51 protein-coding genes (2 of these 51 running past the window's edge) are annotated in these 57,671 nt (G+C 33.6%); 16 read left to right on the top strand and 35 right to left on the bottom strand.

Features of this window, described 5'->3' with window-relative positions:
- On the bottom strand, positions 1-208 hold the 5' portion of the coding sequence (gene gcvT / locus ACWA1B_RS07585; protein WP_456905603.1) for a glycine cleavage system aminomethyltransferase GcvT. It extends 875 nt beyond the left edge of the window; the window shows 208 of its 1,083 coding nt (coding positions 1-208); its start codon is at positions 206-208; its stop codon lies beyond the left edge, outside the window.
- Between the two features lie 327 nt (positions 209-535).
- On the opposite strand from gcvT, the gene ACWA1B_RS07580 reads away from it, so the two are divergent.
- The 4 genes from ACWA1B_RS07580 (at position 536) to ACWA1B_RS07565 (ending at position 3,851) form a co-directional block, all read left to right on the top strand.
- Positions 536-1,381, top strand: a complete 846-nt coding sequence (locus ACWA1B_RS07580) for an NAD(P)H-hydrate dehydratase (RefSeq protein ID WP_456905601.1) — start codon at positions 536-538, stop codon at positions 1,379-1,381.
- A gap of 261 nt (positions 1,382-1,642) precedes the next feature.
- Positions 1,643-2,425: a HipA family kinase gene (locus ACWA1B_RS07575; protein WP_456905599.1), complete on the top strand. Its 783-nt coding sequence runs from the start codon at positions 1,643-1,645 to the stop codon at positions 2,423-2,425.
- Complete coding sequence (locus ACWA1B_RS07570; protein WP_456905597.1) at positions 2,415-2,798, top strand: DUF3037 domain-containing protein; 384 nt, start codon at positions 2,415-2,417, stop codon at positions 2,796-2,798. The genes ACWA1B_RS07575 and ACWA1B_RS07570 overlap by 11 nt, the downstream gene beginning before the upstream one ends.
- A 156-nt stretch (positions 2,799-2,954) precedes the next feature.
- On the top strand, positions 2,955-3,851 hold the full coding sequence (locus tag ACWA1B_RS07565) for a hypothetical protein (protein WP_456905595.1): 897 nt from the start codon (positions 2,955-2,957) through the stop codon (positions 3,849-3,851).
- Positions 3,852-3,989: 138 nt separating this feature from the next.
- Here ACWA1B_RS07565 and ACWA1B_RS07560 read toward each other — a convergent pair whose 3' ends face one another.
- Both ACWA1B_RS07560 and ACWA1B_RS07555 read right to left on the bottom strand, forming a co-directional pair.
- A complete protein-coding gene (locus tag ACWA1B_RS07560) occupies positions 3,990-4,496 on the bottom strand; it encodes a GNAT family N-acetyltransferase (protein ID WP_456905593.1) in 507 nt (168 codons plus the stop codon).
- Between the two features lie 47 nt (positions 4,497-4,543).
- Entirely contained in the window at positions 4,544-6,073 is a 1,530-nt protein-coding gene (locus ACWA1B_RS07555; protein ID WP_456905591.1) for a S10 family peptidase, read from the bottom strand.
- A gap of 222 nt (positions 6,074-6,295) precedes the next feature.
- Here ACWA1B_RS07555 and ACWA1B_RS07550 point away from each other — a divergent pair, with 222 nt between their 5' ends.
- On the top strand, positions 6,296-7,066 hold the full coding sequence (locus ACWA1B_RS07550) for a response regulator (protein WP_456905589.1): 771 nt from the start codon (positions 6,296-6,298) through the stop codon (positions 7,064-7,066).
- 206 nt (positions 7,067-7,272) lie between these two features.
- On the opposite strand, the gene ACWA1B_RS07545 is transcribed toward ACWA1B_RS07550, so the two are convergent.
- The 6 genes from ACWA1B_RS07545 to thrA form a co-directional block, all read right to left on the bottom strand.
- Positions 7,273-8,094 carry a hypothetical protein gene (locus ACWA1B_RS07545; RefSeq protein ID WP_456905588.1) on the bottom strand — a complete coding sequence of 274 codons (822 nt, stop codon included), beginning with the start codon at positions 8,092-8,094 and terminating at the stop codon, positions 7,273-7,275.
- A 327-nt stretch (positions 8,095-8,421) separates the two neighbouring features.
- Entirely contained in the window at positions 8,422-9,249 is an 828-nt protein-coding gene (locus tag ACWA1B_RS07540; RefSeq protein WP_456905586.1) for a hypothetical protein, read from the bottom strand.
- Positions 9,250-9,395: 146 nt separating this feature from the next.
- Entirely contained in the window at positions 9,396-10,478 is a 1,083-nt protein-coding gene (locus ACWA1B_RS07535) for a DUF4238 domain-containing protein (RefSeq protein WP_456905584.1), read from the bottom strand.
- Positions 10,479-10,672: 194 nt separating this feature from the next.
- Entirely contained in the window at positions 10,673-11,962 is a 1,290-nt protein-coding gene (thrC, locus tag ACWA1B_RS07530) for a threonine synthase (RefSeq protein ID WP_456905582.1), read from the bottom strand.
- 317 nt (positions 11,963-12,279) lie between these two features.
- On the bottom strand, positions 12,280-13,200 hold the full coding sequence (locus ACWA1B_RS07525; protein ID WP_456905580.1) for a homoserine kinase: 921 nt from the start codon (positions 13,198-13,200) through the stop codon (positions 12,280-12,282).
- 148 nt (positions 13,201-13,348) lie between these two features.
- Positions 13,349-15,796, bottom strand: a complete 2,448-nt coding sequence (thrA, locus tag ACWA1B_RS07520; RefSeq protein ID WP_456905578.1) for a bifunctional aspartate kinase/homoserine dehydrogenase I — start codon at positions 15,794-15,796, stop codon at positions 13,349-13,351.
- Between the two features lie 563 nt (positions 15,797-16,359).
- Here thrA and hutH point away from each other — a divergent pair.
- The 4 genes from hutH to ACWA1B_RS07500 all read left to right on the top strand — a co-directional run bounded on the left by hutH (position 16,360) and on the right by ACWA1B_RS07500 (position 20,761).
- Complete coding sequence (hutH, locus tag ACWA1B_RS07515) at positions 16,360-17,874, top strand: histidine ammonia-lyase (protein ID WP_456905576.1); 1,515 nt, start codon at positions 16,360-16,362, stop codon at positions 17,872-17,874.
- 48 nt (positions 17,875-17,922) lie between these two features.
- On the top strand, positions 17,923-18,567 hold the full coding sequence (locus ACWA1B_RS07510) for a DUF47 domain-containing protein (protein WP_456905574.1): 645 nt from the start codon (positions 17,923-17,925) through the stop codon (positions 18,565-18,567).
- 30 nt (positions 18,568-18,597) lie between these two features.
- Positions 18,598-19,944 (top strand): inorganic phosphate transporter, encoded by a 1,347-nt coding sequence (locus ACWA1B_RS07505; protein WP_456905572.1) that lies wholly within the window; start codon positions 18,598-18,600, stop codon positions 19,942-19,944.
- 184 nt (positions 19,945-20,128) lie between these two features.
- On the top strand, positions 20,129-20,761 hold the full coding sequence (locus ACWA1B_RS07500; RefSeq protein ID WP_456905571.1) for a hypothetical protein: 633 nt from the start codon (positions 20,129-20,131) through the stop codon (positions 20,759-20,761).
- A 59-nt stretch (positions 20,762-20,820) separates the two neighbouring features.
- Here the strand turns inward: ACWA1B_RS07500 and ACWA1B_RS07495 are convergent, their stop codons facing one another.
- The 3 genes from ACWA1B_RS07495 to ACWA1B_RS07485 all read right to left on the bottom strand — a co-directional run bounded on the left by ACWA1B_RS07495 (position 20,821) and on the right by ACWA1B_RS07485 (position 25,494).
- On the bottom strand, positions 20,821-21,339 hold the full coding sequence (locus tag ACWA1B_RS07495; protein ID WP_456905569.1) for a DUF421 domain-containing protein: 519 nt from the start codon (positions 21,337-21,339) through the stop codon (positions 20,821-20,823).
- A 97-nt stretch (positions 21,340-21,436) separates the two neighbouring features.
- Complete coding sequence (gene rimK, locus ACWA1B_RS07490; RefSeq protein WP_456905567.1) at positions 21,437-22,807, bottom strand: 30S ribosomal protein S6--L-glutamate ligase; 1,371 nt, start codon at positions 22,805-22,807, stop codon at positions 21,437-21,439.
- A 140-nt stretch (positions 22,808-22,947) separates the two neighbouring features.
- Positions 22,948-25,494 carry an ATP-dependent Clp protease ATP-binding subunit gene (locus tag ACWA1B_RS07485; RefSeq protein ID WP_456905565.1) on the bottom strand — a complete coding sequence of 849 codons (2,547 nt, stop codon included), beginning with the start codon at positions 25,492-25,494 and terminating at the stop codon, positions 22,948-22,950.
- Between the two features lie 258 nt (positions 25,495-25,752).
- Here ACWA1B_RS07485 and gyrA point away from each other — a divergent pair, with 258 nt between their 5' ends.
- Positions 25,753-28,392, top strand: a complete 2,640-nt coding sequence (gene gyrA, locus ACWA1B_RS07480; protein WP_456905563.1) for a DNA gyrase subunit A — start codon at positions 25,753-25,755, stop codon at positions 28,390-28,392.
- Positions 28,393-28,433: 41 nt separating this feature from the next.
- The gene (locus ACWA1B_RS07475; protein ID WP_456905561.1) at positions 28,434-29,702 is read left to right on the top strand and encodes a tetratricopeptide repeat protein; all 1,269 of its coding nucleotides are present in this window, start codon (positions 28,434-28,436) and stop codon (positions 29,700-29,702) included.
- A gap of 70 nt (positions 29,703-29,772) precedes the next feature.
- On the opposite strand, the gene ACWA1B_RS07470 is transcribed toward ACWA1B_RS07475, so the two are convergent.
- From ACWA1B_RS07470 to ACWA1B_RS07440, 7 genes are all read right to left on the bottom strand, one after another.
- Positions 29,773-30,192 carry an OsmC family protein gene (locus ACWA1B_RS07470; protein WP_456905559.1) on the bottom strand — a complete coding sequence of 140 codons (420 nt, stop codon included), beginning with the start codon at positions 30,190-30,192 and terminating at the stop codon, positions 29,773-29,775.
- A gap of 183 nt (positions 30,193-30,375) precedes the next feature.
- Complete coding sequence (locus ACWA1B_RS07465) at positions 30,376-32,364, bottom strand: DUF349 domain-containing protein (protein ID WP_456905557.1); 1,989 nt, start codon at positions 32,362-32,364, stop codon at positions 30,376-30,378.
- 247 nt (positions 32,365-32,611) lie between these two features.
- The gene (locus ACWA1B_RS07460) at positions 32,612-33,364 is read right to left on the bottom strand and encodes a lipid A phosphoethanolamine transferase (protein ID WP_456905555.1); all 753 of its coding nucleotides are present in this window, start codon (positions 33,362-33,364) and stop codon (positions 32,612-32,614) included.
- A 66-nt stretch (positions 33,365-33,430) separates the two neighbouring features.
- The gene (locus tag ACWA1B_RS07455) at positions 33,431-34,180 is read right to left on the bottom strand and encodes a shikimate dehydrogenase family protein (RefSeq protein ID WP_456905553.1); all 750 of its coding nucleotides are present in this window, start codon (positions 34,178-34,180) and stop codon (positions 33,431-33,433) included.
- Between the two features lie 2 nt (positions 34,181-34,182).
- Entirely contained in the window at positions 34,183-35,577 is a 1,395-nt protein-coding gene (locus ACWA1B_RS07450; protein WP_456905551.1) for a tetratricopeptide repeat protein, read from the bottom strand.
- Between the two features lie 261 nt (positions 35,578-35,838).
- Positions 35,839-37,032, bottom strand: coding sequence for an aspartate aminotransferase family protein (locus tag ACWA1B_RS07445; protein ID WP_456905549.1), 1,194 nt, complete (start codon positions 37,030-37,032; stop codon positions 35,839-35,841).
- A gap of 94 nt (positions 37,033-37,126) precedes the next feature.
- Positions 37,127-38,770 carry an OstA-like protein gene (locus tag ACWA1B_RS07440; protein ID WP_456906498.1) on the bottom strand — a complete coding sequence of 548 codons (1,644 nt, stop codon included), beginning with the start codon at positions 38,768-38,770 and terminating at the stop codon, positions 37,127-37,129.
- Positions 38,771-39,162: 392 nt separating this feature from the next.
- Between ACWA1B_RS07440 and ACWA1B_RS07435 the strand changes: the two genes are divergently transcribed.
- Entirely contained in the window at positions 39,163-41,028 is a 1,866-nt protein-coding gene (locus ACWA1B_RS07435; protein WP_456906496.1) for an alpha-amylase family glycosyl hydrolase, read from the top strand.
- 57 nt (positions 41,029-41,085) lie between these two features.
- Here the strand turns inward: ACWA1B_RS07435 and ACWA1B_RS07430 are convergent, their stop codons facing one another.
- From ACWA1B_RS07430 to rsfS, 8 genes are all read right to left on the bottom strand, one after another.
- Positions 41,086-42,144 carry a glycoside hydrolase family 130 protein gene (locus ACWA1B_RS07430; RefSeq protein WP_456905547.1) on the bottom strand — a complete coding sequence of 353 codons (1,059 nt, stop codon included), beginning with the start codon at positions 42,142-42,144 and terminating at the stop codon, positions 41,086-41,088.
- A 65-nt stretch (positions 42,145-42,209) separates the two neighbouring features.
- Entirely contained in the window at positions 42,210-42,992 is a 783-nt protein-coding gene (locus tag ACWA1B_RS07425; protein WP_456905545.1) for a superoxide dismutase, read from the bottom strand.
- A 7-nt stretch (positions 42,993-42,999) separates the two neighbouring features.
- The gene (locus ACWA1B_RS07420) at positions 43,000-43,269 is read right to left on the bottom strand and encodes an acyl-CoA-binding protein (protein WP_456905543.1); all 270 of its coding nucleotides are present in this window, start codon (positions 43,267-43,269) and stop codon (positions 43,000-43,002) included.
- Positions 43,269-43,922 (bottom strand): phosphatidylserine decarboxylase family protein, encoded by a 654-nt coding sequence (locus ACWA1B_RS07415; protein ID WP_142449413.1) that lies wholly within the window; start codon positions 43,920-43,922, stop codon positions 43,269-43,271. Before ACWA1B_RS07415 ends, ACWA1B_RS07420 begins: the two co-directional genes overlap by 1 nt.
- Complete coding sequence (locus ACWA1B_RS07410; RefSeq protein WP_456905540.1) at positions 43,912-44,802, bottom strand: phosphatidate cytidylyltransferase; 891 nt, start codon at positions 44,800-44,802, stop codon at positions 43,912-43,914. Before ACWA1B_RS07410 ends, ACWA1B_RS07415 begins: the two co-directional genes overlap by 11 nt.
- Before the next feature lies 1 nt (position 44,803).
- Complete coding sequence (locus tag ACWA1B_RS07405; RefSeq protein ID WP_035648408.1) at positions 44,804-45,409, bottom strand: lactate utilization protein B/C; 606 nt, start codon at positions 45,407-45,409, stop codon at positions 44,804-44,806.
- A 115-nt stretch (positions 45,410-45,524) separates the two neighbouring features.
- On the bottom strand, positions 45,525-47,450 hold the full coding sequence (gene ftsH / locus ACWA1B_RS07400; protein WP_456905538.1) for an ATP-dependent zinc metalloprotease FtsH: 1,926 nt from the start codon (positions 47,448-47,450) through the stop codon (positions 45,525-45,527).
- 15 nt (positions 47,451-47,465) lie between these two features.
- Positions 47,466-47,837, bottom strand: a complete 372-nt coding sequence (rsfS, locus tag ACWA1B_RS07395; RefSeq protein WP_007809313.1) for a ribosome silencing factor — start codon at positions 47,835-47,837, stop codon at positions 47,466-47,468.
- Positions 47,838-47,930: 93 nt separating this feature from the next.
- On the opposite strand from rsfS, the gene ACWA1B_RS07390 reads away from it, so the two are divergent.
- On the top strand, positions 47,931-48,671 hold the full coding sequence (locus ACWA1B_RS07390) for a biotin--[acetyl-CoA-carboxylase] ligase (RefSeq protein ID WP_456905535.1): 741 nt from the start codon (positions 47,931-47,933) through the stop codon (positions 48,669-48,671).
- A 56-nt stretch (positions 48,672-48,727) separates the two neighbouring features.
- Here ACWA1B_RS07390 and ACWA1B_RS07385 read toward each other — a convergent pair whose 3' ends face one another.
- The 3 genes from ACWA1B_RS07385 to pyrE form a co-directional block, all read right to left on the bottom strand.
- On the bottom strand, positions 48,728-49,387 hold the full coding sequence (locus tag ACWA1B_RS07385; RefSeq protein ID WP_456905533.1) for a hypothetical protein: 660 nt from the start codon (positions 49,385-49,387) through the stop codon (positions 48,728-48,730).
- Between the two features lie 265 nt (positions 49,388-49,652).
- Positions 49,653-50,045, bottom strand: coding sequence for a hypothetical protein (locus ACWA1B_RS07380; protein ID WP_035648399.1), 393 nt, complete (start codon positions 50,043-50,045; stop codon positions 49,653-49,655).
- A gap of 158 nt (positions 50,046-50,203) precedes the next feature.
- Positions 50,204-50,848 carry an orotate phosphoribosyltransferase gene (gene pyrE / locus ACWA1B_RS07375; protein WP_035648398.1) on the bottom strand — a complete coding sequence of 215 codons (645 nt, stop codon included), beginning with the start codon at positions 50,846-50,848 and terminating at the stop codon, positions 50,204-50,206.
- Positions 50,849-50,855: 7 nt separating this feature from the next.
- On the opposite strand from pyrE, the gene ACWA1B_RS07370 reads away from it, so the two are divergent.
- Complete coding sequence (locus tag ACWA1B_RS07370) at positions 50,856-51,458, top strand: NUDIX hydrolase (RefSeq protein ID WP_035648397.1); 603 nt, start codon at positions 50,856-50,858, stop codon at positions 51,456-51,458.
- Between the two features lie 640 nt (positions 51,459-52,098).
- Here ACWA1B_RS07370 and ACWA1B_RS07365 read toward each other — a convergent pair.
- The 4 genes from ACWA1B_RS07365 to ACWA1B_RS07350 form a co-directional block, all read right to left on the bottom strand.
- On the bottom strand, positions 52,099-52,569 hold the full coding sequence (locus ACWA1B_RS07365) for a hypothetical protein (protein WP_456905530.1): 471 nt from the start codon (positions 52,567-52,569) through the stop codon (positions 52,099-52,101).
- Positions 52,570-52,572: 3 nt separating this feature from the next.
- Positions 52,573-52,812, bottom strand: a complete 240-nt coding sequence (locus tag ACWA1B_RS07360) for a hypothetical protein (protein ID WP_456905528.1) — start codon at positions 52,810-52,812, stop codon at positions 52,573-52,575.
- A gap of 255 nt (positions 52,813-53,067) precedes the next feature.
- A complete protein-coding gene (locus ACWA1B_RS07355; RefSeq protein ID WP_456905526.1) occupies positions 53,068-53,406 on the bottom strand; it encodes a cyclic-phosphate processing receiver domain-containing protein in 339 nt (112 codons plus the stop codon).
- Positions 53,407-53,534: 128 nt separating this feature from the next.
- On the bottom strand, positions 53,535-55,262 hold the full coding sequence (locus tag ACWA1B_RS07350) for a M14 family metallopeptidase (protein WP_456905524.1): 1,728 nt from the start codon (positions 55,260-55,262) through the stop codon (positions 53,535-53,537).
- A gap of 253 nt (positions 55,263-55,515) precedes the next feature.
- Between ACWA1B_RS07350 and ACWA1B_RS07345 the strand changes: the two genes are divergently transcribed.
- Complete coding sequence (locus ACWA1B_RS07345) at positions 55,516-56,877, top strand: DEAD/DEAH box helicase (protein ID WP_456905522.1); 1,362 nt, start codon at positions 55,516-55,518, stop codon at positions 56,875-56,877.
- Between the two features lie 177 nt (positions 56,878-57,054).
- Positions 57,055-57,501: a hypothetical protein gene (locus tag ACWA1B_RS07340; protein ID WP_456905520.1), complete on the top strand. Its 447-nt coding sequence runs from the start codon at positions 57,055-57,057 to the stop codon at positions 57,499-57,501.
- Between the two features lie 131 nt (positions 57,502-57,632).
- On the opposite strand, the gene ACWA1B_RS07335 is transcribed toward ACWA1B_RS07340, so the two are convergent.
- Positions 57,633-57,671: the final stretch of a PhnA domain-containing protein gene (locus tag ACWA1B_RS07335; protein ID WP_035648371.1), read on the bottom strand. It continues 540 nt past the right edge of the window; only the last 39 of its 579 coding nucleotides appear in the window; its start codon lies beyond the right edge, outside the window; its stop codon occupies positions 57,633-57,635.

Raw genomic sequence — 57,671 nt, 5'->3', positions numbered from 1 at the left:
AAGTTACTTTCTGAATCAAAGCCAATGCATTAGGACCCGTTAACAAAAATTCACCCATATGCGAAACGTCAAAAACGCCCACACCGTTACGAACTGTTTCATGTTCAGCATTAACTCCTTCATATGTAATAGGCATGTTATAACCAGCAAAAGGAAGCATTTTTGCTCCTAAGCCTTCATGTATGTGCGTAAGCGCAGTATTTTTCATTGTGTTGTTTTATAAAATTGTTTTGCAAATCTATTCAAAAAATATCGAATTTAAATGTCTTAAATTATAAATTTCGCAATAATTAGGAGCTATTTCCTGCTATCCGTTATATCTTTTTGTTTTTAAAGAAAAAACAAAAAGGATGCCGCTTCTATCAAGGCTAGCGCTTACTGTTTCAAAAGAAGAATTCGTGATTTCGATTTTTTACGTAATTTTAATGTTGAATTATGCTTTTCAGGTTTAGCTATGTTTATTTAAACAAGTGAAACGCCTTTATTCGCAAAGTAAAGCTATGATTCTATGTGTTTAAAATAAAAAGCTATTGAAATGAAATCACCGTATTTAATCACAAAAGAAGAAATTCTAAAAATATACAAACCTGTAGATTCCAAAGCACATAAAGGAACACAAGGTCATGCTGTGATTATTGCAGGAAGTTATGGAAAAATTGGAGCAGCTGTTTTAGCATCAAAATCCTGTTTAAAATCGGGTTGCGGACTCGTAACGACTTTTATACCAAAATGCGGTTATCAAATTCTTCAAATCGCGATTCCCGAAGTGATGACTGTAACCGATGAAAACACAAATTTCATTACCAATATCCATTTGCCCTTAATTCCGCAAGCCATCGGAATTGGTCCCGGAATAGGAAAAGAGCTTGGAACACAAAAAGCCTTATTTGAGTTTTTAAGAATCAATAAAATGCCTTTGGTTTTAGATGCGGATGCGCTAAACATTATTTCAGAAAACTTATCGTGGTTGGAATTAGTTCCCGAAGACACCATTCTGACGCCTCATCCTAAAGAATTAGAGAGATTAATAGGCAAATGGAATTCAGAATCAGAGAAATTTCAAAAAACAATTACATTTTCAGAAAAATACAAAGTCATTGTCGTCATGAAAGGCGCACCAACATTTATCATAAACAGAAATTCAATCTACGAAAACACTACTGGAAATGCAGCGTTGGCAACAGCAGGAAGTGGCGACACTTTAACGGGAATCCTGACAAGTTTGCTAGCACAAGGTTGCGAACCGAAATATGCGTCAAAATTTGGGGTTTATCTTCATGGATTAACGGCTGATTTAGCTTTGCCAAAAACAGGTTACGAAGCATTTACAGCTTCAACAATTATTAAATATTTGGGAAAAGCTTTTTTGAGTTTAGCTTAACCGCAAAGAGCGCAAAGGTTCAAGCAATCCCGATAGCTATCGGGAGCAAAGTTTTTTAATCTCGCAAAGACGCAGAGTCGCAAAGTTTTAAATTTCTTTGCGACTCTGTGTCTTTGCGAGCAAATTTTGCATTAAGATAAAAATCCTTGTGTCCTTTGCGTAAACCTTTGCGGGCTTTGCGGTTAAAATCATTAAGTTTGTAATATCAAAGATTGAAAACTTACCATCTTAGTTTCTTAGCATCTTTGAATCTTTAAAAAAATGAAAAACAACTTCGATCTCAGAACGGTAAACGTCATGCGATATATAACGCCACTGCGCGAAGGCGGATCATTACCCGCTTTGGCAGAAGCCGATGACGATTTTAAATACGTATTAAAATTTAGAGGTGCAGGACACGGTGTAAAAGCATTAATAGCCGAATTAGTTGGCGGACAAATCGCAAAAGCTTTAAAACTGCAACTTCCAGAATTAGTTTTCGCCAATCTCGACGAAGCTTTCGGAAGAACCGAAGCCGACGAGGAAATTCAGGATTTACTGCAAGGAAGCCAGGGATTAAATTTGGCGCTTCATTTTTTATCAGGTGCAATTACTTTTGATCCTGCTGTAACGACTGTTGATGCAAAATTAGCTTCACAGATTGTTTGGCTGGACGCTTATATCACAAACGTTGACAGAACTTTCAAAAACACCAATATGCTAATTTGGCATAAAGAATTATGGCTGATTGATCACGGAGCATGTTTGTATTTTCATCATTCCTGGAACAATTGGGAACAACATGCCAAAAGCCCGTTTGCGTTGATAAAAGATCATGTTTTATTGCCACAGGCGTCACTTATAAAAGAAGTCGATGCTGAATTTAAAGCGATGTTAACGCCACAAGTTTTAGAAGAAATTGTAAATACGATTCCGTTAGACTGGTTGCAATGGGAAGATGCAGAGGAAACGCCGGAAGGCTTGCGAAACGTTTACTTGCAGTTTTTAAAAACAAGATTAGAGAATTCAGAAATATTTGTAAATCAGGCTCAAAATGCAAGATAACCACTTATACGAATATGCTGTGATTCGTGTTGTGCCAAGGGTAGAACGCGAAGAATTCCTGAATATCGGAATCATTTTGTTTTGCAAAAAAGCCAAGTTTATAAAAGTTCTTTTTCATTTGAATAAAGAAAAAATTCAAGCCCTTTCAAACGATTTTGATATTGAACAATTAGAGTGCAATTTAACTTCATTGGAAAAAATAGCAAGCGGAGCCAAAGACGGCGGACCAATAGCTGCATTTGAAATTCCGGAGCGTTTTAGATGGTTAACGGCTATTAGAAGTTCTGCGATACAAACGTCGAGACCTCATCCGGGTTTGTGTCAGGATTTGGAGAAAACGATTCAACGTTTGTTTGAAGAGTTGGTACTTTAGTTTTTCTGAGTTAATAGTCAAAGATCGTTTTTCTGAAAATAAAAAGCCGTAAAGTTTGTCTCTTTACGGCTTTCCGTACTTTATAAATAGTTATTTTTTTTACGTTTGTGTCACAAAATCCCATAATCTATTGTACACTTTTAAACTATTATAAAAATGAAATTTCAAAAAAGTACTATTTTCACTTTTGCTTTAATTATTTTGTTAGCAACGGCCTGTTCTTCAGAAGATTCTCCTAAAGATGAGCAAGAACAAGAAATTAATCCTGCAAATCAAAAACTAGTTTCAATTACTTATCCTACGAGTAGTAATTTAGCTTATATGAATGATAAGCAAGAATATCAATACGACGATTTAAGTAGGATAAAATTAAATGGAGCAGTAGAAATAAAGTATGTAAATGATGATCTGATTGAAACAAATCTATTAGAAGACAATATTTCAAGTATAGATTTAGAAGCAAAAGGATACATCAAATTGAAAGACAAAAACATTGTTTCAATTATTGGTAATCGAGTTTTTAAAAAGCTTACTGGAGAAATAACAAGTATCGATAGAGATTCAACTGTTATTAGTTATGAAAATGGATATTTATTTAAATTAGTAACTTATTTTAAGAGTATTGCAACAGGCTCTACTGGAAAATATTATTTACAAAAGCAAATAGATTTTACGATTACTAACGGAAATATTACTCAGACTAAAACTACTGAATATGGAGATGTGGTTGTAACTAATTATACGTATGATTCTTCACCTTATATTCCAATGGGTGATTTTGGTTATGAAACACCATTGCATAAGGTTGGATTGATCAAGCCTTTAGCTTACAATAAATTAGGAAAAAGTAGTGCAAATAATATTATAAAAATTGAAAATGTTTTTACTAAAACGCCATTTCAAAAATCTTATAAAACAATCAGCTTCAAAAGAAATTTTGATAAATATGGAAGAATAAGTGAAATTTTGCTTTCTGGCAGCTGCGTTACAAGTAATCCTGCTAACGTAGCAACTGATTTTACAGATGAAAAGGTACTATTTGAATATAAATAAATCGGTTTAAGTAAATTTAAAAAATAATCTCGCAAAGTCGCACAGTAGCAAAGAAAAATAAAACTTTGCACGTTGCGACTTTGCGAGATTAAAAAAGAAAATCTTTGTTCCTTTGAACCTCTGAATCTTTGAACCTTTTTAAAGCTTCTTCTTTAAATATATAAACTCCAATGGTTCTTCAGAAACAGTAACATGAATTCCGCTTTCAGGAAAAGCTTCTCTTTCGCCTGTATCCACATAACCATGACGTTTATACCATGCAATAAGTTCTTCACGAACCGAAATAACGGTCATAATAATACTCGACAAATTCAAAAATTTAGCATGATTTTCGGCTTCGGCCAAAAGCTTTTTCCCGATACCACTATTTTGAAGTTCTGGTGAAACTGTTAGCATTCCTAAATACAATTGATGTCCTTTTTCAACTAATAAAACTGAACCAATAATTTTGTCATTTTCAGTGAATTTCAGAATCGTGTTTTTTGGATTCTGGAAAATGGAAGTGATTTCCTGCTCATCGGTTCTTTTTCCTTCCAGTAAATGCGCTTCGGTTGTCCAGCCTTTTTTAGAAGTTTCTCCTCTGTATGCAGAATTGATTAATATAGTCAAAGCAGGAATATCTGCTAATGTTGCTTTTGAGATCATGAATTACGGTAATTGTAATTTAGCTTCTTTAGGATTAAAAATCAGATTTAATATTTTGCAGGTTCGCTAGCTTTAGGTAATGATTGTTTTATAAATGTTCTGATGTCTTCATTTGCAGTTTCCAGGTCAGCTTTTCTCAAATACATCATATGGCCGCTTCTGTAGCCTTTCCATGACATTCTATCTGTTAGTTTTCCGCTTGGATCCATTTGCCATAAATCGTATTTAGCATTAAAGTAGTTACAGGCACCATCATAATATCCTGATTGAACCATTACATGCAAATATGGATTTTGCGCCATGGCTTGTCTTAGGTTTTCGCCTGTTTTATCATTAGATCTGTCCCAAGGATGCACCGGACCAAACATATTGTATTTAAAATCCGTTTTGTAATTCAAATTATTGCGTACATACATATTGATGGCAGGTGTAAAAGAATGCAGCCAAGATGTAAGTTCCGCATTAAAATCAACGCTTTCTCCAGCGTCTTTACGGTCAATTCCTTTGTATCTTGAATCAAGTCTTCCTACTGTGTAGCCTTTGTCCCTTAGCAGCTCTTTCCAAAAATAATCATACGGAACGTCTAAATTGTTTTGCAGGATAACTTGTTCAGATATACCAGAATAACGTGCCATTTTAGCGGCAATTTCTTTTCTTTTTTGTTCTTCCAAAAATCCTCCTTTGCTCAGCGCAGGAAGAAGCTCGTTTATAGTGAAATCTTCAACCTCGGGTAACATATCCGTTAAATCTTTGTTTTGAAGGTCAGAGCTAAGCTTTTTGTGATACCATGCAGTAGCAGCAAAATAAGGTAATTTAAGAGCGGCATCAGAAACAACGCCACGTGTTATTCCTAAGTCAGTAGGAGATACCAAAATCACTCCGTTAAGATACATCCACTGATTGTTTTGCAATTGAAGTGCTAATCCGGAAACACGGGTTGTACCATAACTTTCGCCTATTAGGTATTTAGGTGAAGCCCAACGATTCGTGCGGGTTACAAAACCATTGATCCAATCGGCTAAGTATTTGATATCGGCATTTACGCCGAAGAATTTTGTAGCAGGGATTTCTTTGCTTGTAGGTCTTGAATACGCTGTATTAACAGGGTTTACAAAAACGATATCAGCGACATCTAGAATAGAATATGGATTTTCTTTTATTCCATAAGGCTGCAAAGGATATCCTTCATCATCAATATTTAATAAACTTGGTCCCGTATAAGCAATCTGCATCCAAACTGAAGCAGATCCAGGCCCACCATTAAATGAAATAACCAAAGGACGTGAATCTCTATCTTTTACATCAGAACGCTCATAATACGTATAAAACAATCCGGCAATTGCTTTTCCGTCTTCGTCCCAAACTGGCATAGTGCCGGTTGTTGCCTTATAAGGAACTTTTTGTCCTTTTATTGTGGTTGTATGATTGGTGACAACTTGAGAGTCCGGATTGAAAGTAAGGTTGGCAGGTGAATTTTCTTCTTTTGCAGCCGGAGGCGCAGCGGCTTTCGGTTTTGAATCCTGAGCGTATGAAGTAAAAAATCCAGCTAAAAGGAATAAAGTAAATATTTTTTTCATAGAATTTGGGTGTGTTATTGAATTTTGCTGTTCTAAATAGGTATATAATTAGAGTTTTTAAAGATATAAAAAAATTGTAAGTGATGTTTTTTAGTCTTAAAGAAGGACTAGTCTATTTTTATGAAAGTGTTTAATAAAGAGGCTTCTGATTTTTTAATTTATCAAAAGTAGCTCTTTCAAGAAAATTATTGAAATTTGTATGGAACACAAAATCAATAAAGTATGAGCAGAATACATTTGTTTGAATTTGAAGATCAGCAATGGCTTCCAGAATTTATTAGAAATTATATGACCGATTTTTTGCAGTTTCTTTCGAATAAAACCGCCATGTATAAGGGAATTGTACCACTAATAGAAAAAGGTTTAAAAGGAAGCCAAACCAATCAAATTATCGATTTAGCGTCGGGTGGAGGAGGCGGACTGATTTGGCTCAACACCGAATTAAGAAAAACCAACCCCGATCTCAAGATTCTATTGACGGATTATTTTCCAAATATTCCTGCATTTGAACACACTCAAAAACAAGCCAGTAATTTCGATTTTATAAAAACATCTGTCGATGCCAGAAATGTTCATGAAAACTTAAAAGGACTTCGAACACAATTTTTATCTCTGCACCATTTCAAACCCAAAGATGCTCAGCAGATTTTGCAAAATGCAGTCGACACCAATAGCTCAATTGCCATTTTTGAAGGGCAAGAGAGAAGTGTTCCAAGTATTATTGCCATGATTTTTTCACCGATTAGTGTTTTGCTAACAACGCCTTTTATCAGACCATTTAAAATTAGCAGAATTATTTTTACGTATCTGATTCCCATTGTACCTATTTTGGTTTTGTGGGACGGTGTAGTTTCTTCGTTAAGAACCTATTCTGTTGAAGAAATGAATGAATTGATTTCTAAATTAGATAACGCGGCAAGTTTTAATTGGGAAGTTGGAAAAGTAAAATCTGGACCTGCGAAGATTTTGTATTTGTTGGGAACTAAAAAATAAACTTTTTTTTTATGACTATATTATTTGCGCGCTGTGCGAAGTCTCCCGACTTCGTATACGCTTCTATATTGCGTTTCAATTGTTTTATACTTTGCGTTGTGGCTAATTGGAACGGGTGCGAAGTCGGGAGACTTCGCACAGCGATTGTTGCAAATAATTAAGACACTTAGTAGAGCGGGGAGAACTGCTGAAAGCGTTATTTAGTCCTATCGTTTAGCCAGCGGAGGACTTTTTTTTGCTCTCTTTTTTAATTGCTCATTAATGTTAATCACAGCATATTCGCTAATATTTATTGTAGCATATCTTAAAAAGCTTTTAGCCATTACAATTGCTGTTTTATCCGTTTTTTGAATATAGTTTTTGGGATTGTAATTGTTATTACTAGTTTGCACCGAAATTTCTTCAGGTATTTCCTCATTGAGATCATAGTCCCAATTCTTTTCAATAAAGATATTACTTGCGCCAATTTTTTTGAATCCATAAAAAGAAGCCGTTAAATCTTCATCATAATAAGACGAATAGTCGCGATCATGATAAGACGTTTTGTAATTTCCGTTTTTGCTCACGGCGATAGAATCTAGAACTAAATTCAGTTTATTGGTATCTTGTAATTCCTTTTCAAATATTTTTTTGCAAATCAAGAAAGAATCAATTTTAACATAGGAATCAGCATGTATTTCCAGTGCCTCCATAGGATTTGCTTCTGTTCCATCCGATTGAAATTCCACGTTGAATAAGATAAATTCATTTTTAGAGGTATTTAAAATTCCGTCTTTATTAGAAACTCTAAATTTTAAAGGTTTTGAGCCGTTGATTGTAACTTCGTGATTACTATAAGAAGAAAGCCTGATTGTATCTAAAACGCCATGCGTAATCAAAGTGTCTTCGGAATTAAAAATTAACGTGTCCGATTTGCCATTCCCCACAATTGTAATTTTGGGGTTATCTCTTCTGCAGGAAACTAAAGAAATAAAAAAGATAATAATTAAGGAATTAAGAATGGTTTTTTTGAGTAATTTTTGTTGCATCTCTTTAAAGGGATTTATTAAATTTTAGTTTATTGGTAGTGTCAAACATAGCAATTTTACTTACAAAAAACTAATCTGTTTAAAAATAAAAAGCCACAACAAAGAGCGTAAAAATCTCTTTATTTGTGGCTTAAAACTATTTTAAAAGGATGAAATATTATTCAATTGCTAGCGCAAGCGTCACGGCTGTGCGAAGTCTCCTGACTTCGCACCCATTGCTATATTTCGTTTGCATTGCTCATTGGAATGGGTACGAAGTCGGGAGACTTAGCACAGCAATCGTAGTTATTAATTAAGTAAACTTCGTAGAGCGGGTGAGCAATTACTTTATTTTCTTTTTTTCAAAGTGTCTTGTTTTTTTAATGCATCAGGATTTTTTTGGATAAATTGTTTTTCCCACTTTATGTTTAATTCTTTTATTTCTATAAAGTTTTTTGAACTATTGTTTTTTATACTATCCAGTTTGTCCAAAATTTGAATAGTATTTTTTGAATCATCAATTGAATTATTTCCCCAAGGATTCCAGATACCAAAAATTCCTAAGATTATGGCTATTGCAATGCCAAACCACGCAACAAATAAATTTTGTCTATGTTTTCTGTCTTCTTTTGGAATAAATTTATTTTTAACTAAGTCAATAATTTCTTCGTTTGGAAATATAGGTCCTAAAATGTTGTTGACTAAATCATAGTAACCATTGAATAAAACTCCTTTTAATATTAATTGGTTGTCAATATTTCTTATATCATCAGGTTGATTTGAAAGTAAATAATCACCCTGATCATTTAGATTTACTATATTTCCAACTTGAGCGTTAGGAGCTAAATTAAATTCTGAATATATAGTTTCAAAGGGTGAAAAAGGAGCTGAAGGAATTTCAATTGATATATATCTGTTTTCTTTTAAATATGACAAAAGATTTAATAACTCAAAAAGCTCAAAAAAACTTCGCCTAGATTCATTTTGGTCATTATGGATGTTTGGATTAACATAATATAAAACATCTCTTGTTGTATGATTTATAATTAAAGCTTTTTGGTTATTTGCTGTGAAGAAAAAATATTCTAGAAATTCTTTGGTGAGTGGTAATTTATTAACATCTATTTCGCTGATCTTTTTTATTATATTTTTTTCTCTGACGTTAAATTCTCTCATAAAGTTTTTTTATATTGGCTACAACGTTCTGGCGTTTGGCGAGGTTAACTACTAAATTAACTTTATCTTTCGGTTAAGCACTATTTTTTTCAAATACAAAACCATCTTTAAATTTTGGCTAAAACCTCAATCTCGCCAAACGGTTGTTAGCGGTGTCTTTTTCGTTCATATAGTTTTTGTGAATGTTTTCTAAGTTGTGCCATAGAATTATTCAATTTTTTAGCTTGTCCTTTTGAATGTATTCTCATAAATGATAAATTCAATTTAGTTTCGACATCAGTTGAACCGATTACAATCAAATTTGGCTTTCCTGCTTTAATTAATGATTCTGTGTCAATACCGTCTTTATATAAATAAGTTAAATTTGATTTTGCAGAATTTGCACGGGTAAATTTATTGGCTCTTGAACTGAGATATTTTATATAGTTTTCATTAGCATTCTCGTTGAAGTATATTGTACTAAAACAGTTCACAAATTGCAGAATATTTAAGTTATCAACGTCTTGCTCATTTGTAATATTAATAATCTTTTGTTTTCTATCTCCCACTTTGTAAATAGCTGAATCATAAAAAACTAATGTTAATGCAGAAGTGATTGGAATAAATATTTGGAGACCATCCAAACCATATCCAGATTTAGAGCCAATCCATTTTTTTAATTCTAAATACTGATTATATTTTACAATTGGGAAATCTGAAGTTATAAATGGTTTAGTAGTTGTATTTGAAAGAATTTTATATTCTAAATCTCCAATTTCAGGCACAACCTCTAATATATTGCCAAGAGACATTTGTACCGCTTGTTCATGGGTAATACTAGGGATAAAATTATCAGGATTTGCAGTTGAGTCAAGTTCTTTAATACGATTTCTCACTTGTTCAAATCCATCTTTCATTAAACGTATCCTAACTGGATTTCTTAAATCAGTTAAAACAATAAAAAATAGTAGATTAATATGATCATTTGAAAGCTTATTAGGAACTATTTTGTTAGTAATTAAATTTTTTAGAGTTGTTCCTAGATGTCCTTCAATTTCTGATAAGTCGTCTTCAATTTGACCATCTTGTCCATAAAAGAAATTCTTAGAACCTTGACTTTTAAGTTTTCCTCTATGAATGAATACTTTATTATCAATATTAAATACCCCAATTTGCTTTCCATTATTTTCAACGGAAAATTTTCTCAAATAAAATTTCGGTATATAATGTTGGTTTTTCTTTTCAGTCATTTGTTTTTACTTGGTAAAATCACCGCTAACTCATTTATAGGCGAAGGTCTGTTTTCGTTTTCTTATTTATCAAATATAAGTACTTTTCATTACTAATTTTTACGGATTTCCGTAGTTGAAATATTTATTATGCGCTATTCAATAAAAAAGCGAGTAATTTTTTTTACTCGCTTTAATCGTTTATTATATGTTTTTTACCCCAAAAAATCCTTCAACTCCTCATAACTAGAAATCTTCACACTAACTTTCTCCTCATTAATAACACTCTCAATTTGAGCAGGAATAGGAAGCGTAATTCCTAAAGCAGGTTCAACAACATCCAAAAACTTAATAGGATGTGCCGTTTCTAAGAAAATACCAATGGCGTTAGGGTGTTTCTCCAATTCTTTTTTCAAACCTAAATAACCAACAGCGCCGTGTGGTTCTGCGATATAACCGTCTGTGTTATAAATTTTCTTTAGGGCAACTAAAGTTTCTTCATCAGTATAACTATAAGAAGAAAAGTCTTTTTCAAACGCTTTTAAGTCATTATTGTATAATTCCTGAATTCTAATAAAGTTACTTGGGTTTCCAACGTCCATTGCGTTAGAGATTGTGGCTTTAGAAGGTTTTGGATCGTATTTTCCGTTTTCTAAGAATCTTGGCACTGTGTCGTTTACGTTTGTAGACGCAACGAAATGCTCAATTGGCAAACCTAATTTCTTTGCCATAATTCCAGCGCAGATATTTCCAAAGTTGCCGCTTGGGCAAGAGAAAACTAAAGGTTTGTTTTGGCTTTTCAACGCTTTGTAAGCAAAGAAGAAATAAAACATTTGCGGTAACCAGCGCGCAATATTAATAGAATTCGCCGAAGTCAGGTTTTTGTGCGCTAAAGTTTCATCTAAAAATGCTTTTTTCACCATATCCTGGCAATCGTCAAAAACGCCGTCAACTTCAAGTGCTTTAATGTTTTGCCCTAAAGTAGTCAATTGTTTTTCCTGAATATCGCTCACTTTTCCTGACGGATATAAAATCACAACATCAACGCCATCAACGCCTAAAAATCCGCTGGCAACAGCTCCGCCTGTATCTCCGGAAGTAGCTACTAAAACCGTGTTTTTAGCATCTTTTTTATCTTTATTGAAATAGCCCAAACAACGTGACATAAAACGCGCTCCAACGTCTTTAAACGCCATTGTTGGCCCGTGAAATAATTCTAACGAATAGATTCCGTCTTCGACTTTCACCACCGGAAAATCAAAAACTAAAGTTTCAGCAATTATTTCTTTTAATTTATCTGCAGGTATTTCATCGCCAACGAATTGTTTGATGGCTTCATAAGCGATTTCTTCGTGGCGTAAACTTTCGATTTTATCAAAAAATGCAGTATCTAAAGCGGTGATATTTTCCGGGAAATATAATCCTTTGTCACTCGCTAATCCTTGTATTACGGCTTCTTTAAAAGAAACTTTTGGGGCATTATGGTTTAAACTGTAGTATTTCATTGGTTGTTTTTTTTTAACCGCAAAGAACGCAAGGAATTGGTTTCTTTTGAAAACGCAGAGATCGCAAAGCTTTGTGGTTATATTTTTTATTCAATAATTATTTTTAAGCATTTTTGTCATTTCAACGAAGGAGAAATCTTCGCAAGTAACTTCGTTCCAATAAGTCAATCTTTGTAGAGCTTCTCGTGGAGATTTCTCCTTCGTCGAAATGACAAACTGCACGGTTATGTATTGTGTCTATACTTTACGGTGGCTTCGACTCCGCTCAGCCTGACAAACTTTGTCTTAATACTTAATTCTTCGCACTTAATACTTCTCTACAAAATCCTTACACCATCAGGATTAATCTTCGAAACGTGAATTTCATAAGGTAAATTCATTTTTTCGTAAACGTCGCTCATGGCTTTGGCGATTTTTTCGGCGGTTTCTTTTCCTCTGCTTAAAGCGAAAATCGAAGGGCCAGAACCTGAAATTCCAGAACCTAATGCGCCGTTTTCGTAAGCTGTTTGTTTGATTTGATCGAATCCTGGAATCAAAACGCTTCTTAAAGGCTCCACAATTTCGTCATGAAGCGATCTTCCAATCAATTCGTAATCTTTGGTGTATAAACCAGCGATTAATCCGCCTACATTTCCCCATTGCATGATGGCGCTTTTCAAGGAAACGTTTTGTTTTAAAACCGAACGTGCATCAGAAGTTTTCAATTCAATTTGTGGATGGACTACCGTTGCGTACAATTCCTCTGGACTGTCAATTCGGATAATATCAAGCGGAGCATAACTTCTTACCAAAGTAAATCCGCCTAAAAGGGCAGGAGCAACGTTGTCGGCATGCGCGTTTCCGCTGGCTAATTTCTCGCCCTGCATCGCAAATTGAACCAAATCTTTGCGAGAATACGGTCTTCCTAATAATTCATTTATCCCGAAAACCGCTCCGGCAGAACTAGCAGCACTGCTTCCGATTCCGCTTCCGGCTTTTATGTTTTTATAAATTTCGATTTCGAATCCAAAATCCAGTTCGTCTAAAGTCGCAAGCATAGCCAAAGCCGCAACTCCGGAAACGTTTTTCTCGGTTTCCAAAGGCAAATCGGCACCCACAATTTTAGTGATTCGAACTCCTTTTTGATCGACTTTTCGAACAATCATTTCATCGCCCGCATTGTCTAAGCAAAGTCCAAGTACGTCAAATCCGCACGAGAGGTTTGCAATTGTAGCGGGACAGAATAGTTTAATTTCCATTTTTAAGGTTCTGAGGTTCTAAGATGCTAAGATTCTAAGGTTTCTGTAGCAACTTTTTATTTTTAGTTTCTAAGGCTTTGAGATTCTAAGAGGCTAAGATTAGTTTTGAAAAAACTCAGAACCTTAGCATCTTAGAACCTTAGCACCTTTAAATATTTCCTATTCGAATAACGTCAGCAAAAATTCCCGAAGCTGTAACGGCTGCTCCGGCACCGGCGCCTTTGATCAATAAAGGCTGATCTACGTAACGATCTGTGTAGAACAATACGATATTGTCTTTTCCTTCTAAATTGTAAAAAGGATGATCTTTTGGAATGAATTGCAGACTAACTCTTGCTTTTCCGTTTTCGAATTGCGCCACGTATTTCAATCTTGAATCTTTTGCTAAAGCTTCGTTGTAAATGCCTTCAAAATGAGCAGCGTGTTTGATTAACGAAGCGAAGAAATCTTCGTTGTTTGTTGTGGCTAAACATTCTGCTGGTAAAAACGATTCATTTGCAATGGCATCGATGTCCATTTCGTAACCGCTTTCGCGAATTAGAATCAGGATTTTACGAGCCACATCAACACCGCTTAAGTCGATTTTTGGATCTGGTTCTGTGAAACCTTGAACTCCGGCTTCTTTTACCACATCGTGGAAAGAATTGTTTTTATCAAAATTGTTGAAAATAAAGTTCAAACTTCCAGATAAAACGGCCTGAATTTTATGCACTTTATCACCAGATGCAATAAGGTTTTTTACAGTATCAATAATTGGTAATCCCGCACCAACATTCGTTTCAAATAAAAACGGAGCGTTGTACTGGCGAGATAAGCTTTTTAATTTTTTATAATTATCATACGCAGATGAACAGGCAATTTTATTACAAGTTACAACGGCAATACTTTCTTTTAAGAACTTCTCATACATTTCAGAAACGCTTGCATTTGCTGTAATATCAACAAAAATACTGTTACGTAAATTCAGTTCTTTGGCGCGAGCGATGAATTCTGTTGGAATTGCTTCTTCTCCTTTATCCAAAGTCAATTGCCAATCTTTTAATGAAATTCCGTCTTCGTCAAAAAGCATTTTTCTTGAGTTTGACAATGCAATTACGCGAACATTAATCTTTAAATTTTCTTTTAAGAACTTTCTTTGATTGTGAATTTGTTCGATGAATTTTTCTCCTACATTTCCAACTCCCATTACGAATAAATTCAGCTGTTTTGTGTTTTCTTCAAAGAAATTTTCGTGTAAAGTGTTCAATGCTTTTTTAACGTCTCTTTCGTTAATTACAGTTGAGATATTTCTTTCCGAAGCTCCTTGTGCGATGGCACGAATGTTTACGTTGTTTTTTCCTAAAGTGCTGAACATTCTTCCGCTTAAACCTTGGTGATTTTTCATGTTCTCACCAACCAAAGCAATAATGCAAAGGTCTTTTTCTACATAACAAGGATCGATTTTGTTCTGTGCAATTTCAATTTCAAAAGCTCTGTTAATTGCAGCTTCGGCATTGTCAGCATCCGAATTTAAGATTCCGATACAAATTGAATGCTCAGAAGAAGCCTGAGTAATAAAAATCACGTTGATTTTTTCCTGAGACAACACTTCAAATAAACGACGAGAAGAACCCGCAACTCCAATCATTCCCGGACCTTCAAGTGTTAGAAGCGAAATATTGTCAATATGGCTGATTCCTTTTACAACAGTATCTTTTGATAAAACAGTATCAGAAATTAAAGTTCCTACTGCTTCTGGCTCAAAAGTATTTTTGATCAGAATAGGAATGTTTTTTCTTAAAACCGGCTGAATTGTTGGCGGATACAAAACTTTGGCACCAAAATGCGACAATTCCATTGCTTCTTGATACGAAATGTTCGCAATTGGCTGTGCTTGTTTTACGATTTTAGGATTTGCAGTAAACATTCCATTTACGTCAGTCCAGATTTCAAGTTGTTCTGCATCGATTGCTCCGGCAATAATGGCGGCAGTATAATCAGATCCGCCGCGTCCTAAAGTTGAAGTAATTCCGTCTAAAGTCTGCGCGATAAAACCTGGCAGAATATTGATTTTTGATTCATTCGAAGCAAAATATTCCTGAATTAATTTGTTTGAAATTTCGAAATTCACAACCGCTTTTCCAAAATCAGCATTTGTTTTAATCAACTCACGACTGTCTTTGTAAACTGCGTCATTGTTAATTTGCTCGTAGGCTTTAGCAATAATGAATGAAGATAACAATTCTCCAAAACTTAAAATAGTATCAGCCGTTCTTGGAGATAATTCGCCCAATAAGAAACAGCCGTCTAATAAAGTTTCTAAGTGATTTATGATTCTTTTTACATGACTTAGCAAGCTGCTTTGCTCGCTTACCGGAATTAATTCTTTTAAAGTGTCAAGGTGTTTTTTCTCGATTTCAGCAACGATTTCTCTAAAGTTTTCGTCATTTGCTGCCGCTTTAGCTGCCGCTGACTGAAGTAAATCCGTTACTTTACTAAGTGCAGAAACTACAACAACTAATTTATCTTTTTCAGCTTTTTGTTTTACAATTTCGAGAACGAGTTTTATATTTTGAGCATTGGCTACCGAAGTTCCGCCAAATTTTAATACTTTCATTTTTGATATTTTTTTCTTTTTATGCAAATATTTTTATGTATCTAATAACTCTCTTCTTTCAAGAAAAAAGTATAGGTAACCTAGGATTATATGTGAAAATGTATACCCCTAAGGGGTAGTAGTTGTTGTAGTAGAAATAAAGGTAGCAGCAATTGCAGTTCTAGTTTGAACTGTCATTGTAGATTGATATTTTATGCTGTTACTTTTCATTTTTGATTTTTCAAAAGTACAGCTTTTAAGTAGGATTAAAAACTCTGAAAGGCTTTTTGCGAATATTTTAATAATTCAAATTTCAAAAAATCAATATTGAGTATTTGTTAAAATTCGGCAATCTAAATTGATGTTTTGATATATTTAAGATTGATTCTTTTGCGGACAAAACATATATAATGAATTGATTTTTAACAAAATTCTTGTCGAAAAATGTTGATTTTGGCCAAATTTCGGATTGCTGAATAAATAAAACTTAAGAATTGCTCTGATGTGATTTTTAATTATTGTGATAAAATGTTGCTTTTTAATATTGATTTGTTGAATTTTGACGTCTTAAATTTAAAATAATCATGAGAGAGATTCATTATATAAGTACTGAAACGATAACTTTAGAAACATTACAAGAGATTTTAGTTAATGATAAAACACTTGAATTATCTGAAGAAGCAAAAGTGAACGTTCAGAAATGCCGTGATTATCTAGATAAAAAAATGTCGACGCATTCTGCGCCTATTTACGGAATCAATACTGGTTTTGGATCACTTTACAGTGTGAAAATCTCAAATGAAAATCTTTCTAAACTTCAGGAAAATCTAGTAAAATCGCATGCTTGTGGTACTGGCGAAGAAGTTCCTGTTGAAATCGTAAAAATGATGTTGTTACTTAAGATTCAATCTTTAAGTTATGGGCATTCCGGAGTTCAGCTAATCACATTGCAACGTTTAGTTGATTTTTATAATAATGATATTCTTCCTATTATTTATACACAAGGTTCGCTTGGTGCTTCTGGAGATTTAGCCCCACTTGCACATTTGTCTTTACCTTTATTAGGAGAAGGCGAAGTGCTTTTTGCAGGAAAGAAAATGGCTTCTGCCGAAGTTTTAAAACATTTTAACTGGGAACCAATTGTTTTGCAGTCAAAAGAAGGCTTGGCTTTGTTAAACGGAACACAGTTTATGAGTGCTTACGGAGCTCATATTTTAATCAAAGGTTATAAGTTATCTTATTTAGCGGATTTAATCGGGACTATTTCACTTGAAGGTTTTGATGGAAGAATCGAGCCTTTTAATGAATTGATACATTATATACGTCCGCACAAAGGACAAATTGTAACGGCACAACGAATTGCAGAATTCTTAGACGGAAGTGAAATTATCGCTCAAGAAAAGAAACACGTTCAGGATCCGTATTCTTTCCGTTGTATGCCGCAAGTTCACGGCGCTTCAAAAGATGCGATTGATTATGTTCGAAAAGTATTTAAAACCGAAATTAATTCGGTTACGGATAATCCAAATATATTTGTTGAAGCAGATCAGATTATTTCGGGAGGAAATTTCCACGGACAGCCATTGGCTTTAGCTTTAGATTTTATGGCAATTGCTTTAGCAGAATTGGGAAGTATTTCTGAAAGAAGAACCTATCAGTTAATTTCAGGATTGCGAAATCTTCCTGCGTTTTTAGTTGATAATCCGGGATTGAATTCAGGATTTATGATTCCGCAATATACTGCGGCAAGTATTGCGAGCCAGAATAAGCAATTGGCAACGCCAGCAAGTATTGACAGTATTGTTTCGAGTAATGGTCAGGAAGATCATGTAAGTATGGGAGCAAACGGAGCTACAAAAGCGTTACGTGTTTTAGATAATTTGGAGCGAATTTTGGCAATCGAATTAATGAATGCATCGCAGGCAATTGCGTATAGAGAGCCTTTGAAATCAAGCGATTTTATCGAAATGTTTTTAAGTAGTTATCGTGAAGTTGTGCCTTTGGTTAAAGAGGATAGAATCTTACATTATGATATTGAGAATACAATTTTGTTCTTAGACAGTTTTCAAATTGAAAACGATTTGTTAACAATGGCTTAACATTATAGAATATTATTGAAGTAATTTTGCACTATCAAAAATATAAAAATGTCAATAAACAGTATTTTCCAATTTTTAGTGCCGAAAGACAAGAAATTCTTTCCACTTTTTGAAGAGGCTTCAAGCAATTTAATTGAATTAGCATCTAACTTACACGAAGCTGTAAACTTACCATTGAAAGAAAGAGAAGTTCTTTTTCAGAAAATTGATGAATTAGAGCAAAAAGGAGAAGACATTACGCGTCAAACTAACTTGGAATTGAGTAGAAACTTTATTACTCCATTTGATAGAGAAGATATTCACACCTTAATTACTTCAATTGATAACGTTGCAGATTACCTTCATGGAGCTGCAAGTCGTATGAGATTGTATCAAGTTGACAAGATTACAAAATCAATCAGAAAAATGACAGAAATCAACCTTGAAGCTTGTCAAAATATTGATAGTGCTGTAAAAGAGTTGAGCAACTTGAAAAACATGAAAATTATTAAAGATTCATGTGCCAGAATCAACAAACTGGAAAACAAATCTGATAACGTCTATAACAAAGCAGTTTTTGAAATTTTTGAAAACGAAACAGACGCTAAAAATATTATTAAATATAAAGAAGTGTTATCTGTTTTAGAATCAGCAACAGATAAATGTAAGAGTGTTGCGAATATACTAGAATCTATTTCTGTAAAACATTCTTAATTCAATTTTTCATTCTGAAGTTATAATTTTATGACGCTACTTATATTAATTATAGTATTAGCCTTAATTTTTGATTACATCAATGGTTTTCATGATGCGGCAAATGCTATAGCGACTGTTGTTGCTACAAAGGTTTTAACGCCTTTTCAGGCGGTTCTTTGGGCAGCATTTTTTAACTTTTTAGCTTATTGGGTTTTCGGATTTGGTGTTGCAGATACTGTTGCTAAAACAGCGCACACAATGGAAATCAACCTGGTAGTGATTCTTGCCGGAGTTATTGCGGCAATCTGCTGGAACTTATTGACTTGGTGGCTTGGAATTCCTTCAAGTTCTTCACATACACTTATTGGAGGTTTTGCCGGAGCAGCCGTTGCGCACGCTATCGCAGTTCACGGTTTTTCGGGATATGTTGGTGAAGATGGAGCTACTCATTACTGGTACGAAATTGTAAGCTGGTATAAAGCCGGAAAAGATGGCGGAATGCCTTCGGGAGTTCTTATTATTATTGCTTTTATTGTTCTAGCGCCTTTATTAGGAGCTTTGGCATCGTATTTAATTTCTATTTGGTTGTTGAATGCTTCTCGTAAAAGTATTTGGCCTAAAGTATTTACTGTAGGCTTAATGATTGCAACTGTTTGGTTTGTATATACACAAATGGTTCCTTATGAAGAAATTATAAAAGATGGTCATAAAGGAAGATTTGATTCTCATTTTTGGAGTGTAGCTTTCGATCCTCATAATATTAAATGGTTTTTAGTAGCCTTTATTATATTAACGGTAAGTGCATTTTGTTTGATATTTAGTAGTTTGAATCTTCATCAAGCTGATGCTGCTTTGAAAAAAATGCAATTATTATCTTCTGCGGCTTTTAGTTTGGGGCACGGAGGAAATGATTCTCAAAAAGTAATGGGTATTATCGCTGCTGCTGTAGCGGTTTATATCAACACAAATCCTGGGGTTCACATGGATTCTTGGTTAGATGTTGTTCTTCCAAATGATGATTTGGGAATTAAAGGAGTGATGCCGGGATGGATTCCATTAGCTTGTTATTCTGCCATTGCAGCAGGAACTTTAAGTGGTGGATGGAAAATTGTGAAAACAATGGGTTCTAAAATCACAAAAGTAAGCTCATTTGAAGGAGTTGCTGCTGAAACTGCCGGAGCATTGACGCTTTATTTTACAGAGCATTTAAAAATTCCAGTAAGTACAACACATACTATTACAGGATCTATTATTGGAGTTGGATTAACAAAACGTGTTTCTGCAGTTCGCTGGGGAGTTACCGTAAGTTTAGTTTGGGCTTGGATTTTGACTATCCCAATTTCAGCTATATTAGCAGGTTTGGTTTATTTTGTACTGAGCGTGTTTATTTCGTAAAACGATTATTTGAAATGTGTGATATAAATTGCATTTTCTATAAAATATTAAAAAGCCGATTTCAATTTTGAAATCGGCTTTTTTTATGTCTTATAATGACAGTTTTAAACCTTATAGAAACTTTTAATTGCTTTTGTTTAATTGACCTTTGCAAGTTATTTGAAATATATTTATAGAGATAATTATGAAAGCAATTTTTGATAAACCATTAGTTTTTGATGGTGATGATGAAAAAGTAGTTTTGATTTATTCAAACTATATAATAGGAGATATTACCAAGGAAGACGCTAATTTAAGTATTGAAAAGATTAATAAAGAAGTATTTGATGCATCTTTTTTTGAATCTACAATTAAAATTGAAGATATTTTTGAATATGAGTTTGAACTAGATGTTGACAATTGTATCATGTTTAGTGTAAAAAATAATGATGGAACGAGTTACAAAAACGTTGAATTTAAAGATGTTGAAACTGCAAAAGCAGCAGAGCAATCTTTTAAAGATCAGTTTAAGCAACTAGGTTTTAAAAGAAAAGAAGAACAATTATCAGCAATGTCTGCATCTGTAACTCCATTAGTTGTTACGCTGATTGTTGGTATTATTGGAGGCGCGTTAACTTGGTTTGCATACGAACTTGAAGATTATGAAAATACAAGAACAAGAGTGGTAAAATGGTATGTTTATTTAATGGTAAAAATTTCTAAAGCTGTAGGATATTTACCGTTTTTAATTATAACTGCATTACTTGTTGTGTTATGTTTATTTTGGGTTGCTAAAAGAATGACTAATCCGCCTGTCAAGGTTAGTGCAGTGAAATAAAATATGTATGTTTTATAATTTAAAAGCCGATTTCATATATGAAACCGGCTTTTTCTGAATCAAAACTTCTGTAAATTCTTATGATTATGTTTTCGTTTAAAATGTGTTTGCTTTAGATTTTTTTCATCTTCAGAAATAATGCTGATTGTTCCGTCAATTTCGAGCATTGCCAGTTTTACATTTTTAAAGAATTCTATTCCGTGTTCTCTCATGGCTTCTTTTAATTCGTCATGCGAAATATCTAGTTTGCTAAGCGTTTTGAAATCTAATTTTCCGTCGTGAATTAAGATTTCAGGTTTGTCTAATAATAAATCTCCAAAAACTTTGTATTTGTGAGTCAGTTTTTTGATGATGAAGTTGATTATGAATAATACTAATGCTGCAATTAAGCCGCCAGTCAAACTTGTATCAGGGCCGACCATTGCATTCTGAACAGAGTTGCTAATTAATAAAATCAGAATTACATCGGCGGTATTCAATTGCGAAAGTTCTTTTTTACCGAATATGCGTAAAGCAATCGTCATGAAAAAATAAACGGCGGTACTACGTAAAACAATATCTAAATAAGGAAAAGCCATGTTTTTTATTTTAAAGTTAAATAAAAAAAGCTTTGCCAAAGTTCTTAACTTTGCCAAAGCTCCTAAAATATTCTTGAAATATTAAGTTAAAATAAATTTAGCTAAGCTTAAAATTTTTTTCAATTGCCTTAATCATTTCTCCAGCAACATCTTTGTTAGTTGCGCCTTCAATTCCTTCAAGACCTGGCGAAGAGTTTACTTCAAGTAATAAAGGTCCTTTTGAAGAGCGAATAATATCAACTCCTGCAACTTTTAAGTCCATTGCTTTTGCTGCTTTAATCGCGATTTTTTTCTCTTCTGCGGTTACTTTTATAACAGATGCTGTTCCGCCAAGATGAATATTAGCTCTAAATTCGCCCGGCATTGCTTCACGCTGAATGGCTGCAACGACTTTTCCATCAATTACAAAACAGCGAATATCTTTTCCGTTTGCTTCTTTGATGAATTCCTGAACTAAAATATTGGCATTTAAACTTTTAAAAGCATTGATAACACTTTCTGCTGCTTTTTTGGTTTCGGCTAAAACAACACCTTTTCCTTGCGTTCCTTCTAATAATTTTACAATTAGAGGTGAACCACCAACCATCTTGATTAAGTTGTCTGTATCAAGTGGAGAATTGGCAAATCCGGTTGTTGGAATATCAATTCCGCTATTTAAGAGTAATTGTAATGAGTATAATTTATCTCGTGATTGTGTTATAGCTGTAGCTGAATTTAAAACGAAAACCTTCAACGCTTCGAATTGACGTGTTAATGCGCAGCCATAAAAAGTGATGCTTGGTCTTATTCTAGGAATGATTGCGTCAAACTGATTTAATATTTTTCCGCCTCTGTAATGAATTTCCGGAGTTTTGGCGTCCAGTTTCATATAACATTCTTTGATGTTCAAAAAATGCATTTCATGACCGCGCATTTCGCCGGCTTCCATGATTCTTTTATTACTGTATAATTCTGGATTGCTGGCCAAAAGCCCAATTCGTAAACCAGAACTTGCTTTTTCTGAGTTTTGATATAATTCTTTTAAAGATTCGGCTGTAGGCTGCCCCAAGAGGTATTTTTGTTCTGGATCGACCAAAACTCTTCCGCTCATCGCTTCACGTCCTAAAAGCATGCGAAAACCCATCGAATCTCGATTGGTTAAAGTCATTTCGATTGGCCATTTTGCATCGCCAATTTTTAAACTGGTTTGGATAACATATCGATGTTCTCTAAAACCACTTGAGCTTTTTACGATTCTTTTGTCAACCAGTGGTGCTTCACAATGGATGATGGTTTTGATGTTATTCTGAATTGGATTAATGTCAAATTTTACCCAATTGGCATCATTTTTTATAAAAGGAGCTATGTTGATAGCGTGCATTGCCGAAGTTTTGGCACCAGAATCGACACGAGCTTTAATCGTTGGGATTCCGAGTTCTGGAAATGAGCACCATTCTTCGCTGCCTAAAATGACTTTTTGTTGAAGCATACGTTAATTTTATTATAGAATTTAAATTCAAAAGTAGCTATTTGCTTTTACTAAAGATAGTGATTTTTACAAAAAAAAAATACCCGTTATGTTATGAAAACGTAACGGGTAAGTTATTTGTGTTATAAATTTTAACTAATTTATTGATTTGTTGGCTCTTCAGCTTTGTGAATTTCTACCGATAATTCTTGTGAATCATCTTTTAAATCCATCATGATTTCATCACCAGAATGTATTTTTGAAGTGATGATTTCTTCGGCTAACAAATCTTCAACGTATTTCTGAATCGCTCTTTTCAATGGTCGTGCTCCAAATTGCTTATCAAAACCTTTTTCAGCAATAAATGCTTTTGCTTTGTCTGTCAAGCTTAATTTGTATCCAAGCTCAGCGATACGAGAATAAAGTTTTTTCAATTCGATTTCGATAATCAAATCGATATCCGCTTTTTCTAATGCATTAAATACAATTACGTCATCAATTCTGTTTAAGAATTCTGGAGCAAAAGTTTTTTTCAATGCATTTTCGATAATGCTTTTTGAGTTTTCATCAGCCTGAGCTGTTCTTGCCGCAGTACCAAAACCAACACCTTGTCCAAAGTCTTTCAATTGACGCGCTCCAACGTTAGATGTCATGATGATGATAGTGTTTTTAAAGTCGATTTTACGACCTAAACTATCTGTTAAATAGCCATCATCTAAAACCTGAAGCATCATATTGAATACATCTGGATGCGCTTTTTCGATCTCATCTAAAAGAACAACACAATAGGGTTTTCTGCGAACTTTTTCAGTTAATTGACCACCTTCTTCGTATCCAACGTATCCCGGAGGTGCTCCAACTAAACGAGAAATCGCAAATTTCTCCATGTATTCACTCATGTCAATGCGAACTAATGCATCTTCAGAATCAAATAATTCTTTTGCTAAAACTTTAGCTAGTTGCGTCTTACCAACACCAGTCTGACCTAAGAAAATAAATGAACCAATTGGTTTGTTCGGATCTTTAAGTCCGGCTCTGTTACGCTGAATAGAACGTGCGATTTTAAGAACCGCTTCGTTTTGACCAATTACTTTATTTTGAATTAATTCAGGTAATTTGGCTAATTTGTTGCTTTCTGTTTGTGCAATTCTGTTTACAGGAATTCCAGTCATCATTGAAACAACATCTGCTACATTATCTTCAGTAACTTCAATTCTGTTGTTTTTAGAGTCTTCTTCCCATTGTTCCTGAGCAACGGCTAGATCTTTTTCAATGCGTTTTTCGTCATCACGAAGTTTGGCAGCCTCTTCATATTTTTGTTTTTTAACTACCATATTCTTCATTTCGCGAACTTCTTCTAACTGACGTTCCAGATCTAAAATTTGTTTTGGAACATCAATATTAGTGATGTGAACACGTGATCCGGCCTCATCCATTGCATCGATCGCTTTGTCTGGTAAGAAACGTTCAGACATATATCTGTTTGTTAACTTAACACAAGCCTCAATTGCTTCTTGAGTATACGTTACATTGTGGTGATCTTCGTACTTGTCTTTTACATTGTTCAAAATAGCGATTGTTTCTTCAACAGAAGTTGGTTCTACAATTACTTTTTGAAAACGTCTTTCCAAGGCGCCGTCTTTTTCAATATATTGTCTGTACTCATCAAGAGTAGTAGCACCAATACATTGAATTTCGCCTCTTGCTAAAGCAGGTTTGAACATGTTTGAAGCGTCAAGCGAACCTGTTGCTCCTCCAGCACCTACAATAGTGTGAATTTCGTCAATGAAAAGAATGATGTCATCATTTTTCTCAAGCTCGTTCATTACGGCTTTCATCCTTTCCTCGAATTGTCCTCTGTATTTTGTTCCGGCAACTAAGCTGGCCAAATCAAGAGTTACGACACGTTTGTGGAAAAGAATGCGAGATACTTTCTTCTGGATGATACGCAAAGCGAGTCCTTCTGCAATAGCAGATTTACCAACTCCAGGTTCTCCAATAAGGAGTGGATTGTTCTTTTTTCTTCGGCTTAAAATTTGAGAAACGCGTTCAATTTCTTTTTCGCGTCCTACAACAGGATCCAGTTTTCCCTCCTCGGCCATTTCTGTTAAATCTCTCCCAAAATTATCTAACACCGGAGTCTTAGATTTTTTGTTTGACTTATTGGCGGGATTATTAAAACTACTTTCTTTAAGACTGTCATCTTGTCCTGAATCGTCATTGTATGACTCATTTCTTGGCAAGTTTTCTAAAAATTCTTCTTCGTTTGGCGTCATGTTTAGATATTGTTCTTTAGCTATGTCATAATCTATTTTTAGTTTATTCAATAGCTTGGTTGTTGGATCGTTTTCGTTTCGTAAGATGCATAAAAGCAGGTGCGCCGTGCTAATCGACGAGCTTTGAAATACTTTTGCTTCAAGAAATGTCGTCTTAAGGGCTCTTTCAGCCTGGCGCGTAAGATGAAGGTTTTTCTTTTCAGTGTTTATCTCAATGCTGTGATTGGCTGGACTCAGTATTTCTACTTTCCTGCGTAAATGATCTAAATCAACTGCTAGGTTATTAAGTATATGAATAGCTTTTCCGTTACCATCTCTTAAAATGCCTAGCATTAGATGTTCAGTACCAATAAAGTCGTGCCCCAGACGCAGAGCTTCTTCCTTACTGTATGTAATAACATCTTTTACTCTTGGTGAAAAATTATCATCCATAATATAGAATTCGTAATGTAAATTTAATTATTTACTGGTTGAAAAACAAAAATCATACCTATTGAGATCTGCTGTCAGCTAATTGACAAAAAAAATAACAATAAAAGAGTTAAAAAACGCTTAATTTATTAACTAAAAGCGAAAATAAAGTTGTTAATAAATCATTGAAATAAGTGTAAGGAAATAGCTGAAAAAATTTCAAAAAAACGTATCTTGGCACGCTTTGAAACTAATATAATTATTTAAACATAACAACTTATGTCTGAAGGAGAAAAGTTAATTCCTATTAACATTGAGGATGAAATGAAATCAGCTTACATCGATTATTCGATGTCAGTAATTGTATCGAGAGCACTTCCGGATGTTAGAGATGGCTTAAAACCAGTGCACCGAAGAGTTCTTTACGGAATGTATGATTTAGGTGTAACTTCAAGATCTGCCCACAAAAAATCTGCAAGAATCGTAGGAGAGGTTCTGGGTAAGTATCACCCACACGGAGATACTTCAGTTTATGATGCGATGGTTCGTATGGCTCAGGAATGGAGTATGCGTTATTTATTAGTTGATGGTCAGGGTAACTTTGGGTCTGTCGATGGAGATAGTCCTGCTGCAATGCGTTATACTGAGGCCAGAATGCGCAAAATTTCAGAAGATATTATGGCAGATATCGAAAAAGAGACAGTTGATTTTCAATTGAACTTTGACGATACTTTATACGAGCCAAAAGTAATGCCTACAAGAGTTCCTACTTTATTAGTAAACGGAGCAACTGGTATTGCAGTTGGTATGGCTACAAATATGCCTCCACACAATTTAACAGAGGTTATCAACGGTACATTAGCTTATCTTGATAATAACGATATCGAAATTGATGAATTAATTACACATGTAAAAGCTCCAGATTTTCCAACTGGAGGTGTAATATATGGATACGAAGGTGTTCGTGAAGCTTTCAAAACAGGTAGAGGTCGTATTGTAATGCGTGCTAAAGTTGGTTTTGAAGAAGTTGACGGAAGAGAATGTATCATTGTTACTGAAATTCCTTATCAGGTTAACAAAGCCGAAATGATCAAGCGTACAGCTGATTTGGTTAACGAGAAAAAAATAGAAGGTATTGCCAATATCCGTGATGAATCGGATAGAAATGGTATGCGTATCGTTTATATCTTAAAACGTGATGCTACACCAAACGTAGTTTTAAATACCTTATATAAATACACTCAATTGCAATCTTCTTTCAGTGTAAATAATATTGCATTGGTTAAAGGGCGTCCTCAATTATTGAATCTGAAAGATATGATTCATTATTTTATTGAGCACCGTCATGATGTTGTAGTTAGAAGAACACAATTTGAATTACGCAAAGCGGAAGAAAGAGCTCATATTTTAGAAGGATTAATTATTGCTTCTGATAATATTGATGAAGTAATAGCGTTAATCAGAGGGTCTAAAAATACAGATGAAGCAAGAGAGAAATTAATTGAAAGATTTAAATTGTCTGATATTCAGGCTCGTGCTATTGTTGAAATGCGTCTTCGTCAGTTAACTGGACTGGAGCAGGATAAATTAAGAGCCGAGTTTGACGAATTAATGAAATTAATTGAGCATTTGAAAGCTTTATTAGCGGACGTTAATTTAAGAACAAATTTGATCAAAGAGGAATTAATCGAAATTCGTGATAAATACGGTGATGAGCGTCGTTCTCAAATTGAATATTCTGGTGGAGATGTAAGTATCGAAGATTTAATTGCCGATGAAAATGTAGTAATTACAATTTCACACGCAGGTTATATCAAACGTACAAACCTTACTGAGTACAAAACGCAGAATAGAGGAGGAGTTGGGCAAAAAAGCGCAGGAACAAGAGATCAGGACTTCCTTGAGCATATGTTCGTGGCAACTAACCACCAGTATATGATGTTCTTTACGCAAAAAGGAAAATGTTTCTGGATGCGTGTTTACGAAATTCCGGAAGGAAGCAAAACAGCAAAAGGTAGAGCAATTCAAAACTTGGTGAATATTGAAAGCGATGATAAAGTAAAAGCTTTCATTTGTACACAAGATTTAAAAGACAAAGATTATATCAATACACATAACCTTGTAATGGTGACAAAACAAGGTCAGGTTAAGAAAACTTCTTTAGAGAAATATTCTAAACCTCGTGTGAATGGTGTAGCGGCTATTACCATTAAGGAAGGTGATGAGTTACTTGGTGCTCAGTTAACAAACGGAGAAAGCCAAATTATCTTAGCTGTTAAATCTGGTAAATTGGTTCGTTTTGAAGAAACTAAAACACGTCCGATGGGAAGAACAGCTTCTGGAGTTCGTGGAATTACACTGAAAGATGAAACGGATGAAGTAATCGGAATGGTGACAGTTGATAAAAATGATATTTCTGAATCACAAATTTTAGTTGTAACTGAAAATGGTTACGGAAAACGTACAAAATTAGTTGACGACGATGGTGAAGATGTTTACAGAATTACAAACCGTGGAGGTAAAGGTGTTAAAACGCTTAATATCACAGAAAAAACTGGAAAATTAATCTCAATCAATGCAGTAACAGATTCTGATGATTTAATGATTATTAATAAATCAGGATTGACAATCAGAATGGCGATTGAGGATTTACGTGTAATGGGTCGCGCAACTCAGGGTGTCAGATTGATTAACCTGAAAGGAAAAGATTCTATTGCCGCTGTAACTAAAGTAATGAAAGACGAGGCTGAAGAAGTTGTTGTTGATGAAGATGGAAATATTGTTGAGTCTGCAATAGAAAGAGTTAAGCCAGATCTTGATGAAGTTCTTGAGGATGACGGAACAGCAGATGACGATGATGACGCTGATGATGTAGTGGAGGACGAAGAAGAATCTGATGAGGAGGAATCTGAAGAATAATAAAAAAGAAAAATTAAAATTAAATATACAAATTGAATATTATGAAAAGTAAATATCTATTACTTGCTTCAGCGTTATTGATTTCAGCAGCAACTTTTGCTCAGAAAGATCAAATCAAAAATGCTGAGAAAGCTTTAAAAAGCGGAGATGCTCAAGGAGCAATTGCAATATTAAAAGATGCTGAAAATTTAGTAACAAATGCTAAAGATGTTGAGCAGGCTCAATACTATTTTGTTAAAGGAAATGCTTATTTGGATTTAGCGAATAAAAAAGTAGAAGAAGGTAAAAATTTGTCTGCTGCTGCTGAAAGCTATAAAACATTAATTGATGTTGAAAAAACTTCTGGAAAACAAAAGTATTCAACTCAGGCTGCTGCTTCAATTACTGAGATTAAAGGAAAATTAATCAATTCAGCTATTGCTGACTCTCAGGCTAGTAAACACAATGAAAGCGCAAAAAAATTGTATGATGCTTATCAATTGGATAAAAAAGATACAATCAATTTGTATTATGCTGCTTCTACAGCGGTAAATGCTCAGGATTACGATACTGCCTTGCCAATGTACGAAGAATTGAAAAAACTAAACTACTCAGGAAAAGGAACTCTTTATACTGCAGTAAATAAGATTTCAGGAAGTGAAGATGGTTTTGCTAATGCAAAAGATAGAGATTTAGCTGTAAAATTAGGAACTCACGAAAAGCCTAAAACAGAAGCAGTTCCTTCTAAAAGAGGAGAAATCTACAAAAACTTAGCTTTGATTTTAGTTCAAAAAGGAAAAACTGAAGAGGCTAAAAAAGCAATTGCTGATGCAAGAAAAACAAATCCAGAAGATACTTCTTTGATTCTTACAGAGGCTAACTTATATCTTGAAACTAAGGATTTTGATACATACAAAAAATTGGTTAATGAAGCTTTAGAGAAAGATCCTAACAACGCTGATTTAATTTTTAATTTAGGAGTTATCAGTGCTAATGCTAAAAATCCAGCTGATGCTGAGAAATATTATGCTAAAGCTATTGAAATCAAACCTGATTATGTAAATGCTTATATAAACCTTGCGGCATTAAAATTAGAGGCTGAAAAACCAATCATTGATGAAATGAATAAATTAGGTACATCAGCTAAAGATATGAAGCGTTACGATGTATTAAAAGCACAAAGAGAAGGTGTTTTCAAAAGCGTAATTCCTTACCTTAAAAAAGCAAACGAATTAGATCCTCAAAATGATGATGTTAAAAAGACGTTATTAGGAGTTTACAGCGCTCTAGAAATGACAGCTGAAGCTAAAGCTTTGAAAGCTAAAGGATAACAAGAATCCTGAATTTATAAAAAAAACCATCGACCTAAGTCGATGGTTTTTTTATGCGTTAAAGTTTTATTTAACTTACTAAAGTTGCATTCAATGTTATTGTTGTATTTAAAAGCTTGGAGATTGGACAAATTTCCTTTGCTTTTGCAGCTGTGGCATTAAATTCTTCTGATGAAATGGATGGAACTTTTCCTTTTAGCTCCAAGTGGATTAAGGTTATCGTTCCGTCTTCAAAAGTTACTGTCGCTTCTGTAGTTAAATTATCAGCGGTAAAACCTGCTTCATTCAGTAAAAAACTTAATTGCATCGTAAAACAGCCGGAATGTGCTGCAGCAACAAGTTCTTCTGGATTTGTTCCCACACCATCAGCAAATCTTGTTTTAAATGATAATTGTGCATTATCTAAAGTTGTGCTTTGGGTGCTTATTGTTCCTTTTCCTTCCATGCCGGTTCCCTGCCAATTGGCGTGTGCTTTTCTTGTAAATTTCATTTCTAAGATTTTTAAATTAATAATTGTATTTAAAATATTGATTGTCAGTTGTTACGATTGTATCAAATATAAGCAATATTTTGAAGTGTTGTTTTATCAATTTGTTATCATAAATTCCAGGGCAATAAAAAAGGCGTAATGAATATTTTCATTACACCTTTTTTTATTTGATTAAATCTGGCTTTATTCCTGATTTAAATTACGTAATTGTTTCAATTTGTCTTTCCATACTTCAAGGCTTTCTTTATGGATTGCTATGTTTTTGCGTACTTCAAGAACAATTGAGTTTTCTTTTTTAGCGTTTTTAGTATTCGTAAAGAACTGAATGTTGTTTTCTAATTGAAAAATTTCATTTTGAACTTCTTCGATTTTACGCATTATAAAAATCTTCTCATTATCTAATTTGCGTGTATCATTGCTGTCAGAAAGAGAATCTATACGATTAGAAAAACGCATCATCTCGCTTTCTTTTTTGCTTAGGCTTAATTTTTCAAAAAGCGCATCAAGGATTTTATTGAATTTTCCTTCAATATGACGTCTTGAAAAAGGTACTTTTCCGTAACCTTTCCAGATTTCAATATGTTGTTTAATGGCATCTAAATCTGTTTTGTGATCGCCAGTAAGTTGGTATGCTCTTAAAATGTCTAAATAAGCCTTTTTATTGTCAAAAGCCGCAACTTCATCCTGATTTTCTTCAGATTTATGTTCTTTTAATTTGTCAAAATAATGGTTGCAGGCATCTTTAAATTCTTTCCAGATTTTATCTGAATATTTTTTAGGAACGTGACCAATTTGTTTCCACTCTTCCTGAATTTGTTTCATGATCGGAGTAGTGCTGCCAAAATCAGTACTTTCTTGTAATTCTTTGGCTTTTGCAACCAAAGCCATTTTTTTATTTAAATTATCGTTTTGATCTTTTTTAATGTCTTTGTAAAACGAATTTTTAAATGCATTGAAATTTCTAACAGCAGTTTTAAAAGCTGCCCAGGTTTCTTCATTTACATCCGAAGGTACTTTTCCAGCTGCAAAAAAATCATTTCTCAGCGCTTCAACTTTTTGAATCTGCACAAGCCATTGCGAATGAGAATTGACTTTTTCAGTTCCTAAAACTTCAATTTTGCCTATTATTTCTTTCTTCACTTCAAGATTTTGTAGTTCGTTTGCTCTTTGGCTTTCAAACAATACTTCTCTTTTGTCATGAATTTTTTTAGTCAGTTCACTGAATTTGTTCCAAATAACATCGCGGTGTTCTTTTGAAACAGGACCAATATCTTCTTTCCAGATTCTGTGTAAATCCTGCAATTCACGAAATGCTTTGTTGATATCAGTTTCGTTGGCTAATTCTTCAACGCGTGTGATAATTTTTTGCTTTTGTTCCAAATTGTATTTGAAATCCAAATCTCTCGCTTCACGGTCTAAATGCAGATAATCATAGAAATTTTCTACGTGAAAATGGTAATTATTCCAAACATGATTATATTTATCTTTTGGAATTGCTCCGGCATTTTTCCATCTTTCCCTAAGTTCATTAAAGTGCTTAAGAGTATCTTTGATGTTTTCCTGCGGATTTATAAGTTCTTTGAGTTCTTCAACAATCGCAAGTCTGTTTTCTAAATTTGCTTTTAAATTAGTTTGTAAATGTTTAAAATGAGCATTTCTTTTTTCTCTAAAAACATTATAATATTCATCAAATTTAGATTTTAAAGGAGAATGATATTCAAATTCTTCATTTGGATCTTGCTTTGAAGCATTGAATTCCTCTTTTTTCTCTTCAATTAAATGATTGTATTGTAGCAAAAATGATTTTTTAATTTCTTCAATATGATCTTTAACAGACATCACTTTATCTGTCTGAATCAGTTTTTTTAGCTCATCAACAAGTGCATCTAATGAAAAAGTATCATAATCCTGCATAGGAATATCATGACGCTCTTTTAGCGTTTCATCTTCACCTTCTTCTGCATTAGAATTTGTGATGGCATCTAACGCATCTTGGTGATCATCTTCGGTCGTTTTTTCTTCTGTTTTAGTTTCTGTTTCCGAAACTGAATTTTCAGTAGCCTCTTCCGTACCCAATGTTTCTTCAATTGCGTTCTCTTGAATAGAATCAGTAGTGTCGATTCCTAATTTTCCGTCTGCTTCTTGCAGGTTATCATTCTTTTCTTCTAACATTTTAAATGTATAAGGTTTGTACTTTAAACAGTGCGAAAGATAGTAAAGGTGTTTCTAAATACAAAATAAATCGCTTGTTTATGCTTTATTTTACGATGAAATTCTTATTCTTTGTTCCGTTTTGTAAGTATGATATCTTAAATTTTGCTTTTTCTTTGAATGAAGTATAAATTTGAATTTGTTATAATTTTTTGGAAAAAGGAATCAAAAATGATGTTATAGGTCTAAATTTATTATAGATTTTAAACTAAAACAAAATTAATAATCCCATTTCTATACCAAAATTGTAAGATTTATCATCTCCAAATGCTGCACTTGGGTGTATATATGCAAGATTAGTTGGTGTGATTTTTCGCCCAAATTCAACAAAGGCATTATTTTGAAAACCGTCAAGAACGTAATTGTATCGAAATGCTACATCTGTTGCAATCCAGTTTTTGCCAAAGAACCATAAAAAATTATTTTCGAGGACTGTTACACTAACATCACTTCGGTTGTTTGAACCTGCAAAACTTTGGGAATGTTCTACGTCAGAAATCCATAAAAATTTTCTTTGTTTAAAATATCGGGCATAAAAAAGAGCTGGAATAACAACCCATTTTCCGCTTCCAAAACTTGGATCAGTAGCTGAGTTTGCTGTTACTCTTGTTCTAACAGCAAAACCTTCATTTTTCTTGAAATAGGGAATGTAACTAATTCCTGCACCAACATCACCAAGGCCGGTTTGGTTGATTGAATTTGAATTAGTTGAAATTAAAGGAAGGTCAAATCGAAGATTCCAGGATTTGTTTCCAATAGGGTGTAGGACACGTAAATTAGTAGTATTGAAGGAACCGTTTTTTGTATCTAAATATTCATTAAAAAGTAAAATAGTTTTTAAGAAATAATTAAAACGCGGTTCATTAAATGGACCATCCTTTCTGTTAATATCTTCATCTTGTGCTTTGACAGCAAATGAGAACAGAAAAAACAGGAAAATGTAAAGTAATTTTTTCTTCATAACTATCTACAAATGAGTAGACTAAGTTACAAAAATTACTTTAACATTTTGATAGTCAGCATTTTTTTATTTATTCCAGATTTTCCAGGCTTTTTCTGCTTGAAAAATTAACATATCATAGCCATTTTTTATAATTGCACCTTTTTCTTTAGCATTTTTCAAGAACTGAGTTTCAGCTGGATTATAGATCAAATCATAAGCAATATGCTTGTCTGTAAAGAATTCATAAGGCAAATCAGGACAAGCTTCAATGTTTGGAGTTGTTCCCACAGGCGTACAGTTGATTATGATTTGAAAATTATCAAAAGTAGTGGCATTGATTAAATCGTAATCGATGATATTTTCTTTGGCTTCTCTAGAAACAAAAGTATAAGGAATACCAAGCTCATCAAGGGCAAAAGCTACACCTTTTGAAGCTCCTCCTGTTCCAAGAATTAATGCTTTTTTATGATGAGGCTCCAAGAGAGGCTTTAATGATTTTTTAAAACCGTAATAATCTGTATTGTAGCCTTTTAATTTTCCTTTTTTAGTAAATTTAATTGTATTTACTGCACCAATCAGTTTTGCTTTTGTTGAAAGTTTGTCTAAAAAGGGAATAACTTGCTCTTTGTATGGAATGGTGACATTTAAGCCTTTCAAATCAGGATTGTTTTTGAGCAAACCCTTGAAATGGCTGATTTCAGAAATGTCGAAATTTTCATAGGTATTTCCGGCAAAAACTTCATTATTGAATTTTTCAGTAAAATATCCTTTTGAGAAAGAGTAGCTTATATTGCGGCCTAATAAACCGAAACGTCTTTTTAAAGTATCAATCATTCCTATTTCTTATGTTTTTCAATATAATTTTTAACCATTTTTTTCGACCAGACAACCGGAAACAAATCTTCGATCAAGATATAATTATCAAAGTTTAATCGCAAGCCATTGCTTAAATGAAATTTTGCTTTTGTATTGTCCTGAATCATGAAATACAGTCCTGCCAAACGATATTCGATTTCGTTTTCTTCAGGAAAATATTCACACGCCTGCAATAAGGTCTGAATAGCGCTTTCAAATTCACCTAAAAACTGAAGAATATCCACCCAAAACAACCAAGTATCTAAAGCATAATCTCCAAATTCTACGGCTTTTCTGTATCCAAATTCAGCTTCTTCAAAAAAGTTCATTTGTTTGTTAATCGTTGCGTAGCGTTTCCAATACAAACGATTTTGATTATCGATTGCCAATGCTTTGTTGACAAAAAATAAGGCTTTTTGAAAGTTTTTTTGACGAACATAAAAATCGGTAATGGCAATCCATCCTTTGTCTAAAAGCGGATCTTCATGAACGGTCTGATTATAATATTGAAGTGCTTTTATAGCATTTCCAAGTTTTTCATAACATTTTCCGATGCGCAATAATGCGTATGAAGTTGCGTCATCCAGCTCGATTGTACGATTGTAGCTTTCAATTGCTTCATTGTATTTTTTAAGGCGCTCATAAGCTTTTGCTTTTTCCATAAATGCACCCAAAAATTCATCATCAATCAGTGTTGCATAATCAAAAGCCCGAATGGCAGCCTCGTATTCTTTTACACCATAATGCAGACGTCCCAGCTGATGCCAGGCAATTTCGCTATACGGATTTCTGTTTATGTATTCGTTAAGATAAACGATAGCTTCCTGATTTTGATCTAAAAATTCAAAACAGTAAACTACGTTGTATAAAGCTGACTGATCTTCTAAGTCTTCTTCAAGACATTTGATGAAGCTATCTTTAGCCATCTCAAGATTATCCATAAAAAGATATTCCATTCCAATCAAGTTGTACACATCAGCGTAGTCATCTGTATATTGCAAGGCAATTTTAAGTAATTCTACAGCTTTTTCGTGTTGATCTCTTTTAGAACAAATATTTGCTTTCTGGATATAAATTTCCTCGTTGTTGGGTTCAATTGCATACAACTCGTTTAAAAGCTTCTCAGCGATGTCGAGTTTATCGTCGTAAACCAGCATTTCTACTTGTACTAATTTTAAGCCTGTAGATTTTGGATGCTGATCTAATGCAAGTTTCAAGGCCTTTTTTGCTAAATTAGCCTTACCTATGTCTAAATAATGAAGAATTATTTCTTCGAATTCTTCAGAATCAAAAAAGAGTACTTTGTTAGTTTTTAACATCGACTCAAATTTAGATAGGGATAGGTTATAATCTTCTTCTTCGTTGCTTAATTGCATACTTTCTGTATTTGAAATTAGCCTGTTATAAATTTAGGCAACCATATAATTGTTGTAAGGAAAGAGAATTAATTGTTTTGAACAATTTAATTAACAAAATATGGTGTTTTTTATTCTATTTTGGGAAGAAATCTCCTTTGTTCTTAAGGGATTAGCTTCGTTTTAATTATTTTTTAGATTACAATCTGAATTTTAATAGATTGTAAATCTGTTGTTTAATATTCTGTGCCGATTAACGAAAGCAAAAAAATGAATAAAATTTTATTTGTTATTCCTTTTTAAGATTTCGTCCATAACTGCCAGTATTATTGAACAGCCTTCTCTGATTTCATCTTCTGAAATAGTTAAAGGAGGTGTAATTCTAATCGCACATCCTTCGAATAAAAGCCAAAATAAAATCAGTCCTTTGTCCTGACAATTTAAAATGACTTCGTTGGTAATTTCAGCCGATTCTGTCATAGCTGCCAACATTAATCCTTTTCCTCTTACTTCAGTAATCAAAGGATGTACCAAAAGTGATCTGAACAGTTTTTCCTTCTCCAGCGTTTCTGCCATTAAATTTGTTTCAGTTAATTCCTGCAAAGTGGCTAAACAAGCTGACGCAATGACAGGATGACCTCCAAAAGTAGTAATATGACCGAGTTTAGGATTTTCAGTTAGAAGATCCATTTTTTCTGCCGATGCTGTAAATGCACCAACTGGCATTCCGCCACCCATACCTTTTCCCATCACGACAATATCCGGAACAACATCATAGTTTTGAAAACCAAAAAGTTTTCCTGTTCTTCCAAAACCAGGCTGAATTTCGTCTACAATCATTAGCGCGCCAACTTCATCACAGCGTTTGCGGACTTTTTGCAGATAATTATCATGAGGCTGAATAAAGCCAGCACCCCCTTGGATAGTTTCTAAAAGAATTGCTGCCGTTCTAGTGGTTATTTTTTGTAAATCTTCTTCATTGTTGAAGGTTACAAAATCAACATCTGGTAATAAAGGTCTAAAGGCTTGTTTGCGTTCTTCAAATCCCATAACGCTCATTGAACCCATTGTGTTTCCGTGATAAGCATTATGACAAGAAATCAATTGACTGCGTCCTGTGGTTCTTTTTGCTAATTTTAAGGCTCCTTCGATAGCTTCTGTGCCTGAATTTACCAAATACGTTTTATTTAACGATTCAGGAAGGAGTGAAGCCATTAATTTACAATATTGTACAGCAGGGCTTTGCGAATATTCGCCATAAACCATTACGTGCGAATATTTATCCAACTGGTCTTTTATCGCTTGATTTACACGCGGATGCTGATGTCCCAGTGTACAGGCAGAAACACCTGCAACAAAATCTAAATATTTTTTATCGTTTGTGTCGTAAATATAAGAGCCAATGGCGTGAGAAACTTCCATTCCTAAAGGATAAGGAGAAGTTTGTGCCTGATATTTTATAAAATCTGAATTCATTTTTTTAAGGTGCTAAGTAGCAAAGGTACTAAGGTTCTAAGGTTTTAGTTTTAGGCTTAAGTTAATTTTGTAAACTGACAACTGCGACTGAAAACTACTTTTTCTTAGGTTTTGCTTCTGTCTTCACAGTCGGTTTTTTCTTGTCATAATTCAAAGTCTCTTTCCTGACTTTCATTGGGACATTTTTATCCTTTTCTTCCTGATCTTTTCCTTCTTGAATTAATTTGTCATTCAATTCATTATCTTCAGCGGTAAAAATATCGTCTTTAGATTTAATACGTTCATCACCACGCCAACGCATTCCTCTTAGTTTACGAGCATTTTCGGGTAAGTCGGCCTCTGGATATAAATCACCATCTACATTATTAAACAGTGTCAACGTTTCAATTTGATTATCTTCTAAAATCAGATTGATTTTACTGCTTACACTTTTATCAATTCCGACAAGCTCATTTTGTTCATTTCGGCTATAATAAATAACCTCGGTATTTTTGACTATATCGACATTATGTAGCTTTCCATCTTTGAATTTTCCAAATAAATTAAGTCCTTTTACTTGATTGTATCCGGTGCCCAAGGTATCTCTAGAAATCAGGAAAGTATTATTGAGCACTTTTAACGAATCTATTTTTTTTGTGTTGTTGTCGCCAATTAAATGCATGACATCGCCTGTTATTTGGCTTTCTCCACTCCATAATATCGGATTTCCAATCAATTTTGTCAATGCCGTTTTTGAGTTTGAATGAATAGAATCGCATTTACCGCTCATATCGGTTTTATAAAAACGGACATTTTTGAATGCTCTCAAAATTCTTTCGCCTTCTTTTCCAGTCACCATTAACTTTTGTCCGTGAATATAAACAGAATCATTTTCAACAAAATTGACAGCTACGGCTCTTTTGGTCACAAACATTGAATCTTTCAATTTGAAAATTTCGGCATAATGACCCTTTACGATACCGCGATTTATGGAATCTGTTATTTTTACATTCCGTGTGGCCGATGCAAATTCGGTATTTCGATTATAATACAAACTATCACCTTCAATGCGTCGGTCATCGTATTTTATGTATGATTTTCGGAGGAAGTGAGCGAGGTTCTTTTTTGTATCATAAAACCCTTTTTCAGTATAAATATAATTGGCTTTACTTGTAATTGTCGATGGACCAAGTAAATAAGTGTGTCCAGAGTTACTGTAATAATCCAGATGATTGGATTTAATAACATATTTAGGGTTTGTAATCGTTACCTCAGTCAAAAACTGAAACTTTTTTTCCTCTACAAAATAGCGTCCTGATTTGCTTACTAAAGTATTGTCTTTATTAACGATTGTTCCTTTGGTGTTGTAAAAAACCTGCTGAACATTTCGGTCAAAATTAATCGTGTCAGTTTGTAAAGTTGCATCTGGTGAAGTCATCACGGCATCTCCCGTCGCAAAAGCTTTTTTGAAATTTCCGTTGTATTCAGCGTATTTACTGTTTAAATATAAAGTATCTCCTTGTACCAATTGCACATTTCCAAAAGCTTTTAAATAATTTTCTTTCTGAAAAAAATAAGCCTTGTTGCAAGTTAAAACTACTCCATCATGATTTATTTTTACATTTCCAGTCAATAAAACCGCATCTGGCGCTATTTCCTGGTTGACATCAGAAAAGTCAGCGTTCTCGATAATTATTTTTTTAGTTCCTGGTTTGTTTTTTGATGCCTGCGCAAATCCAAATTGCACAGTTAAGAACATCAGACAAAAAGATATGAAAAATAGTGATTTCTTCAATTGATTAAATTTTTGTCAAATTTATGAAAAAGGTTACAACCTTAGATTGTTATTAGGATTAATTTATATTTTTAGATCGGGAGGCACAAAGGGGCAAAGTTATAATTGATTTTTGTTTGGCATTTTTAATGATATTTAAGAGCCTTTGCTACTTTGTCACTTTGTATCTCTGAGTTTTTTAATTTATTAACAAAACATTCTACTCTCACGTTGTAGTTCACTGTTTTGAACTGAATATAGCATAATTTGAAATCAGTTTTATTTCAGTTTTAAAAATTAGACTAAATTTAGTAAATGGTTTTGGAAGCCGAATTTATTCTGAAATCTCAAAAAAGACCGATTATATAAAAAATATGATGAATAAACGAATTTTTGTTGCAGGAATGGCAGCAAGTATGCTTTTTTCGGCATGCAAAACAAAAGATTTAAAAATGAGCACGGCAAAAGAAGAAAATGCTTCAACTAATAAAGTTGTAGTTTATCAAGTTTTTACACGTTTGTTTGGAAATAAAAATACGACAAATAAACCATGGGGAACAATTGAAGAAAATGGTGTTGGAAAGTTTAATGATTTTACCGACAAAGCGCTTCATGAAATTAAAGATTTGGGTGTAACCTATATTTGGTATACAGGTGTTCCTCACCATGCTTTGGTTCATGATTATACTACTTTCGGAATTTCAAATGATGACCCAGAAGTGGTTAAAGGCCGTGCTGGGTCTCCTTACGCAGTAAAAGATTATTATAATGTAAATCCTGATTTGGCAGAGAATCCAGCAAACAGAATGCAGGAGTTTGAAGCGTTAATAGCTCGTACGCATAAAACAGGTTTAAAATTGATTATTGATATTGTTCCAAATCATATTGCAAGAAAATATGAAGGGAAAAACAATCCGGAAGGTGTGTGTGATTTTGGTGCTGATGATGATGTTTCGGTTGAATATAAAAGAGATAATAATTTCTATTATATTCCAAATTCTCCTTTTGAAATTCCAGATAACGATGTTCCTTTAAACGGAGAAAAAAATCGGCTTATTGATGGAAAATTTGCAGAAAATCCGGCAAAATGGACAGGAAATGGTTCCCGAAAAGCTAAACCAGATCAAAATGACTGGTACGAAACAGTAAAGGTGAATTATGGTGTTCGTCCAGACGGTTCAAAAGATTTTCCTGAACTCCCTTCAGGATTTGATCAAAAATCCTATAAAGAACATTTTGCTTTTTGGCAAGATAAAGATGTTCCAAGCTCATGGAAAAAATTTAGGGATATTGCTTTGTATTGGACAGCAAAAGGTGTAGATGGTTTTCGTTATGATATGGCCGAAATGGTACCGTATGAATTTTGGAGTTATATGAATTCTGCGATCAAAATGAAAAATCCAAATGCTTTTTTATTGGCTGAAGTTTATAATCCGAATGAATATCGAAATTATATTCGTTTAGGAAAAATGGATTATTTATATGATAAAGTAGAAACGTATGATAAATTAAAAGATGTAATTCGAGGAAAATCATCGCCAGATGGTTTGTCAGATATTCAGAAAGGAATGGCTGATATTGAGCATCATATGCTTCATTTTTTGGATAATCATGATGAACAGCGTTTAGCAAGCCCTGAATTTGCAGGAACTCCAGAACGCGGAAAGCCTTTAATGGTTGTTTCGGCAACGATTAGTACTTCACCAACGATGATTTATTTTGGACAAGAAGTAGGAGAGGCCGGAAATGAGGATGCTGGTTTTGGAAAGCGTTCCAGAACTTCAATTTTTGATTATATTGGAGTTCCGAATCATCAAAAATGGATGAACGACGGAAAATTTGATGGAGGAAAACTATCTGATTCAGAGAAAAGCTTGCGTGATTTTTACAAAAGACTTTTAAATTTTTCCATCAAGAGTTCGGCTTTAATGGGAAGTTTTCAGGAAATACAATCTATAAATCGTCAAAATAATAGTTATGACGAATTGGTTTACTCCTATGTTCGTTGGTCTGAAAAACAAAAACTGATTATTGTTGCTAATTTTTCCTCAGATAAAACAAGTGAATTCGAATTAAAAATTCCAGCTGATATCATTTCAAAATGGAAACTGAAAGACGGTTCTTATGTACTTGTAGATAAATTATATTCAGAAAGCAAAACCTATTTTACGGTTAAGAATGGGGAAGGTACAGTGCTAGTAAAAATAAGACCTTCAGAATCATTTATTTATGAAGTAAATTAATTTAAAAATTTAAATGAAAAACTGGTTTAGATTGAGTTAATTTCTAAATCAGTTTTTTCATATTTCTACTAAAAGTGATACTATTTCTTTAATTGAAAAAAGAGCACCACAAACAAATTCATCTGAAGCGCCATAATAAATTGTTAGAGTATCTCCGTCTGGCGCGATAATATGGCCATTTGTAAAAACAACATTTCCAAAAAATCCACTTAATTCGTAATCTGTTTTCGGATACATAATTGGATCTTCAGTTCTTGAAATTACTTTTGAAGGATTTTTAAGATCCATTAAAAAAGCGCCTAGACAATATTGATGATGTTCATTGGCTCCATGGTAAATTTCCAGCCAGCCTTTTTCTGTTTTTATAGGAGCTGCACCGGCACCAACACGTTTGCTGTCCCAGAGTTCTTTTCTCGTTTTGACAATACATTTATGATTTCCCCAATGAATGCCATCAGGTGAAGAGGCGATCCAGATATAATTTCCGCCAATATCAACGCTGCTAGGACGATGCAATGCATAAAATAATCCGTTTATTTTTTCTTCAAAAATGGCGCAATCTTTATTATGCGGAGGCAAAATCATTCCGTGTTTTTGAAAAACTTTCCAATCCGTCGTAGTTCTTAAACCAACTCCAACGCCATTGCCTGACACTGAGGTAAAAGTTAGATAATATTTTCCTTCAATTAAAGTAACACGACAATCTTCGATTCCGAAAGTTTCCAGAATTCCTTCTCCTACTAAATGCGGATAATCTTCCGGTTCATAGAAATGTTTTCCATCATCACTACATAATAATCTAATATGTGACAATGTTGTCAGGTAATCAATTCCTTCGTAATTGATGACGCGGGCATCTGTGGCAATTAGTTCGGGATGATCTTTTAAAATTTCTATAATTTGAATTGCACCAGTTTCAGTTAAAATTGGAAACGATATAAGAGTTTCAATTTGTTTTGGCCTTTCTGCAACTCTTACTGCCAGCCATATTTTATTTTGAAATTGAAACACTCCAGGATTCAATAGGCAGGTAATTTCTAATCCTTCTCTGCTTGGAGGAATATCTGCAGGAGACAACAGCGGATTTTCGATAAATCGATTGGCGATATCTTTCATGTTCTTTAAATCAGAACATTAAGTTATAAAAAAAGCTGATACTTTTTTTAGTATCAGCTCTTTAATTATACTTTTTTAACTTTTTTTAAAGCTTCTTTGTAGTTTTCGTTTGCTTTTTCCCAATTTATATGTTTGTAGAAAGCATCAATATAACTTCCTTTTCTGTTTTGGTAATCAAGATAATAAGCATGTTCCCATAAATCTATTCCTAGAATTGGAGTTCCGCGAATCACCGCATTTTTCATTAAAGGGTTATCTTGATTCTCTGTTGTTGTTATTTGTAGCTTTCCATATAGGTCAACTATTAGCCAAACCCAGCCAGAACCAAATTGCTTTTCAGCCTGTCCTTTAAACTGATTTGTTAAATTATTAAAAGAACCAAATTCTTTATTAATTGACCCAGCCAGTGTATCTTTTGGCGTTTGCTCTTTTTGCGTCAGTAAATTAAAATACATAGTGTGATTATAATAACCACCAGCATTTTGACGAAGTTTGGCATTACTTAAATCCATCTTTTTTAAGATATCCTCAATCGGCATGTTTTCGTACTCGGTAGAAAGGATTTCTTTATTTAGGTTATTCGTATAACTCACATAATGTTTTGAATAATGTGTTTCTAAAGTAAGAGAACGAATATCGGGAGCTAATCCATCGTAAGAAAAAGGCAATTTAGTAAGCCCAAATGATCCAGGTGCTACTGTTACTTCATCAGGAGATCCGATAGTAATTTTTTCTTCTTTAGTTGGTAAAGGAACTTCGACAACTTCAGTCAGTTTATTACTGTCGTTACAAGAAAATAATACAAAAAATGAAGCTAAAATGCCAAAACGAGTAATGTTTGTCTTCATAATTAATTTATTTTGATGTTAGTGAATTAATGATTTCGATATAACTTTCTTTTGCTTCATCAATTGAAATATGACTGATTTGCATCCATGCATTTGTTTTGAATGCATCTCTCAGGTCAAAATTTTGTGATTGATTGTAAACGGCTGTTCCAAAAGTAGCTTGTTTATAATAGGCATAAAGTCTTAACTGCACATCTTGTGGCAATGATGCCTGAGTCATGTGCATTGCAGCTTCAACAGCTTCAGAAAAACGTGTATCTAAATCTTTTTCAGTCATTAAGCTTTTGTAGCTATGATTGTTTTACCACCAATTGCTTTTTGCCCTAAAACCACATCAATTGGAGTGCCTAAAGGTAAAAATAAATCTACTCTTGAACCAAATTTAATAAAACCTGCATCAGTTCCCTGAACAACCTGCATTCCTTCTTTAGCGTAATTTACAATTCTTCGTGCCAAAGCTCCGGCAATTTGTCTGTAAAGAACAGCTCCGAAAGTGTCATTTTCAATTACAACTGTAGTTCTTTCGTTTTCCTCGCTCGCTTTTGGGTGCCATGCTACCAAAAATTTCCCAGGATGGTATTTGCTGAATTTGATAATTCCGTCCATAGCGTAACGCGTAACGTGTACGTTTATAGGAGACATAAAGATTGAAACCTGTAAACGTTTATCTTTAAAAAATTCACCTTCGTAAACTTCTTCAATAACTACAACTTTTCCGTCAACAGGAGCTAGAATATGGTCGCTGTTGCGAATTGCAATTCTTTTAGGGTTTCTAAAGAATTGTAAAATAATAATCAAAACTACTACGCCAAAAATTTGAACTAGCATTCTAAGCCATGTAATATCAATGAACTTTTCAGCTATTAAAAGCAAGGCTACTGCAAAAACGGTACCTAATAAAATGGATGGTCCTCCTTCTTTATGAAACATAATATAAAATTTGATAAAATAAAAATATAATTGGTGCTACAAATATAACACTATCTAAGCGATCTAGAATGCCTCCGTGTCCTGGCATTATTGAGCCACTGTCCTTTACGCCAGCAATTCTTTTGAATTTGGATTCAATTAAATCACCAATGGTACCAAAAATACTCACAATTACAGCAATTATGGTCCAGATTAAAATGGATCTGCTGCTAAACTCGGGATTAGGCTGAATGTATAATTTTGATATCAAGTAACCGGCAAAAGCTGCAAAAACAGCACCGCCCAAAAATCCTTCGATCGTTTTTTTAGGAGAAACTCTTTCAAACAATTTGTGTTTTCCCATTGATTTTCCGACCAAATAAGCAAACGTATCATTTGTCCAAATCAAGATAAATAGTCCAAGTATAATTTTTGGATTGTAATCATTGGTTCCAAATGATATTTTAACAATAAAAATAAATGGTAATGTAATGTATCCTAATAAATATAAATATTTTGAAGAAGTACTTATTTTTTGAACTGAATCATAAAACAAAAACAAAATACATTTTATAGAAACTACAATTGTTACAGCAAGTAAAACTAAATCTAACTGCTGAATATTGGTAGTTAAATCGAACTCTGAATTAAAAGTTTTATCCAGAAATAAAGTGGTTGGTTTGTTGTAATGACTAATTAATAAAACTGTTGAATACAGTAGAATTCCAAAGACAATTGAAAATGCTTTATTAAGACTTACAAGATTGCAAAATTCATAAATTGTAATAATTAAGAAGATTCCAAAAAGAATAATAAAGCTTTCAGTAGAAAACAGAATAGAGGTAAGCAGTAAAGCAATATAAACAGCACCAGAAATGGTTCTCTTCAATGTTTCGTTCATCTTAAAGATCTTCTAAAAGCAGTAAATAAAGATTTTTGGCAACACTTCCGTATTGAGTAAAATCTTCCTCTTTTGCCTTTTCGAAATATTTTATAGTGGTAATGTTGGTTGGGTAGTCTCTTTCGTATTTGCGTTTAATTGCGCTTAATCCGTCACTTTTCATTGGCAGAATCTGGCTCGTAGTAGCAATTATTACAATGTTTGCAGGAAGTTCATTAGGTTTGTCCTGTCTAATTTGTTTTGATGAAAACAAAATAGAACCTTCATCGGCAATTAAGTTTTCGCAGGAAGCTAATAAAAATTTAGGGTTTCTAGGTGAAATATAAAGTAGTTTATTTTCTTCTAATAAATGAAAAAGGGCAGGTTCATAACACAAAACTTCATTTTCAAACCAATCATTTTCTTCTAAAATATTTTCAAATTGTTCAGCAACTTCCTGTGTGTTTTCACAATACAAAAATTTACCGCCATTTTTCTTGAAATTAAAGATGAATTGTTCGTCTATAGATAAATGACTGTTCTGAATAGGATTCCCTCCGTATTCGCTTTCATTTTCTTCATCCGAAGCAGCATCACTTGAACCAAATATTTTTTTGAAAAAATTCATTTTTATATGAAATACTTTACATGTTAATTGAAAACGTTCAAAGATAAAAAAATCTTAATTCAAAAGGCTATTTTGAATTAAGATTTTAAAAAATATTACATATTTATAAATTAATTTACGAAACCACTTCTTCTAGATTTTTATCAAAAGTACGTTTTCCGAAAATTGTTTCTAAGTCATCTTTAAAAATAACTTCTTTTTCTATTAAGATATCAGCAAGCTGATTCAATTTGTCTTTGTTTTCCTCAAGAATTTGAATAGCTCTTTGATATTGGCCTTCAATTAATTCTGAAATCTCTTTGTCAATTACTTTTGCAGTTTCGTCAGAATAAGGTTTAGAGAAATTGTATTCGCTTTGTCCTGTTGAATCGTAATAAGTAACATTTCCAATTTTATCATTCAAACCATAAATCGTTACCATAGCACGAGCCTGACGTGTAACTTTTTCTAAATCGCTCAAAGCACCAGTCGAAATTCGGTCAAAAGTTACTTTTTCAGCAGCTCTTCCGCCCATAGTAGCACACATTTCGTCTAACATTTGATCTGTTCTTACGATTTGTCTTTCTTCTGGAAGGTACCATGCAGCTCCTAAACTTTGTCCACGCGGAACAATTGTTACTTTAATAAGAGGAGCAGCGTGTTCTAACATCCAACTTACAGTTGCGTGACCCGCTTCGTGAATCGCGATTGCTCTTTTTTCTTCTGGAGTAATGATTTTGTTTTTCTTTTCAAGACCTCCAATGATTCTGTCAACGGCGTCAAGGAAATCTTGTTTGTCAACAGCGTCCTTATTATTACGAGCAGCAATTAATGCAGCTTCGTTACATACATTTGCGATATCAGCACCAGAGAATCCGGGAGTTTGTTTTGCTAAGAAATCAAGATCTAAACCTTCAACTTTTTTGATTGGTTTCAAGTGAACTTGGAAAATTTCAGCTCTTTCGCGAATGTCTGGTAAATCAACAAAAATTTGTCTGTCAAAACGTCCTGCACGCATTAATGCTTTATCAAGAACGTCAGCTCTGTTTGTTGCAGCTAAAACAATTACGTTTGAGTTTGTACCAAAACCATCCATTTCTGTCAACAATTGGTTCAGCGTATTTTCTCTCTCGTCGTTTCCGCCAGACATATTACTTTTTCCTCTTGCTCTACCTACGGCATCAATTTCGTCGATGAAAATGATAGCAGGAGATTTTTCTTTTGCTTGTTTGAATAAGTCACGTACACGAGATGCACCAACTCCTACAAACATTTCAACGAAATCAGAACCTGATAAAGAGAAGAAAGGCACTTGCGCTTCGCCGGCAACTGCTTTTGCAAGCAGAGTTTTACCAGTTCCCGGAGGCCCTACCAGTAATGCTCCTTTTGGAATTTTTCCTCCAAGATTGGTGTATTTTTCAGGGTTTTTAAGGAATTCAACGATTTCCTGAATTTCTTCTTTTGCACCTTCTAAACCAGCAACATCTTTAAATGTTGTTTTGATATCTGTTTTTTCGTCAAAAAGCTTTGCTTTAGATTTTCCGATATTGAAAATCTGTCCGCCTCCGCCAGCGCCTCCGCCAGACATTTTACGCATAATGAAAATCCATACACCAATAATGATGATAATTGGAAGAAGGCTAATTAAAATATCGCTCCAGTTGTTTTTCTGAAGAAAATTGAAATCTTTTAGTTTTCCTTCACCAACAGCTTTCTCAAGTTTGGTTTGAAAAATTTGATCATTACCGATTTCTAAAGTATAATGTGGCCCTTTGTTTGGATTTTTAAAAATATCTTTTGAAACCTTTTCGTTTGCTTTGTCTTTTAATGCTGCGGCAGTAAGATACACTTCGGCTTCAGCTTTGTTATAAACGATAACTTTTTCAATTTGTCCTTTCTCTAAAAGCGTATTGAATTTAGAAGAAGTCAATTGAGCAGGTTCGCTTAAGTTAGATCCTCCGGTTGCAAAACTTATAAATAAAAAAACTAAAAGTATTGCGGTGTATATTAACCAAGGACTTATTTTAAATTTATTCGGATTTGGATTATTATCTTTAGCCATTAGAAAATTTTTTCTTTAGTATTTGTTTTCGATTGTAGTTATTTTGGCGTCACCCCAAAGGCTTTCGATATTATAGTATTCACGAATGTGTTTTTGGAAAACATGTACCACTATATGCACATAATCCATCAGGACCCATTCCGCGTTATCGGTTCCTTCTACGTGCCAGGGTTTATCTTTTAAGTCTTTAGATACTGTTTTTTGAATTGAGTTTACAATGGCGTTAACTTGGGTGTTTGAGCTACCGTTGCAAATAACAAAATAGTCGCATACAGCCGTGTCAATTTCTCTTAAGTCAAGAATATCGATATCATTTCCTTTTACTTCCTCAATCCCTTTGATTATGTTCGCCAATAGAACATCATTATTAATAGTCTTTTTCGCCATGAATTATTTTTATGAATTTGTAAAGTTACCAAAATTTGTGATTATTTTTGAACCTTAACAAAATATTAAATTAAGTTAATTTAAATTACTTGAATGAAACTAATCAAACTCGATGCCATAGATTCGACAAATGACTTTCTAAAAGCAATATCAAGCAAGGGTGAATTGGATAATTTTACCGTGGTAACGGCTGAAAATCAGACAAAAGGCAAGGGGCAAATGGGGTCGAAGTGGCAGTCGGAATCAGGTAAAAACTTAATTATGAGTGCCTTGGTAAAGGATTTTGTGTTTGACAGCGAACAGGTTTTTAATTTAAGTTTAATAGTTTCATTAAGTGTCATTGAAGTGCTAAAATCATTAAATATTCCTGATTTAAGTATAAAATGGCCAAACGACATTATGTCATATAATAAAAAAATTGGTGGCATACTAATTGAAAACACCATAAAAAGTGATGGCAGGATCGTGTCAGTTGTTGGCTTGGGGCTGAATGTTAATCAGACTAATTTTGATGAACTACCAAATGCCTCTTCTTTGGCCGTAATTTTAGGAAAACCTTTTGATAAAATGATATTACCTGAATTGATTATTGAAAAAATCAAAGAAAAAATCAATTCCTGGGAAACCTCAGCATCTTTTTTTTGGAATGAATATTATAATACATTGTTCCGAAAAGGTATTCCAATGCCTTTTAAAAATCTTAATTCTGATAATTTTGGACAAAATTTCATGGGAATTATCCAAGGTGTTTCATCAACAGGAAAATTGCAGGTTTTGCTTGAAGATGATTCGGTTTCAGAATTTGAGATTAAAGAAATTCAAATGCTTTATTAAAAAGGTTCTAAGTTTCTAAGATGCTAAGATTCTAAGGTTTTTCTCAATGAAGCTGTTTAACTTGGGTTGATTATTGTTTTTGCTTTTGGCTCTATTTTTCTGTTCCAGTAAATGATGTAGAATGTACCTAAAATTGAAGGCATTATCCATGCAATTAAACTGCCAATTCCTAATCCGGCAACTATGTATGCTGTAATTGAAGCGATTAAAGCGCCAACCATTTTTCCGATATGTTTTGAAAGCCAATTTCTATTGGTTTCTGAAAAGTTCCTGAAAAAGATAAAATCCTTTAGGGTCATAAAAAGCCCGAATCCGCCGAAAAACGTGAATAATATTCCGTTTGAAATATTGTATAGCTGACTGTATAAACCAATTGAAATCATAATTATAGAAAAGAAAAGCATAGTTCCTGAAATTACTTTATCCAATAAATCTGCTTTTGATTTGAACTTAAATGTCAAAGCTCTATTTCCTGAAATAACTAAATAGATTGTAAATAATCCTATAAGGAATAAAAAGATATTTTGATGTTTTGGCATCCAGCAAATTGGCAGTGAAATTAAAGAACTAGTAATCATTCCGATGGAAAATGACTTCCCCATTCTTTTATGCAATTTTCCGCCTTTTTTAACAACGATACTTCCAATTCCTGTAATCAGTCCAATTCCGCCAAAAAAAGCGTGAATGTAAATTAAAATCTTAATAGCTGGTTCCATTTTGATCTGTTTTAGTTTGATGATTCAAACTTCGATCAATATTCCAACGGAGAATAATTTTTGTTTCTGAACTGTAGTTTTTTTGAGATGAAGTGTTTTTTTTTTAAAGATGCTATCCCGATAGCTATAGGGGTTAAGATGCTAAGCTTTTTAGCTTTGTGAATTAATAAATCTGTTTAATCTGCAAAATCTCCATGAAACAAAAAAAATGCCCGATTTTAGTCGGGCATTTCATTTATAATTCACAATTAATAATTTACCATTATTAAAGTTTATTCATATTGTTAGCAAGAGTTTCGATAAACTTGCTGATTGGCCCTTTGATCATCATGGCCATCATCGCATTGAATTCACCTTCAAAAAATAACTGAACAGCACTTTCTGAATCAGAAATACTATCAATATTTGAAGTCAAAGTAAAAGGCAGTTTATCGCTCGCAGCACCTAAAACAATTTTGTTTGGAGCTACTTTATCTTTCATTTTTAACTTGATTTCCGGCATACCTTTCAATCCAAAAATAAAAGCGTCTTCGCCAGTCACTTCAAATTTAGCAATGTTATCCGGCATTAATTTTTCAAAATTTTTTACGTCAGTCAGTTGGTCGAATAAATCCTGAGCTGATTTCTGAACTGTAACTTTTGGACTTTCTAAGTTCATATTGTTTTTTGTTTTTTTTGTTTTTAACGCAAATGTTTTTTTACCGCAAAGGACGCAAGGTTTTTTGATTTTACTTTGACTTTATATAAGTTCGTAAAGCTCAAACTTTAAATAAATTGCAAAAGGAGCAAAGCGACTTTAAAATCTAAAATCTAAATTTATTCCTGCCCCCAAGTTGATGGACTTGCGTTCCATTCAAGTAAGGTAGATTGTTGGTCTTCTGTTATATATTGTTTTTGAACGGCTAAATCAAGAAGGTTTTCGTAGTTGCTTAATGTGAATAAATCAATATTAGCTTCTTTAAAATTTTCTTCGGCAACACCAAAACCGTATGTAAAAATTGCAGCCATACCTTTAATGTTAGCGCCTTCGCTTCTTAAAGCTTCAACAGCCATCAAACTGCTTTTTCCGGTACTAATCAAATCTTCGACAACCACAACATTTTGTCCTTTTTGTAAAAAACCTTCCACCTGGTTTTGTCTTCCGTGTTTTTTAGGTTCCGGGCGCACGTAAACGAAAGGAAGACCTAAACTTTCGGCAACCAAAATTCCAACACCAATCGCTCCAGTAGCAACACCAGCAATCACATCAGGTTTTCCAAATTGTTTTTCAATGTTTTTAGCAAATTCATCACGAACATAGTTTCTGATGCTCGGAAATGAAAGAATTAACCTATTATCACAGTAAATAGGAGATTTCCAACCAGAAGCCCACGTAAAAGGATTTTCGGGATTCAATTTAATTGCATTTATTTGCAAAAGCAATTCGGCTGTTTTTTCGGCAGTATCTTTATTAAAAATCATAATACAAATGTATAAAGTTTTTGTAAACGACAAACCACTTTTTTTGACAAATGAAATCTCGAAAGAAACAGATTTCCAATTGTTCTTGTTGGAGAGCATTGATATCGAACAGCTTATCATAAAAATTTTTCAAAATAAAATTCAAAAAGCTATTCTCTATCATCCAGATGAAAGTGAGATCATGAAGACCCTTAAAGCCAAAATTCCTGTGAATAAAGCGGGCGGAGGTTTTGTGTACAATAAGAAAGGAGAGGTTTTATTTATTTTCAGAAACGGAAAATGGGACCTCCCAAAAGGCGGAATCGAGAAAGGTGAAGACATAGAAGCAACAGCAATGCGCGAAGTCGAGGAGGAAACTGGCGTAGGTCAGCTCCGAATTATAAATAAACTCCAAAAAACCTATCACGTATTTAAACGCAACGGAAAATACAAACTCAAGATCACGCATTGGTTTGAAATGCAGTCTGATTTTGAAGGAACACCACACGGACAAATTGAAGAAGGAATTGAAAAAGTTGCCTGGCTAAACCCAGAGCAAATCAAAGAAGCGCTTAAAAACTCATACGAGAATATTAAATTGTTATTTGCAGAAGAAAATCAATATAAATAAAGCAAGAAACAATTGCGAGTACAGTAAATAATGCGATTAGCTTTTTCATTTTACTTTTTGTTTGCGTTATATTTTATAGTACAAAAAGCTTGAAAAGGTTGCATTGTGGTTGATGATTAAAATTTGAAGCTTAAATAGTTGGGCGTGCCACCATCCCGATAAAAGGGCTAATTCACTTTGCGTTTATTCGCCCTTTTATCGGGATGCTGTCGGGCTATCCGCACTGCTTCGGCAGTTAGCTTCTATCCCTCACGCGGAGCTACACTTTATAGTTATTTTGCTTCAGGTTTTTCGTTATTGGACTATTATTTGAAGATAAGCACATCCAAATAAAAAGATAGAAAATAGGATATCAATATTCCTGATTAGTTTCCCGTTTTCTGAAAAAAGCAATAAAAAACTAGTCACAGGCCTTAAAATCAATTGTGATGCAAAAGCAATAAATAGCAATAAAAAGCCAAAGTTTAAATTGAAAAAATCACCATTTAAAATCCTTTTAAATGAAGTCGTAAGGCCGCAGGTTTTGCATTTCATTCCGATTTCAGAATAAGGACATTTAATGCTGATGATATTGGTTTTTAAATACAAAATCAAAAATAAGATTGCCACAAATATCAAAAGATTAAAAAAATGATATTCCTTATTTCGAAATAGAATCTGTTTTGATAGAATCATTTTTAGCATTCTGTATAGAATCTTTTTTCAGTTCTTCTTCCAATTTTTCTTCCACTTTTTCCAAAACCTTTTTTTGAATCGTATCAATAACATGTTTTTCGGTATTGTTAAGCGATTGTTCGATCTCGGCTTTAGTTTCAAAAACGTCTTGATATTGATAATATTGGAAAGCGCCAATCGAAATAGCGACAGCTCCAACGATCAAACCTGCAAGCGAAACCGAAGTGTTTTCGTTTCTTTGTTTTAAGCCAGCGTATGAAATTCCGCTAAAAGCCAAGGCAAATAAACTCGGGCCAACGGCATAAAATCCAATGCACGGAATCATGGAAAAAAGAAAAGCAATAATAGCAAATACTAATCCTATAATAGCAAAAGGTTTTGGGCTTCCTGACGATGAGTTTTCTGACGATGAATTTCTTGAAGGTTGTGGATTCATTTTTTAGTTTTGATTTAGGTATTTTTTGATTAGGTAAAGGATTAAATGTAAAACTTCATTTTTGAAGAAAATAACAATCAAAACTAGGACAGTAAATCCAATGATTGCGTTAATAAAACCGCTTTCAAGCACTTTTTGAAACGATTTTCTACCGAAGAAAGCAAGCCAGTGAAAAAGCGCTCCCAGATAATTTAATCCGTAAAATATTCCCTCAACAATAGTGTCGCCGGTTTGGTTATTCATAATTTTTGGTTAAGCAGGTTAGAATTTGGTAATTATATTTGAAATTCAAATATAGAATGTTGGGATTGAATTTAGTTACGGGAAGCCGTAAAAAAAATAAATAAAAGTTTTTCTTATTATCAAAATAACCAAAGCGTTAGCGCGGATTTGCAATCCGTGCCCACAAAGTATATCAGTTTTTGTGTTTTGATATTGCTTCACTTTTCGGGCACGGATTGCAAATCCGCGCTATCGGATATAGATTGCAAATCTGCACTATTGTGATTTCAAATGTTTAATATAATTATCAAGCAAACTTTGAATTTGAAGAGAAGCTACAGGATTAGCTGAATGAACATTGAAATTTAGATTTTGTAAATCAAATCCAGATTCATAAACCAGCCATTTAGCACAAGCGTAACCATCTTCGGCGACAGTATCATTTTCATCAAGTCCTAAATCATTGTCAAAGCTAATTAAATCGGGTAATCCTTTTTCTAGAATTACAGTTTTAAAATCCTCAAAATTTCTTACTATGACAAAATCGCTGTTTGTGAGATTCTTGTAAACCATATTTACATCTCTAATATCATCAAGAAAAAGTTTGTATGTCATAATTTTAAATTAAAAAGTTTTTTTGAGATTCAACTTTGACAAAGTTCTACACGTTCAGCTTTGCGATCTTAGCGTTTTCTAAACTCAATCAAAATCAAAAAACCTTGCGTCCTTTGCGTTAAAAAAATCTACAAAACCCTATAAACAGGATACTGCAAATGCGCCTTTTCATAATAAACAGAATGCTTATAAATCCAATCCAACTGCGCTTCAGAGCTTTTAGCAAATTCGCGATCGTTTTGTTTTTTGGTTTCTAATTCTGCTTTTAAAGCTGGATTATCTTTTAAAAGTTGTGCTGCAGTATCTTCAAAAATATATTCAGAATAATGTTCTTTTTGCTGTAAAATTGGATCAAAGAAATTCCAATTAAAAAACGAATCAACACCTTCTGGTTCAAAAGCTTCAATTATATATTTAACGCCTTTTTGGTTTGTTGGAACATAATAATCACCTTTTGCGAAAGCCATTTTAACGATTTTAGAAGTTACGGTTGTGTTTCGATGTGCATAATGCCCTTCGTAAGCTGACGGAACCGTTTTAAAATCAGCAATTTTGTAGCTTTCAACTTCTATAATCGTATCGTTTTTAAGTTGACGGAACGAAATAGTATTGTTTTTCAAAAGATCAATAATATTCCAATAACCTCGCGGAACTATATACGCCGTAGGAATCACAACTTCTTTAACCGATTTAAACTCTTTGATATACGGAACATCTTTTTTATACGGTTTGCTTCGGTCATAATACAAACGATCTCCCGTTGTTGCTTCGCTTTTTTTGTAACCAGCTTCGTAGCCTAAAAAAGTAAATTTTGTGGTTTTTGTGCTATCCATTTCCCATAGCAAAGTGTATTTTTTCTTAGGCTGATATTGTTCTAAATTCTTTACTCTTAAATCTTTAATTTTTTGATAATTCGCATCGGTAAAATCTAGAGTCGATTTCGTGTATTCATAGGTCATTTTTACACGTTCGGCATATTTTTTCAGCATGTGTGTTTCTACTACAAAACCGATTGTATTAAATAGGGAAGTATAGCCCGTAGTATATCTTGGACTGTCAACAAATTGTCCAAAACCTTTGTCTGGTGTATCTTTAAATGAATCTACATAAGGCGTCGTTTCGATTTTCTTGTTCTGAAGATCTTTTACCAAAGCCGGCATCATTTCGTTATTCATAAAATCACCCAAAACCGTTCCGAGTTTATTATGTTGTGTCATAATGTAGGTCAGTTTGTATTGATAATCAGAACCGTTGCTCACGTGATTATCGATAAAAACATCGGCATTTATTTTCTGGAAAATTTCTACAAAACTTTTGGTATTTCGAGTATCCGATTTCATTAAATCACGGTTCAAATCGTAGTTTCTGGCATTTCCTCTAAAACCATAAATTTCGGGTCCGTCCTGATTGGCGCGTGTTGTCGAATTGCGGTTTAAAGCCCCGCCAATATTATAAACCGGAATGGTAACCAAAACGGTATTTTTTGGCGCTTTCATTTTTCCGGTTGCTAAATCTCTGTAAAACTGCATTGTTGCGTCGATTCCGTCTGGTTCTCCGGCGTGAATTCCATTATTTACAAAAAGAACAGCTTTTGTTTTCTGAATTTTATCAAAATCAAATTCTTTGTCCGGATTAAAAGTTATCATGTGCAATGGTTCACCAGAATCGGTCAATCCCATTTCTTTCATTTGAATGGTTGGAAAATCAGCGGCAAGCATTTTAAAATAAGCTATAGTTTCCTGATAAGAAGCCGATTGATTTCCGTTTCCTTTTTCGAAAAACGTATCGTATTTTTTGTTGTTTTGAGCGAAAATGGTAATGGTGAAAAGTGAAAGGAGAACGGTAAAAAGTTTCATGAGTTTAATTTTAATAAGAATCAAATATAAGTTTTTTTTGTTTCAAGTTTCAGGTTTGATATGCGGGATAGTTTAACCGTAAAGCACGCAAAGTTTTTTTATGTAGAAAACTTTAAAAAAACGCAAAGTTCGCAAGGCTTTGAACATATACTTGGCGAACTTTGCGTAAACCTTTGTGTGCTTTGCGGTTAGATAACTTGAAACAAAGAAAACCTGAAACTTGAAACAAAACTTTTTTCCCTACTTTTGCAAAATGAATAAAAAACACCATTCCAACAACATACTTTCGAATTTAGGGATTGAGAGCCTAAACGAAATGCAAGAAATGGCGCAAGATGCTATTTTGAACGAAAACAATGTTTTATTGCTTTCTCCAACAGGATCAGGAAAGACATTGGCTTTTTTGCTTCCAGTTTTAGAAATGCTGCAGCCTGAAATTCTTTCTGTTCAATGTTTGATTTTGGTTCCATCACGCGAACTTGGGCTTCAAATTGAGCAAGTTTGGAAGAAAATGGGAACACAATACAAAGTAAATATCTGCTACGGCGGGCATTCAATTGATACTGAAATCAAAAATTTAAGCAATCCGCCAGCGGTATTAATTGGAACTCCTGGAAGAATTGCAGATCATATTGACAGAGAAACTTTCAGGACAGATAAAATTCAGACTTTGATTTTAGACGAGTTTGATAAATCGCTTCAGTTAGGGTTTCACGAACAAATGTCTTTTATTATTGGAAGGTTGCCTAAAGTCAATAAAAGAGTTTTGGTTTCTGCAACTTCAGATATTGAAATTCCGAAATATACACGTGTTATAAATCCAACTGTTTTGGATTTTATTCCAGAAGAAGAGGAAAAAGCGAATCTGTCGATGAAAATGATTGTTTCGCCAGCCAAAGATAAATTAGGAAGTTTATTCAATTTGATTTGTTCTTTAAAATCAGAATCGGCTATTATTTTTTGCAACCACAGAGATGCTGCAGAACGTATCAGTGATACTTTGAATGAAAAAGGAATCTATTCGGTTTATTATCATGGCGGAATGGATCAGGATGAACGCGAGCGCGCTTTAATTCAGTTTAGAAACGGAAGTATTAGCTATTTGGTCACAACAGATTTAGCGGCCAGAGGTTTGGATATTCCAGAAATGAACCACGTTATCCATTATCATTTGCCATTAAAAGAAGACGAATTTACACATAGAAATGGTCGTACAGCGCGTATGCAGGCGAGCGGAACAGCGTATGTCATTATTCACGAAAGTGAAAAACAGCTGGATTACATTGATTATGAAATGGATGTTTTAGATGTCGAAGGAATTGTTTCGTTGCCAAAACCACCACAATTTCAAACCATTTACATAAGCGGCGGAAAGAAGACAAAATTGAATAAATTTGACATTGTTGGTTTCTTTTCTCAAAAAGGAAAATTAGAAAAAGAAGATTTAGGATTAATCGAGGTAAAAGATTTTGTTTCGTTTGCAGCTGTAAAATACAATAAAGTCAAAGATTTGCTGAAGCATATCAAAGACGAAAAAATGAAAGGCAAAAAGTTTAAAATTGAAGTGGCCCGTAATGTCGTAAAGAAAGAAGATGAAAAAAGTAAAAAATACTAGATTGAGGACAAATAGAACAGTTGAGTAATTTTTGTTCTATTGTATTGTTTGTCAGTATTTTACAAAATTCAAATTAAGTTTTACAATTTTGTGTTAAAAAAATAATGATTTGATAGCGATTTTTTCATTATTTCTATGTTTTTTTGCTACAGTAAAATTGTAAACCCCAAATACGTTATGAAAAACATTATTACCATTGCTACTTTGTTCTTAAGTTTCGTTTCATTTGCACAAATTAAAGTTCTTGAAACAGTTCCGGTTGAAAAATTAGGAAAAGTAAATAACAATTACATTCAGAAAATTGGAGATGAATACACTGTGTATTACACTAGTATTCAAAATGATGATGATTCATCAACTTTGAGAAAATTTTCATTCAAAAATGTAAACAATGATTACGCAAGTCTTTACTCTATTATCATGAATGGTTTTTCTGCAAGCCCATTATATGATATTAAATTAGAATTGCCTAACAACTATATCTGGTTGCATTACACAGGAAGTGTTATTCCAGAGAAAGCTACAGTTCAGTTTATGGTTTCAAGCAAAGAAGCTACTTCAGCAACAAGCAGCGTTTCTGAGCCATTTGTAAAAGATCAAATCAATAAATTATTCCAAAAATAATTTACTTAAACATAAAAAAAGCTGTTCGACTGAACAGCTTTTTTTATGTTTAAAAGTTATGAGTTATAAGTTATGAATTATGAGTTTTAAAAAAAAACTTAGAATCTTAGTAACTTAGAACCTTAGAATCTTTAAATCTTCTTTACGTATTGCGTGATAATCACAATTTG

This window comes from Flavobacterium xizangense (genome assembly GCF_054075145.1).
This window is presented reverse-complemented; position numbering and strand designations above follow the sequence as displayed.

Coding starts and splice junctions, on each gene's coding strand:
- ACWA1B_RS07370 (WP_035648397.1), top strand. CDS start 50,856: ATGTATAAAGTTTTTGTAAACGACAAACCACTTTTTTTGACAAATGAA.
- ACWA1B_RS07450 (WP_456905551.1), bottom strand. CDS start 35,577: ATGCAATTAAGCAACGAAGAAGAAGATTATAACCTATCCCTATCTAAA.
- ACWA1B_RS07535 (WP_456905584.1), bottom strand. CDS start 10,478: ATGACTGAAAAGAAAAACCAACATTATATACCGAAATTTTATTTGAGA.
- thrA (WP_456905578.1), bottom strand. CDS start 15,796: ATGAAAGTATTAAAATTTGGCGGAACTTCGGTAGCCAATGCTCAAAAT.
- hutH (WP_456905576.1), top strand. CDS start 16,360: ATGAGAGAGATTCATTATATAAGTACTGAAACGATAACTTTAGAAACA.
- ACWA1B_RS07360 (WP_456905528.1), bottom strand. CDS start 52,812: ATGAATAACCAAACCGGCGACACTATTGTTGAGGGAATATTTTACGGA.
- ACWA1B_RS07410 (WP_456905540.1), bottom strand. CDS start 44,802: ATGAACGAAACATTGAAGAGAACCATTTCTGGTGCTGTTTATATTGCT.
- ACWA1B_RS07505 (WP_456905572.1), top strand. CDS start 18,598: ATGACGCTACTTATATTAATTATAGTATTAGCCTTAATTTTTGATTAC.
- ACWA1B_RS07460 (WP_456905555.1), bottom strand. CDS start 33,364: ATGAAGAAAAAATTACTTTACATTTTCCTGTTTTTTCTGTTCTCATTT.
- ACWA1B_RS07345 (WP_456905522.1), top strand. CDS start 55,516: ATGAATAAAAAACACCATTCCAACAACATACTTTCGAATTTAGGGATT.
- pyrE (WP_035648398.1), bottom strand. CDS start 50,848: ATGATTTTTAATAAAGATACTGCCGAAAAAACAGCCGAATTGCTTTTG.
- ACWA1B_RS07500 (WP_456905571.1), top strand. CDS start 20,129: ATGAAAGCAATTTTTGATAAACCATTAGTTTTTGATGGTGATGATGAA.
- rsfS (WP_007809313.1), bottom strand. CDS start 47,837: ATGGCGAAAAAGACTATTAATAATGATGTTCTATTGGCGAACATAATC.
- ACWA1B_RS07545 (WP_456905588.1), bottom strand. CDS start 8,094: ATGCAACAAAAATTACTCAAAAAAACCATTCTTAATTCCTTAATTATT.
- ACWA1B_RS07440 (WP_456906498.1), bottom strand. CDS start 38,770: ATGTTCTTAACTGTGCAATTTGGATTTGCGCAGGCATCAAAAAACAAA.
- thrC (WP_456905582.1), bottom strand. CDS start 11,962: ATGAAATACTACAGTTTAAACCATAATGCCCCAAAAGTTTCTTTTAAA.
- ACWA1B_RS07580 (WP_456905601.1), top strand. CDS start 536: ATGAAATCACCGTATTTAATCACAAAAGAAGAAATTCTAAAAATATAC.
- gyrA (WP_456905563.1), top strand. CDS start 25,753: ATGTCTGAAGGAGAAAAGTTAATTCCTATTAACATTGAGGATGAAATG.
- ACWA1B_RS07340 (WP_456905520.1), top strand. CDS start 57,055: ATGAAAAACATTATTACCATTGCTACTTTGTTCTTAAGTTTCGTTTCA.
- ACWA1B_RS07415 (WP_142449413.1), bottom strand. CDS start 43,922: ATGTTTCATAAAGAAGGAGGACCATCCATTTTATTAGGTACCGTTTTT.
- ACWA1B_RS07575 (WP_456905599.1), top strand. CDS start 1,643: ATGAAAAACAACTTCGATCTCAGAACGGTAAACGTCATGCGATATATA.
- ACWA1B_RS07365 (WP_456905530.1), bottom strand. CDS start 52,569: ATGAATCCACAACCTTCAAGAAATTCATCGTCAGAAAACTCATCGTCA.
- ACWA1B_RS07550 (WP_456905589.1), top strand. CDS start 6,296: ATGAGCAGAATACATTTGTTTGAATTTGAAGATCAGCAATGGCTTCCA.
- ACWA1B_RS07445 (WP_456905549.1), bottom strand. CDS start 37,032: ATGAATTCAGATTTTATAAAATATCAGGCACAAACTTCTCCTTATCCT.
- ACWA1B_RS07510 (WP_456905574.1), top strand. CDS start 17,923: ATGTCAATAAACAGTATTTTCCAATTTTTAGTGCCGAAAGACAAGAAA.
- ftsH (WP_456905538.1), bottom strand. CDS start 47,450: ATGGCTAAAGATAATAATCCAAATCCGAATAAATTTAAAATAAGTCCT.
- ACWA1B_RS07565 (WP_456905595.1), top strand. CDS start 2,955: ATGAAATTTCAAAAAAGTACTATTTTCACTTTTGCTTTAATTATTTTG.
- ACWA1B_RS07405 (WP_035648408.1), bottom strand. CDS start 45,409: ATGAATTTTTTCAAAAAAATATTTGGTTCAAGTGATGCTGCTTCGGAT.
- ACWA1B_RS07470 (WP_456905559.1), bottom strand. CDS start 30,192: ATGAAATTTACAAGAAAAGCACACGCCAATTGGCAGGGAACCGGCATG.
- ACWA1B_RS07350 (WP_456905524.1), bottom strand. CDS start 55,262: ATGAAACTTTTTACCGTTCTCCTTTCACTTTTCACCATTACCATTTTC.
- ACWA1B_RS07435 (WP_456906496.1), top strand. CDS start 39,163: ATGAATAAACGAATTTTTGTTGCAGGAATGGCAGCAAGTATGCTTTTT.
- ACWA1B_RS07390 (WP_456905535.1), top strand. CDS start 47,931: ATGAAACTAATCAAACTCGATGCCATAGATTCGACAAATGACTTTCTA.
- ACWA1B_RS07485 (WP_456905565.1), bottom strand. CDS start 25,494: ATGGATGATAATTTTTCACCAAGAGTAAAAGATGTTATTACATACAGT.
- ACWA1B_RS07475 (WP_456905561.1), top strand. CDS start 28,434: ATGAAAAGTAAATATCTATTACTTGCTTCAGCGTTATTGATTTCAGCA.
- ACWA1B_RS07380 (WP_035648399.1), bottom strand. CDS start 50,045: ATGAACTTAGAAAGTCCAAAAGTTACAGTTCAGAAATCAGCTCAGGAT.
- ACWA1B_RS07540 (WP_456905586.1), bottom strand. CDS start 9,249: ATGAGAGAATTTAACGTCAGAGAAAAAAATATAATAAAAAAGATCAGC.
- ACWA1B_RS07420 (WP_456905543.1), bottom strand. CDS start 43,269: ATGACTGAAAAAGATTTAGATACACGTTTTTCTGAAGCTGTTGAAGCT.
- ACWA1B_RS07495 (WP_456905569.1), bottom strand. CDS start 21,339: ATGGCTTTTCCTTATTTAGATATTGTTTTACGTAGTACCGCCGTTTAT.
- ACWA1B_RS07425 (WP_456905545.1), bottom strand. CDS start 42,992: ATGAAGACAAACATTACTCGTTTTGGCATTTTAGCTTCATTTTTTGTA.
- ACWA1B_RS07525 (WP_456905580.1), bottom strand. CDS start 13,200: ATGGAAATTAAACTATTCTGTCCCGCTACAATTGCAAACCTCTCGTGC.
- ACWA1B_RS07385 (WP_456905533.1), bottom strand. CDS start 49,387: ATGGAACCAGCTATTAAGATTTTAATTTACATTCACGCTTTTTTTGGC.
- ACWA1B_RS07430 (WP_456905547.1), bottom strand. CDS start 42,144: ATGAAAGATATCGCCAATCGATTTATCGAAAATCCGCTGTTGTCTCCT.
- ACWA1B_RS07560 (WP_456905593.1), bottom strand. CDS start 4,496: ATGATCTCAAAAGCAACATTAGCAGATATTCCTGCTTTGACTATATTA.
- ACWA1B_RS07355 (WP_456905526.1), bottom strand. CDS start 53,406: ATGACATACAAACTTTTTCTTGATGATATTAGAGATGTAAATATGGTT.
- ACWA1B_RS07465 (WP_456905557.1), bottom strand. CDS start 32,364: ATGTTAGAAGAAAAGAATGATAACCTGCAAGAAGCAGACGGAAAATTA.
- ACWA1B_RS07455 (WP_456905553.1), bottom strand. CDS start 34,180: ATGATTGATACTTTAAAAAGACGTTTCGGTTTATTAGGCCGCAATATA.
- rimK (WP_456905567.1), bottom strand. CDS start 22,807: ATGCTTCAACAAAAAGTCATTTTAGGCAGCGAAGAATGGTGCTCATTT.
- ACWA1B_RS07555 (WP_456905591.1), bottom strand. CDS start 6,073: ATGAAAAAAATATTTACTTTATTCCTTTTAGCTGGATTTTTTACTTCA.
- ACWA1B_RS07570 (WP_456905597.1), top strand. CDS start 2,415: ATGCAAGATAACCACTTATACGAATATGCTGTGATTCGTGTTGTGCCA.